This window comes from Paenibacillus sp. JCM 10914, assembly GCF_001315105.1.
Lineage (GTDB): Bacteria > Bacillota > Bacilli > Paenibacillales > Paenibacillaceae > Paenibacillus_AQ.
In genome coordinates, this window is record NZ_BAZR01000002.1 from 288,358 (window position 1) to 346,028 (window position 57,671).

Below are 57,671 nucleotides of genomic sequence, written 5' to 3' on the forward strand. Positions count from 1 at the left end.
TTCATTCAAGGGGAGTGGATTAAACCGGGAGCGGTAGTGCTGGATGCCGGCTATAACAAAGGCAATATCGGTGACTGTGACTTCGAAGCTTGTGCGAAGAACGCCTCTGCTATTACGCCAGTACCTGCCGGTGTGGGTCCGGTTACAATCGCCACGCTGCTCAAGCATACGGTGGATTCCGCAGAGAGAAGCATAACCGTTTAATCTGAACCCAATTATATTTTATATGATGTAGAAGGACCGTGCCTTGGCGCGGTCCTTTTGGCACCACGCGGGTTCGTAACCGTTTGACGATTGAAACAGCGGCTTGGAGACTTCGACTATGGTCAGACGATCATATCCGCGTTGGCGCGCAACGTGGATGCAGTCGACCAGCATCGAGAAAACAAATTTAAAAAGCCATGGCCGTGCCTAGGAATTGATCCTTGCATTGCCATGGCTTTTACATTGTTAGATAGCCGTGTAAATCATACCTCTATAAGCCTATTTAATAAAGTATAATAATTATTATTTGTTTATTTACATTAGTGTGTGACATACAGTATAATCATTTCCAGGAGCTGATGAAATGTCTGAAGAACAAGATTCCATATTGATTGGTTTGGTTCAGGAACTACGAAGAGGGACGATTATCCTAGGTGTGCTAAGTCAAGTATCTAAGCCTCAATACGGGTATTCATTGGTAGTTAGACTGCAGGAAAGAGGAATGAATGTGGAAGCAGGTACCTTATATCCCTTATTGAGAAGGTTAGAGAAGCAAGGACTTCTCAGCAGCGAGTGGGATACGAATGAGGCGCGGCCGCGGAAATATTACATCATAAGTGAGACAGGTAAAGTTATCTACCGTCAGTTATACAGTGAATGGAAGGATATGATGACTAGTCTGGAAGGGCTTATAGATCATAGGGAGGAATCGGAATGAGAGAGTTAATTGACCGATATGTCTACGCGGTCTCGCTGAAGCTGCCTGAATCACAGCGTGCAGATATTGAACAAGAATTAAGGGGACTCATTGAAGATATGCTTGAAGAGCGAGGTTTGAACGAGGAAGCAACTGCCAATGATGTAGAGCAGGTACTTATCGAACTGGGCCCACCCTATGCTATGGCTGCACGTTATCGAGAGAAGCAACGATATTTAATTGGTCCTGGTTTGATTGATCACTACTGGTCTGTATTGAAGATTGTGATATATTCCCTGGTTGTTGTCATGGGGATTGTGTCCATATTGGAGTATTTCACAAGCACGGCCGCGAACATTCCGCAGAGCTTGCTCGATTATGTGGTCACAGTGATTAGTGTAAGTATCCAAAGCTTTGCGTGGGTGACGGTCATCTTTGCCTATATTGAATATCGCGGCAGCTACAAGGTAACGACAGGTTCCACGTGGACACCGCATGATCTGCCGTCGCTGCCGCCATCTACCGGTCGGATTAAGCCGATAGAGCCAGTGCTTGGCATCATGTTCGCCGTTGTAGTCTTCGTTATCTTTACCTTCTCGTTGGAACAAGTCGGCGTCCATCGTTTCATGGAGAATATTTCATTTGTTACTCCGGTGTTTGATATCGATGCGTTTGCCAAGTATCTACCGCTCATATGGATTTTGACAGCGATTAGCATCATGATCAATGCGATGAAGTTGGTTGTAAGAAGATGGACGACGCAAATATTTGTGATGCATATCATTTTTAATCTGGCATCCGTGGTTGCCATGGTAATTGTATTCTCTGATTCAGCGGTCTGGAACCCGGCATTCATGGAGGGACTGGTTGAGTCTGGCATTGTGCCGCCAAGCGGAGAAGCCTATGATGTCGTCTTTGATATTTGGAACAAATTTAAAGACGGACTGCTCTTCGTGATTATTGCGATTACGGCGATCGATACGATTTCGCATGTTATGAAGATCTTCAAGAATGGAAATGTCAAAGCCATCGTTAGCAAAAAGTAACACACTTTCCAAAAAGGGATATCCAATCATGAGTGAATTCATGTTTGGATATCCCTTTTGCCTGTTATTTGCAGGGGGAAGCACATATTGTGATATCATGCACATTGTTTATTTGACAAAAATGTGAATGATATGTGTCAAAAATATGTACAATGGTGATATAATAAGACATGAGACATTGTAAACCCTTACAGAATGAACGGAGTTGATCGTTATGAAGCATGCCATTCAATATTCCACGCGAATGAAAGACATTATCTTGTTATCTTTGGTAATTAGTGTTGTGATGTTCCAAGTCGCTACATTAACTGAGTATTCCTATCCCGTGTTATTCTACATGCAGATGGTTGTTAATGTGGTTATCGTTGCAGCCCTTGGCATCGAGGCATACGCCAGGTTAGTTAAACGAGAACTCGCCATACCAACGGATGGAAGTTCGCTCAATATTCATGGTCAAGAGATTCAGGCAGGACAAATTCGTGAAATTAAGGTGTCGGGCTGCCATAAGGCTACCTTTCAAATCCAGCTAAAGGGGAAGCCTACCCGTGCGATGTTCACCAGCTTTAAGTTCGAAGATAAGAACTGTTTAGGTATTCAGGAATTAACCGACTGGGCAGAGCGAAACCAAATATCAGTTCGCAAGATTGGTCCGCAGACTCGCGCAGGGATGACCCTCTCCTCAACCCGTACGTCCTCCTAATTCAATATGAACGAATAAGAACGCGTGCAAGGGATGTGTATTCATTCGCTGCACGCGTTCTTGGTATGCAACGGCTAACTGCTGCAGCCGCCCCCGCCGCAAGAAGAACAGCTACTGCCGCTGCAGGAAGACCCGCTGTCGTTGCTGCTCGAGGCATCTCCCTTGTTGTCCCCTCCAGAACCGCAAGCAGCTGCATAACTGCAGCTGCGCCGCTGTTTTTACCCGCGAAGCGGTCATCAGGCACCATCTGGTTGGCATAATCATCAGCATGATACCAAGCGAAATATACCGCAGCAGCGAGCAGAACTTCCTGGTTGCCGAAATTCACTTTTTGTTTGCCGTGCGTTTCGTGGTCAGGCGAATCCTGGGCTTCGATTAATCTCTGTTTGAGGTTATTGGTCACCGTATCGATCGCGATCGCTGCTTCGGGAATATGCTCGTAGGTCCACTGATTAAAGCGCTCGTTCTCAACGAATGAATTCGGATATCGGAACTCCTCCAGTTCCTCTCGCGGCAATGGCACACGGAAGAAGGGGCCCCATAACGCAGCACTGTATTCGCTCCAGCCGAATAGTTCCACGTAAATCGTATCAAACCAAGCCCGTTCATGATGCATCGGAATATTCTCTCCCCCTGGGTTAGGGGCGTGGTGCAGCATGCGTCCTAGGAAACGGTCGGAGAACTGTTGATATTCGTATGTATACATTAGCATCTCATGCCATATTTCATCGACGGCCTTACTGAACATCGGCACCCGATCCAGTACCGCACACATCACGAAGAAACGTTTAAGCTCAAGCCAGCGCCACTCATACTCTCGCTCTGTCATTTCTGTATGCTCGGTAAGAACCCTTTGTCTAACCATGCCAGGCAGGGACGATGGCATGGACGACTCTAATCGGGCTGCAATGGCGTGCGCTGGACTTTGCGGTTCTGTCACGGCGGGAGGTTCCGGTGCATGTAGGAACCGCTGTCTTCGGTTTCGTTGTCTTAATGGTGGGTGCTCATTTTTTTTCTTAACAAATCGTTTAATGAAGTAAGCAATGATTACAATATCCACGAGGATAAATAGAGCCAACAGTAGCCAGGTTAATGAATTCATATCGTACCTCCTGTCGTATGGATGTCTGTAAGGATATGCTTTCTCTAGCCCTGTATTTATTATTACAATGAAACTGATCCTTGGCAATCAAAAATCGTAATGACCCAGTGTCATTATGGGCAGGACACTTGAAAGTCCTATTTTCATGTGGTACATTCCGTGTGTTCCCCATCATAAAGGCTAGGAGAATACATATGTTGACAGGTTGGAAACTTTCCGTACTAGGTATTATTATAGTAGGTATTACAGGTGTCATCGCTTCTATTGCCGGTCTCATGGAACCGGGTAGGGCAGCGTCACTGTTTGTGCTGTTTGTTATGTTCGTAGGAGCGCTTGAGTTAATGGAACGAATAAAGAAGCGAAGGATAACGAAGAGTCGCACGAAGTCTTCCAAGCGTAATTAAAGATCACATCAACGGGAGGGAAGAAAAGTGAGCTGGATTGCTGTACAACCGTATTATAAGATTCAACGCGTTGTGGACGGTATTGAACAAAGAACAGAGGAACAGGGTCGAGAAATGTTCCTTTATCAGGATAAAATCGTAACCCAATACCGTGAATTTCCGATCAAGCAAGTATTCGATCTTTCTTTCCGTCCCATGGGTGATGGGGGCGGGTTGTTGTATTTGCACACGCAACAAGGTGTGTATTCTTATACCGTTAAACATGATCCGCAGTCGTTCATCAAGGCATACAAAAATATGTAATCCTTCCAAGCAGACCTGGTCCCAGGTCTAGTTCGTATCCTCGTCTCAAGATCGGTTGCGGCAACCACGGTTTCCTATAAACTGGAATTACGATGTGGGTAGGAGGCCGAAACGTGGATACGCTACTGCAATTTATTGAACAGATCGGGCATTATGCCTTGTTTCTTGTATTATGTCTTGGATTAGTAGGGCTGCCAGTACCTAATGAGGTCGTGGCGATGACAGGCGGGACGTTAGCGGCATCCGGCATACTGTCGCCCGTGCCATCCTTTTTTATGATTTACCTGGGGATCTGCTCCGGATCTACGGTTGGATATATGCTGAGTCGGTTTACAGCCAGTCGATTATTAGATCGATTCAGTGATCGTCAGAAAATACGCCAGTTTCTCGAAGTTTCCGAGAAGCTGACGCGACAGTATGGTAACTATGCCATCTGCATTAGTGCGTTCCTGCCGATTCTGCGTAATGTCACCCCTTATGCTGTCGGGATGAAGGGGATGCCATACCCGAATTTTGCCTTGTTCTCGTACACGGCTTCATTTCTGTGGACGTCCATCTATTATTCGCTTGGTTTAGTTGTTGGGGATAAAGTCATTGATCATATCGGGGTCTTTATTAATAAATATGGTTATTATGTAGTTGGTGCCGTTTCGCTATTGGTTGCGCTTTGGATCATCAGCAGGTTCATGCGAAGAAATAAAAGAAGCAAATCGGAGCAAGAGATACATTTTCACGGATAAATGGCGGGCTGTTCTTCCCATTTGGAATCAACATTAGGTGACATACGAATAATCTTAACGTATTCTCTCGGCGCGTATCTAATCGGAATTGCCGTACCATTTGGAGACAATTGATAAATTCGCGTACCCGCAGGATCAGAAACGGGATAACGGGTCGTTAAATACATATTTGCCCATAGGGCTATTGCGCTCATGGCCAGCAAAATCGTGATACATATCGTTGCTTTTCGAATCATGCGGGTAACCACTCCTTTACCTTCATTGGTTCCCTGTTCACATAATTTTCATTCAAAGCGCTTTGACAAAGTTTTGATCTCAAGATATAATAAATGTCAGTATGAATCTTACAATTAATCATCATTTTATAGGGGGAGCCTGTCACCAACGGGCTCTTTTTGTTTTATTCTGGATTCATGCTTGATAAATAGGGTAATACTGTTGAGGAAAAATCAGAAATTAGGAGGAGTAGAATTTGTCTTTGCTGCACATCGCCGTTCTTACACCCATCATAGCAGCGCTTGTAGTTATGCTAACTTACAAGCTCATTGGACGTGTTCACATCGGTTGGATTATTCTGCCGGTGCCTGTCGTACTGTTCATCTATTTCGCTGGTCTTATTCCTACTATCCAGGGAGGCGAGCAGATTCTTGCGATTGCCGATTGGATACCGAGTTTAGGTATTAATTTTGCAGTATATTTGGATGGGTTAAGTCTAATCTTTGCACTCTTAATAACGGGCATAGGTTCGCTTGTTGTCTTGTATTCCATTTACTATATGGACAAGAATATAGAGGCTGTCCATCGATTTTATATTTATCTCCTCTTATTTATGGGTGCGATGCTGGGTGTAGTGTTATCTGATAACCTACTAGTATTGTATGGTTTCTGGGAGTTAACCAGTATTTCGTCCTTTCTGTTGATTGCTTTCTGGAACCATCGTGACCGTTCGAGATACGGTGCGCTCAAGTCGATGCTGATCACCGTATTTGGCGGTCTAGCGATGTTAGCCGGCTTCGTGATGCTGTATGTGATGACCGGAACGTTCAGCGTTCGAGAGATTATCGGCGAGATCGGTACGATATCCGGCGAAGGCCTGTTTATACCTGCTATGATTCTTGTTCTATTAGGGGCGTTTACGAAATCAGCGCAGTTCCCTTTCCATATCTGGCTGCCAGATGCGATGGAAGCGCCAACTCCGGTCAGTGCTTACTTGCACTCTGCGACGATGGTCAAGGCGGGTATCTATTTGGTTGCCCGCATTAGTCCTGTATTCGCAGGGGAAGCTTCTTGGTTCTGGATCGTGACGGTAACGGGCTTGGTGACCTTGATCTATGCTTCCGTTCGCGCGGTTAAACAAACGGATCTCAAGGCGCTACTTGCTTATTCGACGATCAGCCAGCTTGGCTTGATTATGAGCCTGTTCGGGCTTGGATCTGCCGCCGCATATTATGGGGGCGGTGTCGATACGCTGCTGTATACGAAAGCGACAACTGCGGCTATTTTCCACTTGATCAATCACGCCGTCTTTAAGGGCGCGCTCTTTATGGTGGTCGGCATTGTCGATCATGAGACAGGAACACGCGACCTGCGCAAGCTGGGCGGACTGATGACGCTCATGCCGATCACATTCAGCGTAGCGGTAATCGGGGCATTTTCTATGGCGGGTCTGCCACCGTTTAACGGCTTCTTAAGTAAAGAGATGTTCTTTACTGCGGTGTTGAAAGCTGCGGAGATGAATTTCTGGAGCGTCGATGTATGGGGTGCGCTTATTCCTGTGATCGCATGGGTTGCTAGCGTGTTTACCTTCGTCTACAGCATGATTCTGGTATTCAGAACTTTCACAGGTAAATATAAGCCTGAGATGCTGGAGAAGAAGCCGCATGAAGCTCCGATCGGGATGCTTATTTCTCCCGCTATCCTGGCATCACTCGCGGTCGTGATTGGATTGTTCCCGAACCTGTTGTCCTATTCTCTCATTGAACCGGCACTTGCTGCCGTGCATCCACGGATGTTGGCTCCGGGGGATCGATTCATGGTCAATATCGAGATGTGGCACGGATGGACAACGGAGATCTATATGACGATTGGGATTGTTGTCATCGGAACCATACTGTACAAACTTCATCGTAAATCAGCTGTTTTGAGTCAGCCATTGTCTACCCGAGTTTCCTGGAATGGCTTGTATGATGGTGGTTTGCGTCTGTTGGAGAAAGGTTCAAGATCGCTCACTACGACTTACATGACGGGTTCCATTCGTCATTACGTCATTTATATCTTTGCTTTTTTCATCGTTACACTGGGGGTTAGCCTTATTGTTGCTGGACCATTCCAGATCGATACAAGCTCTTACGCCCCAATTACCGTGTATGAGGCCGTCACACTTTCAGCACTGATCGTACCTGTCATTGCTCTGCCATTCGTAAGGTCCCGTCTGATGGCGATTATATTGACAGGCGCAGCAGGGTATATTGTTACGTTGTTCTATGTACTTCTACGTGCACCTGATTTGGCGTTGACGCAGATGATTGTTGAGACGGTATCCGTCATGCTGTTCTTGTTATGTTTCTACCATCTGCCTAAACTGAAGCGCGAGAAAATATCGCCTAGGCTGCGCGCCAGAAATTTGATGATAGCAATCGGCGTAGGCGCAATTGTTACCTGGATGACACTCGCCGCGTCCAGTGGACGGGTATTTGATTCGATTGCCGATTTCTTTATCAGAGAGAGCTATCCTTTAGCAGGCGGTAAAAATATCGTCAACGTGATCTTGGTTGACTTCAGAGGTTTTGATACGATGCTCGAAATTACCGTGTTGGGCATTGCATCGTACGCCATTTATGCCTTGATTAAGATTGATCGAGGAGACATCATCGGCAAAGGTGCACACATGGAGAACATGTACCTGCCTAATAGTAATGACGTCATTTTGCAAACCGTTTCCAAAGTGATCGTCTTTATCGTTGTCACCTTCTCGTGGTACTTGTTTAGTGCAGGCCATAATGCGCCGGGAGGCGGATTTATCGGCGGATTGATGACTGCTGCTGCGCTCGTGCTGCTGTCAGTTGTATATGGCATGGATATGACGAAGAAGATACTGCCGCTCGATTATAAAAAAGTAACAGCGATCGGCCTAATTATTGCTTTCTTGACCGGAATCGGTTCGTTTGCTTTTGGGCTGCCATTCCTAAGTCATGCGTTCGAATATCGTACACTACCGTTATTAGGCGAAACCGAGCTGGCAACCGCTGTCCTGTTCGACCTTGGCGTTTATCTGGCGGTTGTTGGCGTGACGATGACGATGATCAATACGATAGGGAGGGATGAATAACATGGAACTATATATGGCTATAGCAATCGGGATCATCTTTGCCGTTGGCGTGTATCAAATCCTGTCCAAAAGCCTGCTGCGGATTATCCTCGGTACCTCACTGATCACCCATGGTGTTCATCTACTATTGCTCACGATGTCAGGACTGAAGACCGGTGCGGCACCGCTGCTTGGGGAACAAGCCTCAACTTATGTGGATCCGGTTCCTCAGGCGCTCATCCTGACTTCCATCGTCATTAACTTCGGTGTAACATCGTTCTTTTTCGTCCTAGCGTATAAGGCTTATCAGCGCTTGGGCACAGACAATATGGAGGAGTTGAGGGGGACGGAAGATGAATAATGTGATCGTTCTCCCGCTGCTTATACCACTCTTGACGGCGGTCATTCTTATTTTCTTGTCGAAGTTTACGAGTTTTCAACGCTGGTTCAGCGTCATTAGCGTCATAACAAATATGGCGGTAACTATATTCATTATCAATCAGGTTCATGAATCCGGGATCCAAACCCTGCATATGGGGGGCTGGCTTCCACCCTACGGCATCGTCTTTGTCGCAGATATGTTCGCTGCCCTATTGGTTCTGACAACCTTGATTGCATCACTTGGATGCTTGCTATATGCGTTCCAAAATGTTGGAGCGGAGAGAGAGAAATATTATTTCTATCCGTTCTTCCAATTCTTGATTGCGGGCGTGATCGGGTCCTTCCTGACCGGTGATTTATTTAACCTGTTCGTCTGTTTTGAAGTGATGTTGATCTCCTCATATGCACTGATCGTACTGGGGGGAACGAAACGTCAGCTTAGAGAAACCTTGAAATACATGTTGATCAATATCATATCTTCAGCCATGTTCGTGGCAGGGGTAGCGTATATCTACGGTACGGTAGGCACGCTCAACTTAGCGCATCTGTCGGTGCGCGTTGCCGAGGTGCAGCAAGCAGGGATCTTATCCGTTATCGGCATATTTTTCTTGATTGTGTTTGCTCTAAAAGCAGGATTGTTCCTGTTCTTCTGGCTGCCTGGTTCCTATAATGCGCCGCCTATTGCCATCACGGCACTATTCGGTGCACTGCTCACGAAGGTGGGATTATATGCGATAACGCGCTTCTTCACCTTAATCTTCTATCACGATCCGAGTACCGTCCAAGTCGTCATGGGCTGGATGGCTGCGGCGACCATGATTCTTGGAGGCCTTGGCGCATTGGCCTATAAGGACCTGGGCCGGATTCTGAACTATAATATCGTGATAAGCGTCGGCTTCATCGCTTTCGGTATTGCTGTGCTTCGCCGGATGCCTTAAACGGGGTTATTTACTACTTGATGCACGATATGGTTGCTAAAGCACTGCTCTTCATTCTAGGCGGGATGCTGATCGCTGCTGCTGGCACAAGTAAGCTAAGCGAGATGGGAGGATTAATGAAACGTTATCCTCTGATTGGCTGGCTGTTCTTCATAGTTGCGCTCGCGCTCGTAGGTATACCTCCGTTAAGCGGTTTCTTAGGCAAAGTGTTAATTGTCAGCGGCGGGATCAGTGGTGGTCACTATGCTCTAACCTTTATCGGTTTGGGCTCAAGCATCATCGTTCTATATTCACTGATCAAAGTATTTATGGCTGCATTCTGGGGTGAAGCCCCGGCAGCCCGTACTACGCCTGTAAGCATTCGCTGGAGTGACTATACGGCGGCGATCGGATTAACCTTGGTTGTGATCTTCATGGGACTCGGATCCGAATGGATCTATTCCTTTACCTCTCAAGCAGGCGCCGTGCTATCGGATCCAACACTATATATTAATGCCGTGCTAAAGGAGTAGTGGATATGGGCTTTCAAATATTACTGAATATCATCATCGGCGTTGTCTGGATGTTTCTTAATAACGAATGGACCCCGCAGCAATTCATTGTTGGATATTTATTAGGACTGTTGTTAATCTTCTTGCTTCGAAGGTTCTGGCCGCAGAAATTTTACGCACGCAAGTTATGGTATGTGTTTCGCTTGACGCTGTATCTCTTAAGGGAACTTGTGAAATCTAGCCTCATCGTCATCGGTCAAATCTTGAAACCGAAATTGGATGTGAGGCCCGGCATATTCTCGTACACGACGGAACTGGAGACGGATTGGGAGATTACCGTGCTCTCCCTCCTGATATGTCTTACCCCCGGAACATTGACTTTAGAGGTCTCAAGGCAAGGACAGACCTTGTATATCCACGCCATGGACATCCATGACGCAGATGAGATGGTATCCCAAATCCGGGGAACGTTTGAAAAAGTAATTAGGGAGGTGACGCGAGGATGATCAACGGCATGCTGATAGCGTCATTACTATTCTTGTCGCTTGGCATCATCGGTTGTCTCTATCGGTTGCTCAAAGGACCTTCCATAAACGACCGAATTATGTCGCTTGATACGATCGGGATCCTGATGTTATCCATGATTGCAGTACTCGGAATGAAGTTCAAAACTTCTTCATACTTCGATATCATTTTGTTGATCGGGATCCTTACCTTTATCGGAACGACGGCCTTTTCACGGTATATAGAGAGGGGTGATGTCATTGAACGAGTTCACGATGAGCCAGATCGGTGAGTTTCTGATTGCACTGGGCGTATTGCTTGGATCGATTCTCGGTGTGCTTAGCGCTTACGGACTAATACGACTGCCCGATGTGTATACGCGGTCGCATGCGGCTACGAAGAGTGCTACACTCGGGGTGTTATTGATCCTGCTGGGCGCATTTCTATACTTTACGTTCTATCTGGAGTACGTCAGTGCTAAGCTCCTGCTCGGTATTTTCTTTGTATTCATTACGGGTCCGCTTGCAGGCCATCTCAATGGTAGAGCCGCCTATCGATCGGGTGTGTCCTTGTGGGAGAAGAGCGTTCGAGATGAATTGAAGCCTGAACTTAAACGGGAACGCGAGCGACAGGAGCAGGAACAGGCGCAGGCACGAGCTGAGGCGTCAGGTAAGGCATAATTCGTTACAGAAATTTGACTTCACTACGACATGAATGGGTAGAAGCTGTAATTAGCTTCTGCCTTTTTGTTATGCATACATAAAGATTATGGTAGAATTAGGTGCATACCGATGTGGATTCATATCGATTATCAAGATATAAGGAGATTATGGAAATGCAGATTTATCAACAAGATATCGTGAGTTTAATTGAACCTTTGTCCTTATTTATAGCTCGACTAAACCGTAAGGACCGACACCATGTTGGGTACTGCGGTGAGGACCCGGAGGAGATTCACAGCACGCTCAGAGAAGATTTCGCTGACGCGGGCGAGATGGATCGATGGTTTACGCTGCTGATGGATGATAAGGGGGATATTCGGGCTGCGCTGGGCTTCAATGTGGATCCAGATAGCCGAACGGCTGAAATATGGGGTCCATTTATCGAGGCAGAAGATGAATGGAGCGCGATTGCAGAGCAACTATGGGCTACGGGCATGACGAAGCTCGAAGGTCAAGTTGATCGCATGTTCGGATTTTATAATGAGGCGAATCAGTTCGCTAAGCGATTTATCCTTAAGAAGGGCGGTCGACGGACTGGAGAGCATATCGTTCTGAGAGCAGAACCTTCGTCATCTCCATCCGAAACCAGTCCTCATGTAGTAGAGTTTACTCCTAACTACACGGAAGATTTCCAGGAGTTACACGATAACGCTTTTCCAGATACATATTATGACGCTGAGCGTATCCTGAAGATGCTGGATCAAGATCGCAGACTGTTCGTCATTGTCGACCAAGGCCAACTTGCAGGTTATGTATACGTCGAAGGAGATTCGGATATCCAAGATGGAAGCATCGAGTACATTGCCGTATCGGAAAGGTATCGGAGGCTTGGCTACGGTCAGTCTTTATTAGAAAAAGCGCTGCAATTCCTGTTCCGAGAAGTGAAGGCAACTGAAATCTCATTGTGCGTGGAATATTCCAATCATGCAGCTATTGGCTTGTATAACGCCACTGGATTTCGTACGGTCCATAAATTATCGTCGTACGTGTTATGATGGGATGAGCGCAAGCCAAAAGACACCCGCCAGGCCCGAATCGCGGCTTAGCGGGCGGGTGTTGTCCTATTTTTTCGGTGGCAATATCGGTTCCAGATGCTCATCGGAGTGATAGCGATTCTCCATTCTCTTGCCGGCGAACCATAACAGCCACAACACGAGTGCAGCTATCAGAATCCGCCACGGCTGATAGATAAATGCCTGCCAATCATGTCCGATAAAGGCGACCATAAAGATCATCACGGATTTGCCGGCCATCACGGCTATCATGAACGTAGATCCAGATACGGTGCTGAGTCCTGACGCGATGTTAACGAGCGACGATGGTGTGAACGGGAAGCAGTACAAGATGAAGATAGGGGTGAAGCCTTTCTCTTCGATCCAATGAAAGAACCGCTTGGAGCCGGGGATACGACGCTGTATATGAACGCCTAAATTACCACCCAATTTACGCACGATCCAGAATACGGTAATGGAGCCAAGGCAGACACCGATCCAGGAGAATAAGAAGCCCCACCATAAGCCGTAGGCAGCGGAGTTGCCCATGACGAGAACGATAAGCGGGAGTACGGGTAGAAAGGCCTCGATGAACGGTAGCAATATTCCGGGCAGGGGCCCTAATCGCGAGTATTGCTGTAACCATCCTTGCACCTGATCCAGGTCGATATGTTTCAGGTTAGTCCCAATGCTGTGAAACCACTCCATCATGCTGTGAAACCTCTCTTATGTTCAATTAAATGATGTCATTTCATTCCATCGGAATATGGAATATATTATAGCATAACGGAAGAAGACATTATAAATCGCTCAAACATGGTAATTAGTTCCTTTTATAACCTCTTATCCACAGAATTTCCATTATATGAACAGGGTGATCGAAACCATGAATTTATTATATTGGATGTGTATAACATTGCCATGCCGAAAATCGTAGATCATGGGAAACAACGGCAGCACGTGGCTGAAGCAGCCCTTCGCGTTATTCAGAGAGAGGGACTTGATAAAGCGACCGTGCGTAACATCGCCGTGGAAGCGGGACTGTCGGTCGGCTCGATGAGGCATTACTTTTCAAGCCAAGCGGAATTGTTTGCGTATTGCATGAATCAGATCAATCAACGAATACATAAGCGTTATGACGAATTGATTCTTCGTGGGGATCTCATAAACGATCTAAAGGATATGTTATTACTTTCGCTTCCGCTCGATAACGAACGACGCATGGAGATGGAAGTCTGTATGTCGATCGTTGCCAAGGGACTGATTTACCCCGAACTGGGAGAAATCATACATGAGATGTTTGATGCGGTAGGCAAAACATGTTATGCTGCCATCCAATTTCTAGCTGAGCACAAACTCTTGTCTCCAGGGGCAAATATAGAGCATGAGGCCGAGCGACTATACGCACTGATTGATGGTTTAGGGATTCATTATATGATGAGACCACGCCGGCTTAGCGTCGAGAAGATCGAGCGGATTATTGAACAACATCTTCAATCCCTTATGTATATTGAGCATGGAAAAGGATCGTTTGAACCCTAAATCCTTGTGTCATTATTGACACAAGGATCATTTTTCTAATACAATGGTTCTTCGAACGGATGTTTCGTGTGCAAAAATATACATAAAGGAGAAAAGCATGGTCAAAAATCATAAAAAAATGACGGTCGGCGAAATTGTGAAACGGTTTATCTTTATAACGATCGGAGCCATTTTGATGGCTGTGGCACTTGAGGTTTTCCTCGTTCCCAATCAAATTATTGACGGGGGCATTACCGGTATTTCTATCGTACTGTCAGCGATCACCCCCTTAAAGTTGGGGGTCTTCCTGTTTCTGATCAACCTTCCCTTTCTGTACGTGGGGTACAAGCAGATTGGCAAGACGTTTGCGTTTTCAACCTTGTACGGCATTATTGTACTGTCGCTGACGACAATGTACCTGCACCATTTTGAGCCTTTTACGAACGAGAAGATTCTCGCCGTTCTGTTCGGTGGTTTAATTCTCGGACTGGGCGTGGGGCTTGTGATTCGGTTCGGCGGTGCGCTGGACGGAACGGAGATTGTAGCGATTCTGCTCTCCAAGAGGCTGAGAATACCAGTCGGCCAGATCATTATGATCATCAACGTCTTCATCTTCATTACGGCTGGCTTCGTATTTGGTGCGGATTCGGCGATGTACTCCATCTTCTCCTACTACATTGCAGCGAAGATGATGGATATTGTCGTGGAGGGCTTAGACGAATCCAAATCTGTCACAATTATATCTAACGAATATGAGGAAATATCCAGCGCGATCATGCAACGCTTGGGACGGAGCACCACGATGATTTATGCGAAAGGCGGCTATTCCCAGACCGATACGCAAATGATATACTGCGTAGTCACCCGGCTTGAGATTGCCAAGTTGAAGACAGTCGTCCAGGAAATTGATAAGAATGCCTTTATTTCGATTCAGAATGTGGCGGATGTTCTTGGTGGCAATGCAGCCAAAGCGGATATTCACTAGGTACATGTCAAGATGAACAGACCTTTGCAGCAAGATCGCAAAGGTCTGTTTTTTGCAGTGTTATGCTTATTTCCTTACTTCAAAAAACTCGCACTCCTCACGCTTATGGTAACCCAGAGAGCTCACGCTGGACTGCGTAATGATGGTGTCGTCGGTGAACCGAATTACACGACTTCCAGACTCAATTAGATGATTATCTTTGAAGATGCGTATGGGGATTCCTTGATCCATTACTTCCTGAAAGTCGGGATCAGTCATTAACGGTCTGACAATAGGCACGAATCTATCCTCCTTAACTAAGTTTTGTCCAGTGGTGGATTGGTGTGGCACTTGCGGCATACGGGGAAGTAGGTGTCGTTGCCACCGATCAGGATCTGCTCACCCGTGAATACCGGCTTGCCGTCAATAACGCGGAGATTCATGATCGCTTTGCGTTCGCAGAACCAGCAGATTGTCTTCATTTCTTCGATTTTGTCGGCGTATATGAGCATCCACCGGCTCCCTTCAAAGAGCTCGTTGCGAAAATCATTCTTAAGGCCGAAACCCATCACAGGAACGTTCAATTCATCAACGATGCGTACGAGCTGGAGTATGCTATCTTTACCTAGGAATTGGCACTCGTCCACAAGCACGCAATAAGGTTTGGGGTGGTGAGCGCTAACGATGCCGAATATGTCGGTTGATTCCGTAATCGGAATAGCTTCTCTTCGCAGGCCGATTCGAGAGGATACATAACCCACGGAATCACGGTCATCCAAGGCTGAGGTGAAGAGTAATACGGGCTTGTTCTGTTCTTCGTAGTTATGAGCGACTTTCAAAATTTCAATGGACTTGCCGCTGTTCATCGATCCATACTTGAAAAATAATTGGGCCATGCTGTAACGTCCTTTCTTTCTGTAACGCAATGCGTTGTAATACTATATAAGTATGTTATGCAGATTATATTGTCGCATTATTGGGCTCATGTGTCTATCGAATCTGCTGGACTAAGTGATTATCGAGGGTGATGCAGTCTTTCAAAAAAAGGTTTGACAACCTTTACCAGCAGTTGTAATATAAACGGCATACGAATCGAATACCAAGTGAATCGACCAGATAACTGGAGATATTGCGCTGTTGTACAAGGACCTGATGATTATGGCACTTGTTAGGCGTTATATCTCTATTTTTTATGCTTTTAACCAAGTAAACAGGTAAGAATAATTAATTTGAGAGGATGGTGAGCTATATGTCCGCAGATACACTCGTTATTGAGCAAGTGAACAAGGTTTTTCATACTCCGACCGGAAATGTGATTGCGTTACAGGGAATCGATCTGCGCGTACGCAAGGGAGAGTTCGTCACCTTAATCGGCCCTAGCGGCTGTGGTAAGAGCACGTTGCTCAAGATTGTGGCAGGGTTGGACACATCGTTCGAGGGGAGTGTGCACCTTAACGACAAGCCGATCTTTGGACCGAGTATCGAGAAGGGATTTATTTTTCAAGAACCGCGCTTGTTTCCTTGGTTGACGGTGGAGAAGAATATCGCGGGTAATCTGTCTCTCAAGCAGAAGGAAGTACGAGCCAAAGTAGATGAACTCATCGAACTGGTAAGGTTGAAGGGGTTCGAGAAATCTTATCCACGAGAGTTGTCAGGAGGAATGGCTCAGCGTGTAGCCATAGCGCGGGCACTGCTGCGAAATCCGGACGTGCTGCTGCTGGATGAACCGTTCGGCGCACTGGATGCATTCACTCGCTCGCATATGCAGGAGGTGCTGCTGGATATTTGGCAGAACAATCGCACGACGATGCTGTTTGTTACTCACGACCTGGATGAAGCGGTATTTCTCGGCGAGCGGGTCGTGATCATGAATCCGCGACCTGGTCATATTCGTTCAATATTACCAATCGATCTGCCTTTTCCGCGCAAGCGGACGGGGGCTTCGTTCCAGGAGCTGCGAACATTGGTATTACGTGAATTCGAGAAGGTAGAAGAACCGGAGTTCGATACGGGAGCGGGAATTTAACATACGTAAAGTTTTGGACAGTTAAACGATAGATAACGGGGGAGAGACGTAATCATGAGATCAAAGAACAAGAGCGCTGTATTCATTCTACTATTCATCATTTCTGTATTGGCTTCCGGATGCGCAGGCACAGACAGCGAATCTCAGGTTCGTGCCGTAGCGAAGGGGGCGGACGGTCAGTATGATGATCTGATCGTCAGGCTCGGCGTACAGGGAAGCGGGGGGTTGTTTGGCAAGGCCCGCGAGGCAAAGTGGTTTGAGGATGAGTTCGGCAAGCTGGGGGTCAAGGTGGAGTGGGCAGAGTTTCAAAGCGGACCGCCGATGACGGAAGCGATGGCTTCGAATCGTCTGGATTTTGCGGGCTTAGGCAATATGCCGATTATCGCGGCTCAGGCGGCAGATATTCCATTTAAGGTTATATCCCAGAGTCTGCATGGTCAGAAGAATGTGGCCATTATTGTGCCGCCAGACAGTACGGCCCAGTCGCTGACTGATCTGAAAGGCAAGAAGATAGCCGTAACCAAGGGAAGCAACGCGTTTAACTTTCTTTACCGGGGACTGGCGGATGCGGGAGTCAAAGTGTCTGACATTGAGATCATTCAGCTTCAGCCTGACGAAGCTCAACCGGCTTTTGAATCAGGCGGGGTAGATGCATGGGCAACGTGGGACCCTTATATAACCTTGAATACGTTGACAGGGAAAGGCAAAGTGCTGGTCGATGGCGAGCAGATTGGCGTTCTGTCGCCATCTTTCAATATTGTACGGAAGGATTTTGCCGATCAATATCCGGATCTCGTGACGCTCTATCTTAAAGTGCTGAACCAGACGCTGACTTGGGAGAAGGAGAATGAAGCGGAGGCCCTTAAGCGATATGCTGACGAGCGGGACGTTCCAGAGGAAGTGATCCAGGGTACTTTTGACCGATCTAGATCCATCAATATCCCGGTAACAGATGAGATTATAGCAGAACAACAGAAAACGGCAGATTTTCAATTCGAACAGAAAACCATCCGCAAAAAAATCCAGGTTAAGGAGGTATTTGATAATCAATACATAGAGGCCGCATCCAAATAGTGCAAAACGAAGGTGAGAGGAGGCGTGTTATATGCTCCAAGAAGGAATCAGTAAAGGGGCGGTGGTTATTCCCACCGAGCCTGTAAAAAGTCTGAAACGAGTAGAGCGCCAAGTTCTAATCAAGTTTACTAATGCATTGATAGGCTGGCTTGTTCCTCTCTTCATCGTCATCGTGTGGCAGATTGCAGGATCATTAGGGTGGCTTAATCCGATTTTGCTCCCGACTCCGCTCGAAATTTGGAATGAATTCGTTCTGCTAACAAGCACGGGCGAGTTAATCCATCATCTTGGCATTTCATCCTGGCGAGCGCTGCTTGGATTTTTGCTCGGCGGCGGCCTGGGTTTGGCTGCTGGCCTATGGGTAGGCTTCTCCTATAAAGCGGAACGGCTTGTCGATCCGTCGTTGCAAATGCTGAGGACACTTCCCCATTTGGCGATAGCGCCGCTATTTATCTTATGGTTTGGTTTTGGCGAAACCTCGAAAATACTGTTAATCGCCAAAGGCTCGTTCTTCCCGTTGTACGTGAATACTTTTCTCGGGATCCGATCCGTGGACAACAGGCTGTTTGATGTTGCGCGCGTGCTGCAGTTTAGCCGCTGGGATTTGATCCGTAGATTGATCGTCCCGGCATCGCTGCCCAACATATTTCTCGGGATCCGTCTCTCGATTGGCGTTGCGTGGCTTGGACTGGTGGTAGCTGAACTGATGGGCTCCAGCTCCGGTATCGGCTATATCATTAATGATGCACGTTCTTTCTCATGGACGACCGTCGTATTCGTCGGAATCATTGTGTTTGCACTCGTCGGAAAGCTTTCGGATTCTCTCGTGAAATGGCTTGAAGGCAGGCTGTTGCGTTGGCGGGACAGTTATAAGGGAGGCGGCCGTTCATGAAGACCGAGTTAACACCACAAGCGTCCGTAAAGAAAGATGGACTCATTGCAATTCCGGCCCCGCTGCATGCTTGGCTGTTGCCCATCATCATTGTTGCTGCATGGCAGGCCGCAGGAGATTTCGGCTGGATTTCGGCGACCTTGTTGCCTACACCGCTGGTCATTGCTAAGCAGTTCGTGAGTTTGGGATTTAGCGGTGAGCTATGGGAGCATTTTGGAATCAGTATGATGCGGGCACTATCTGGCTTTTTCCTAGGCGGGTTAACCGGGCTAGTTTTAGGGTTGTCTACTGGGCTCGGCAAAATGGCGGAGCGTACGTTGGACCCTTCCATTCAGATGCTGCGGACGGTACCGCTGTTATCGCTGATACCACTTTTTATTCTCTGGTTCGGTATTGGGGAATTCTCGAAGATTCTCATGATTTCGCTCGGGGCATTCTTTCCGATGTATGTGAACACCTTTCTTGGCATTCGCAGCGTGGATGTGAAGCTATATGAAGTGTCGCGGATATTTCAATACTCGAAGCTGAGATTGTTAACGAAGTTAATCATTCCATCGGCACTGCCGAATATCCTGCTGGGGATTCGGTTATCGTTAGGAGTATCGTGGCTTGTCTTGGTTGTTGCCGAGATGATGGGTACGAGTGCGGGCATCGGTATATGATTCAGGACGCGAGAGCTTACTCGCAGACAGATATCGTTTTTGTAGGGATCATTATATTCGCGATAGTAGGTAAATTGTCAGATTCGATTGTACGGCAATTAGAATCCAGGCTGCTTGGATGGAGAGAGACCTATAAAGGTTAGGGTTAGGGACTGCATAACTAAGGTATCATCACGCTATTGAAGCTGGAGTAGAGTAGGGCGCTGTTGAGAGGAGTGCTAAAGAGATGGTAACAACCAATCGAAGGCAAGATCAGATGCATCTGGGTGCATTTATATATTATACGGGACATCATTATGCCGGCTGGCGCCATCCGGATTCTGAAGTAGAAGGACTGTTTGGCGTAGAGCTCTATAAGAAACTGGCAATCACGGCTGAGCGCGGTAAATTTGATATGATGTTTTTTGCCGATTTACTGTATGTCACACAAGTAGAGCATTCCGCATCGGGCATGCTTGATCCACTCACACTGTTGCCCGCACTTTCCACGGTCACGGACAAGTTGGGCCTTACGGCTACTGTGTCCACAACCTATAATGAGCCCTACAATGTGGCGAGGAAGTTCGCCTCGCTCGATTGGATCAGCGGCGGCCGAGCAGGCTGGAATATCGTGACCTCGCAATTGGATATAGAAGCCCATAATTATGGTAAGCTGAAGCATCCAGAACATGGCTTGCGTTACGAGATGGCTCGGGAATTCGTTGAGGTTGTTACAAGATTATGGGACACATGGGAAGATGACGCACTTGTGCTTGATCGTGAGCAAGGCTCATTCGCAGAGGGTGCGAAAGTGCAGGCTGCGGATTATACAGGTCAGTGGTATTCTACCAAAGGACCGCTTAACGTTCCGAGACCACCGCAAGGTTACCCTGTTCTGATTCAAGCCGGGTCATCCGACCCTGGACAGAATTTTGCAGCTCAGTACGGTGAGGTTATCTTTACAGCGCAGCAGTCGAAGCGAGCAGCGCAAGATTTCTATCAGCGTGTCAACAGTAAACTGAGTCAGTATGGACGTAAGCCTGGAAGCTTAAAGATCATGCCCGGCTTATCCCCTGTAATCGGGGCAACGGAAGAGGAAGCTTGGCAGAAGTTCAATGAGCTGCAGTCACTGATTCCGGCATCTGCAGCGGTTACGGTTCTATCTGGTTTTTTAAACTACGATTTGAGCAACTACCCGCTGGATCAGCCGCTGCCAAGCGACATTCCAGACCCGGTTGCTGCCTCGAACGGGATGAAGAGCCGAGTTCAACTCTATATGGATATGGCCTACCAGGATAATTTGTCCATACTGGAACTGGGTAGGAAAATCTTAAGCGCGCGAGGACATATGCAGTTTGTCGGAACGCCGGAACAACTGGCCGACATGATGGAGGACTGGTTTGCGGAGCGTGCTTGCGACGGATTCAACATCATGCCTCCGGTATTGCCGGGTGATCTGGAGGATTTTGTGGATTCGGTGATTCCATTGCTACAGGAGCGAGGCCTTTTTCGAACCGAATACACCGGTTCTACATTAAGAGAGCATTTGGGCTTGGAGCGGCCTGGTGTCGGGCATTTCCGTAAGGAGTCTGTGCAGGCAGCGGTGAAATGAGTAAATGATGTGTGTGATAACGATGGACTGGTCCAATGGACATGTTCATCGTTATTTTATTCTGAGGAGCAAGTCTCGCCACGAAGACTTGTAAAGCGCGGAAGAAGTTCATTGCCCAACGAGCTCAAGTAGTGCCGTATAATAGAGGTACTAATGTCTAAGTATCTAGGACTTATTATTTTTTCACCAGTATTGTCAGAAATACGAAGCCTTTCGAGTCATATGAGTAGTCAACGATACGAAAGAGGGTTGTGAAGTTGGAATCGACAGTTGGGATAGCATCTACATTCGTTCAGTGGGAAGAACTTGAGGATTCCGAACTGGTCCGATACGCGCAGGCAGGAGAACAGGAGGCATTCAGTGAGCTTGTCAGGCGACATCGGTCCAAGGTATACGGATATGCCAGGTCCATCACGCGGGAGTCTTACATGGCGGAGGACATCGTACAGGATGCCCTGGTACGCGCATTTATGCATCTCGGTAAATTGGTGGATGTCCAGCGCTTTCTGCCTTGGGTGCACCGGATTGTCCGTAATCAGGCGTACACTCGTCTGAAGGGAAAGACTTCTGGAAAAGAGCTTACTTTCACGGATCTTGAAGGGGCTGGCCCAAGCGATGGTACCGACAACCAGCAATGGAATGACCTTGACAGCATACTCCGCAGGTTAAACCGTTCTGCCAAGGAGGCGACCGAAGCTTCAATGTGCCGGAGGAGCGACTTGTGCAGCAGGAGACGCTGCAAGTGATCACGGGAATTATTCAATGCCTGAAGCCGCGAGAACGCCTTGTTTTCGAATCCCATTTCTTCGACCAACTGTCGCCGCAGGAAATTGCAAAGCTGTTCAACCTCTCTTCCGCTAATGTGTATCAGATCATCTCGAGGTCACGAAAAAAAGTGATTCAAGAGAAAATTCGCGTTACCGTTGACGCTTATATTAGAACGAGAAGGGATTGGGGAACGATGAACAAGCAACAATTGACGTATGAAGGTGCATTAACCGATGCTAACAGTTGGACCTCTGCAGCTGATGCAGTGTATAAGATGCTGCATTTTACCGACCGCAAATTATCCATGCCGATGGTGATGGGATTAACAGGCCATGCCTTTAGGATAAACATCATCGCGCCCAATGTGCACATTGCAGGACCAACCGCATACTCTTTTGGGAAGGTGATCTCCCGGGGGCTCCATAATATCGGGTATGACTCCAAATATGTTGACGGCATGACATCAGAGATCGGTCCCAACACCAATCTGCTGGATCCATCCGTTATGGAAAAGAGTGCTATGGACAAACGCAGCATACACCAAGAGTTGCCCAAGGCACTGGATCTGATCCACAGCTCATTGGATCGCGGTTATCCGGCACTGGCATGGGATATATTCTTCCCTGAGTTTGGAACGGTGTATGGATATGACGACGATACGAGAACGTTATACGCGGAACAATGTGGAAGATTGGATACACTTCCCTATGAGAATCTTGGCCGGAGTGTATTGGAAGAAATCTTTGTATTGATAATTGAAGGTTCCATTGAATTGACGTTAAAGCAACAGCTTCAACGTGCCCTTGAAACGGTTATCGAACACTATGAGGGTATCGAGAATGCCGTTCCAACCGCCGTTATAGGATTAGCCGCCTATGATGCGTGGATGACATCACTGGAGGGTGGTGAGGTGGAGCCTAATGGACACGCCTACAGTATCGCTGTTCTGCGAGATGCTCGATTCCATGCATCCCAATTCTTCCAAGAATTGATTGCATCATGGCCGGATGACAGCGATGTACACCCACACTTGACTGATTTATTCGTAAAAGCCACAACGCTGTACAACGGCATGTATGACAAATTGAATGTTCTTCATCAAATGTTTCCCTTCCCGGATGGTGGAGAACCGAATGTAAAGGCTCAATCCGTAACAACTATCGCTTTAGTTCAGGAGATTAAGGCTTTGGAATATCAGGCCTTAGACGTGCTCAAAGAGATCTACAGAACATTAGATCTGTAAAAAAACGGTGAAGACGTATTTACAACTTTGCGTGTTCTGTTCTAAAATGGCATTAAATTAATATCATACAAAAGCTTCCCCACTTTTTATTGTTTTCTGGTCTCCAAAACAATGAGAGGTGGGGTTTTTGTCGTGTGGGGGTAGAGAAAACTTGTTTCAATTACTAAAAAATTCGTTGTATGTGTTTTTGGGAGCATGTTGTTTTGGGATCTTATCTACGGTGGTAAAGCTGGCCTATCGGGAAGGGTTCGTCTTTCAAGAGGTGATGATGAGCCAATTCGGTACAGGCTGGTTTATTCTGCTTGTCCTCATGCTGATCTTTGGCAGGCAGAAGATTACAGGCAAGCAGTTCATCCGTCTTGCTGGCGTCGGCGTATGCACATGCTTGACGGGCGTGACCTATTATCTGGCGTTGCAGAGCATTCCGGCATCGATCGCGGTTGTATTGTTATTTCAATTTACCTGGATCGGCGTCATAATCGAGGCCATCGTGAAACGGCAACGGCCGGATAAATCCACCGTCATCTCGGTTATCATCTTGTTCATTGGAACGATTATGGCCGGAGGAATCCTGGGTACAGGCGAGATTCAACTGAATTTGAAGGGAACTTTGCTGGGACTGGGAGCTGCACTGATGATGGCTTTGTTTGTATTTTTCAGTGGTCGGGTCGAGACGCAGATGTCACCAATCACCCGCAGCTTTTATACCTCAACGGGTGGTCTGATTCTGCTGACCATCTTGTTCACGCCGAAGGTGTATACGGAGGTATCTCTTTTTGACAATGGATTGTGGCTGTACGGCTTCATCTTGGGGGTATTCGGCGTTGTATTGCCTGTACTGTTGTTTGCTCTTGGCGCTCCTAAAATCAGCACAGGGCTAGCTACCATTCTTGGGGCTGGAGAACTTCCGGTAGCCGTTACGGCTTCAGTGCTCCTCTTAAGCGAGCAGGTACATGCTATTCAGTGGTTTGGCGTCCTGATCATCCTGCTTGGGATTGCATATCCGCAGCTGGTGGCGCGGAAGCGGGTGGGGGCGTCAGTGGTACAGAGCTAAGAGCAGGGATTAGATAGGTTTGTGAATGAATATGCCGTTCACAAAGTAATGTTCGACTTGATGTAATTCTCCTCGGCCAGAAACTGAAAGTAGAGCATCCGCACGGTGTAGCAGAGAGGGCGAATCGATTCCGGACAAGCGGTAGCGGTCGTCTAAAAGCTTTCCACAAAGAAAGCTACTTCGAAAGCATATGCTTTGCTCTCACATTTCATCCTTGCCTAGAACCATTCCAAGAAATGTGAGAGCAACAGCAGGGGAGGAACGATTCGTACGCGGAGCGTCGCCCAGCAGCAAAAGGGTATTTCGCAAGATCTCCCCATAGGCAAGCCTCAATGCATCACTCCAAGATCTCAATTCCAAAGTCGACCAACTGTTCTCTCCCCATAATATTCATGAGCACTTTGGCTCGCTTTTTATGTTTATCGACCTTTTTGATCAGGCTTTCCATACCTTTCAACGGACCCGATTGGACGATAACATGGGAATCTTGGAAATAGACCTGGGAATATTCGATAACTTCATTTTCGTTGATCAGCTTCAGAACGACATGCATCTCTTCGCTGGGGATTTCCTTGAAGAAGTGTGATTCTTCTGGTCTTTCAGATGTAACGCTAAGCACTTGAGCATCCGGGAGAATTGATTTTTTATCCTTGTTATTCAGATAATTTAGTGTGTTGTAAATAAAAGGATTTTCCTTTAATGTATAATATATGGAAAAACTCATCTTCGTTTCGACAAACACGTATCCGGGAAAGAGCGTTTTTATGACAGGCTGTACGTTACGGTCCTTTTTCTCCGGTACTTTTCTTTTAGGAATCACACTATGCAGCAAGTTGTTATCGAATCTGGTATCAAGCCATCGTTTGATGGAAGATTCGTATCCGGTCTTCACAAATAAAGCATACCATGACATAAGTAATCCTCCCTTCTTATTAGATGATGAAGATCATATCAAATAATTCAAGAAAAAAATGTCGAAATAAGGAATTAAAACAAAAAATAAACTGCTAATCATATAAAGACTAATAGTTTACAAATAAATTATTATATAATAATATATTGGTAATGAATGACTTAATTTAACAACAACTTAAACGGACTTAATCGACGTTTCGGCGCGTTAAGAGTATTTAAGGGCCATACACATACACGTGATTAGTGTTAATGCTTACGAAGTCTCCTGCAATTTGGGGGAGGGCCTCGTAGGCATTTTTATGTTCTTTTTTGGAAAACCGATGCACAAGTTCCACTTTAATCTGTATCAAGGGGGCCTCCTGAAGAGGGATGACAAATTCATGCTGGGAAGTGATGGTTGAACATGTAATGTCCGATGAAGGAACGAGTCTGAACGCGGCAAGTTTATGCCTCTTTTCTTGTACTGAAGAGGAACAGCTACTGAAGACGACAGAGCTTCTTCATCATGAAGAATGGAAATATTATCGCTCTCTCCAGTTTGAACGAAGGATCAGAAGTTATCTGGCAGGCAGGTATGCGGCTAAAAAAGCGATTAGCATGTACTTAAAGGAGGATGATCTGAGCCAAATTCGTATTGAACGGGGCGTTTTTAACCAGCCCCTCGTGGTTCATGCACAGAATGTACAAGTTAGCATAACGCATTCTGGCCATCTAGCCGCCGCGGTCGCATTCTCGGAGAAGTTCCCCATGGGAATCGATATCGAGCAGATTTGTGAGGGCAACCGGGATGTTCTACATAACCAAATAACAGCCAAAGAATTAAACCTGATTCAATCCCTGCCATATTCTGAGGACCAATTGCTGACATTGGTCTGGACGGCTAAAGAAGCACTGTCCAAAGTGTTGAAAACGGGTTTATCCACGCCATTTGGCATATTTGAATTGCAGCAAATCAACGTCAAGAATGATGTTTTTGTGAGTTGTTATGAAAATTTCTATCAATACGAAACGGTTTCTTTCATGCTAGATTCCTTTGTCTGTTCAATTACGTATCCGAAGGGGATGGGGCCCAATATTGAGGCGATCAAAAAAGGATTAGACATACCGATACGAATCTAATTGGGAGGATGGTAGAGACTTATGCTGGCTTATGTATTTCCGGGACAGGGTGCCCAGAAAAAAGGAATGGGCGAAGGGCTTTTTGATGAGTTTGAGGATTTGACTGCGCAAGCGGATAGTATTCTGGGATATTCGATTAAGAGGCTCTGTTTGGAAGATCAGGATTCCGAGCTGAATAAGACGCAATTTACCCAACCCGCATTATACACCGTTAGTGCATTAAGCTACTTTAAGAGGATCAAAGATTCGGGGAGCAGCGTCGACTTTGTTGCCGGACATAGTCTGGGGGAATACAACGCCCTGTTGGCAGCAGGCGCTTTTGACTTTGCGACAGGATTGAAGCTTGTGCAAAAAAGAGGTGAATTGATGAGCCGGGCTGCAGGCGGCGGGATGGCAGCAGTTATCGGACTAAACGAGGATAAACTGACAGCGGTGCTGCAGGAGCATAAGCTGGATGGCATTGACATTGCCAATCTGAACAGCCCCCATCAAATCGTGATTTCCGGCGCTAAAGCGGACATGGATCATGCCATGAAAGTTATCGAGTTCCACAAAGACGTGACGATGTGCATTCCCTTGCGAACGAGCGGAGCTTTTCATTCCCGGCATATGGAGGATGCAGCGAGGGAATATGATGCTTTCCTGGAAAGCTTTACGTTTAACGCATTGCGTATTCCGGTCATTTCCAATGTGCATGCCAGACGATATCGACCAACGGATGTTAAACGTAATCTGGTCCAGCAGATTACCAGTTCCGTTAAATGGACGGAGAGCATCCGCTATTTAATGGGGCTTGGCGTACAAGAATATGAAGAGATTGGACCCGGGAGGGTTCTGACGGATCTAATAACCAGAATCAGGTCAGAGGCAAGCGCGCTGGTCGTCAATGAGCCTGAAATAGTTGAGGAATTCGCAACTGAAAGCCTGGATGAAGAATGTATCGAAAGTGGCGTGGAGTTACCGTTGGTATTGGAGTCAACGACTGTGGAAGCATCAAGGGTGGAACCGGCGGCTGCGGAACCATCAGCAGAATATAATATTCTTCCTTCATCACTGGGAAGCGCCGACTTCAAGCGGGACTATAATCTGAAATACGCCTATATGACCGGCGCTATGTACCGCGGCATTGCCTCCAAGGAAATGGTTGTAAGAATGGGAAAGGCAGGAATGATGGGTTTCTTCGGTGCCGGTGGCTTGAAATTACCGCAGATTGCGGATGCAATTCTATACATACAGCAAGAACTTTCGCAAGGCCAATCCTACGGCATGAACTTGGTGCACAATCCTACTGAACCTGAGGTTGAGGAACAAACCGTGGATCTTTTTCTGCGGAGCGGCGTGAAGGTTATGGAAGCGGCAGCTTTCATGAATATTACGCCAGCATTGGTTAAATATCGTGCCAAGGGCTTGACACGCGATGAATACGGAAGGGTTGTTTCTTCAAAGAAAATCATTGCCAAGGTGTCGCGGCCGGAAGTTGCGGAAGTGTTTCTAAGTCCTGCACCTGAGCGGATCATTACCAAGCTGTTGGAGGACAACAAAATCACCCCGGACGAGGCTCTAATGCTTAGGGAAATTCCGGTTGCCGATGATATTTGTGCCGAGGCGGATTCCGGTGGCCATACGGACGGGGCCGTGGCGTATGCGTTAATGCCGGCCATGATTAAATTGCGGGATGAAATGATGGATAAGTATCGATACCACAAAAAAATCAGGATCGGAGCTGCCGGTGGAATCGGTACGCCAGATGCAATATCGGCAGCTTTTACATTAGGGGCTGACTTTATCGTCACCGGTTCAATCAATCAATGCACGGTGGAGGCCGGAACCAGCGACGAAGCCAAGGATCTGCTGCAGCAAATGAACGTTCAGGATACGGAATACGCGCCTGCCGGAGATATGTTTGAGATGGGGGCGAGGGTGCAGGTGCTGAAAAAGGGACTTTTTTTCCCAGCGCGCTCCAATAAATTATACGACTTATACCGTCAGTACAACTCCATTGATGAGATAGACGAGAAGACCAAGGCGCAGATACAAGACAAGTACTTCAAGCGCAGTTTTGAGAGCGTATATGATACGGTCAGAACGCGCTATCCACAAATTGTCGAGAAAGCAGAACGGAATCCGAAATATAAAATGGCCATGATATTCAGATGGTATTTCAGTTATAGTACACGCTTGGCATTACAGGGCGACCAAGAAAATAAAGTCGATTATCAAATTCATTGCGGACCGGCTTTAGGTGCGTTTAATCAATGGGTTAAAGGAACTCAGCTTGAGCCGTGGCGGAACCGCCATGTGGATGAGATTGCAGAGAAACTGATGGTGGAAACGGCGGCTCTGCTGGACCGGAGATATAAGAGCTTCTGCATGCTTTCAGAGGCGAATGGCGCAGCGGGTCATCATGACAGTCGAATCACTCAAGCGGTTTATTAAAAGTGAGGTGTACCTATAAATGAAGAACGAGATCGCGATTATTGGTATAGCTTGCCGGTTTCCGGGAGCACAGAACTATGAAGAATTCTGGGATAATCTAAAAGATGGCCGTTCGAGCATTCAGGAGATTCCGAAGGAGCGCTGGGATTGGCAGGAATATTGGGGCGACCCACAGACTAAGAACAAGAGCAACAGCAAGTGGGGCGGTTTTATTCAAGACGCGGACGCTTTTGACCCGGGCTTTTTTGGTCTCTCGGCTAGGGAAGTGGAGGCGACCGATCCCCAGCAGCGGATCATGCTGGAATTATCGTGGTCTTGCCTAGAGGATGCCGGAATTCGCCCATCCGAACTATCAGGGGACAAGATCGGCGTTTATATGGGGGTCTTTAATTTTGATTACAAAGGATTGCAGGAGCAAAGCGATCAGGTTATTGAAACCTATCATTCCATAGGCACGGCTTCGGCCGTCATCGCGAATCGGATCTCGCATTATTTTAACTTGAAGGGTCCGAGTTTTCCGATCGACACCGCTTGCTCAAGCTCTTTCAACGCGATCCATTCCGCAGCCCAGTCCATCCTGCTCGGAGAGAGCAACATGGCGCTTGTAGGTGGCATCAGCCTTATCCTCACGCCTTCCCGCCATATTTCCTTCTCTAAGGCCGGCATGCTGTCTCCAACCGGTTCGTGTAAAACATTCGACGACAGTGCTGACGGCTATGTGCGCAGTGAAGGTGCAGGCGTCGTGCTGCTTAAGCCGCTTGAGAAGGCGCTGGAAGACGGGGACTCCATCTATGGCGTCCTGAAGGGAACGGCCGTTAACCATAATGGCAAGACGCATACGCTCACCTATCCCAATCCGGAAGCACAGGCTGATGTCATAGCCGAAGCCCATCGGAAAGCCGGTATACCCGTGGAGAGCATCAGTTACATAGAGGCTCATGGGACCGGCACGCCGAAGGGAGATCCCATGGAGTTTCAAGGGCTTGTGAAAGCTTTTCAATTACTCAGTCCGGAAGACTCCGACAAGCTGAACCATAATTACTGCGGCCTGGCTCAGTGAAAACGAATATCGGGCATCTGGAATCCGCGGCTGGCATTGCTGGCGTGATTAAGGTTCTGATGTCCATGAAATATAAACAGCTGCCCGGCTTGCAAAATTTCAAAAAACTGAATCATCGTATATCAATCGAAGAGAGCCCGTTTTACATGGTCGATAAGCTCCGAGAGTGGAAGCTGCTTGAGAGCGAAGATGGACAGACCTATCCGAGGCGCGCGGGCATTAGCTCTTTCGGGTTCGGTGGAACCAATGCGCATGTCGTCCTTGAAGAAGCACCCGTTGCCAAGAAAAAGCAGAGCAAAAAACTCCCTCAATATGTAGTCTGTTTATCTGCTAAAACAGAAGAATCGCTTCGCCAAAGGGAACAAGATCTGGCACAATGGCTTAACAAACACGGGCAGGGCATCTCGCTAACGGATGTCAGCGCAACCCTGCTTCTTCGCCGGGAACATTTTGACGTAAGATCTGCTTATGTCGTCAGGGATTTGCATGAGCTTCGCGAGAAATTACAACAAGCAGCCGACAAAAGTAAACCTGAAGGGTATTTTCATGATCGAATCCCGTTGACAGGGAAGAAGGAAGAGCCGCTCTTTGAACATCTGGGCAAGGTGCTAGTAACCGAGCTTCAATCTATCAAGAAGAGCAGCGTGCAAGAATACGGCCATAAACTGACGGCATTGGCAGAATTGTATGTCAAAGGGTATGAGGTGGATTGGAAGGCCATATTCCCGGCCGATAAGATAGCTCATGTCCATCTCCCCACCTATCCTTTTGCGAGGGAGCGCTATTGGATACCCGAACCCGAACTAGGGATTTCGGAGGTCGGCGCGGCAGCTGAGCGTGCAGCAGCCTCCTATATTCACCCGCTTCTGCACCAGAATACATCGGATTTCTCAGAACAGCGCTACAGCTCTACCTTTTCGGGCGAAGAGTTTTTCCTGAAAGATCATATGGTGAATAATCAGCGTGTCTTACCCGGCGTCGCTTACCTTGAAATGGCTCGGGAAGCCGTCTCGAAGGCCGCTGGATCTTCATCCCTAGCCAACTTCCCGATGCGAATGGAACATGTGGTTTGGGCCAAACCTATCGCGGTTGGGAACCATCCGGTTCAAGTTCATATTGCGCTTTTTCCTGATGAGCAGGGCGATGTTTCCTACGAAATTTACAGCGAGCCAGAAGAGGGAAATGAGGAGTCCGTTGTTCATAGCCAGGGAAATATTGCAGTTCGTCCAGAGCTGGTCAACGAAACGAACCAGGTGAATATCGATGATTTAAAAAAACAGCTAGCCAGAGTCGATGTTGCAATCGCGCAATACTATGATGTTTTCAAGCTAATGGGAATACATTATGGACCTGCACATCAAGGATTAGAAGAGGTATACGCGGGAGCCGACAGTGTCTTGGCTAAGCTGTCGATCCCTTCCTCGGTTCAGGGCACCGGGGAGGATCCCTATATCCTGCACCCCAGCTTACTGGATTCGGCGCTCCAGGCGGCCATGATCCTGATGCTTGGCTCGGACCTGACGGACGTGTTGGACGGCAAGGTTGCACCGAGGCTGTTCTTGCCGTTTGCATTGCAGGAGCTTGATGTTATGCATAGCTGCTCATCGATCATGTGGGCGCAGGTTCGGTATAGTCTTCAAGACAGAAGCTCAGGAAAGTCAGAGAAAGTCGATCTTGAACTCTATGATGGACATGGGACTTTATGCGTAAGGATGATAGGTTTATCCTGGAGGATACTTGCTGTAGAAGAGGCCTTACTCCAAACCCAGGTTAACACGGGCACGATCTTGCTCCATCCTTCCTGGAAGGAACAGGACGCTGCGGGGGATAAGACATTCTTGAATAATGATGACCATTGTGTTGTGTTATGTGAAATGGACGAAGCGGCAAAGAAGAGCATTGAATCGCAAATGGAAGGCGTCCGTGTCCTGTCCTTGCAATCGAAACGCAAAAACCTGAAGGAACGGTTTCAAGCTTACTCGGGCAACCTGCTTGATGAAATTCAAAGCATTCTGAAAGACGGCTCCAAAAAGAATGTATTCGTTCAAATTGTAATCCCAGCGCAGGGTGAGCATCAGCTGTTTACCGGTTTATCGGGGCTTTTGAAAACAGCGAGACTGGAGAACCCTAAAGTGGTGGGGCAGATGATTGAGGTTGATCAGCGGGTAACGACGGAGCGGTTGGTCGACGCGTTGAGAGAGAATTATCTCAACCCCGGGGAGTTCCATATTCGTTATCTGGAAGGGAAGCATCTGGTTAAAGGCTGGGACGTCATGAAGACTCCCGCTACAGAAGAAAGCCCTCCTTGGAAAGAGAATGGTACGTATTTGATTACGGGTGGCATGGGAGGTCTGGGGTTGATCTTTGCCAATGAGATCGCTAAACAGACGAAGGAAGTGACGCTCATTCTTACCGGCCGTTCTGCGCTCGGTACCGAATCAGCGCTTCAACTGGAGGCATTAAGATCGCAAGGCGCCAGGGTGGAGTACAGACAGGCAGATGTGTCGAACCTCAAAGAGGTAGAGCAGCTCGTTCATAACGCTGCAGCCGAATTTGGGGGGCTTCAGGGAATCCTTCACAGCGCCGGTGTGATTAAAGACCGTCTCATGCTCAATAAAACAACGGAAGAACTGCAGGCCGTTTTGGCACCAAAAGTTGCAGGGCTCGTTAATTTGGATCAGGCCAGCAAGGAATTGAAGCTTGATCTTTTTGTCGTTTTTTCATCGGTATATGGAGTTATGGGCAATCCGGGACAGGCAGATTATTGTTCGGCCAATGCTTTATGGATGCGTATGCATCATATAGAAATGAACTTGTGCAGGCGAAGGAGCGAAGCGGGCACACCTTGTCCGTGAATTGGCCTTTATGGAAAGACGGCGGCATGCAGGTAGATGAACAATCCGCGCAGATGATGAAACAGCGGTTAGGGATGACAGCTATCGACACGCGTTCAGCAATGCTTGCTTTCAATCATGCCTGGATGTCCGGTAGAGATCAGGTGCTTGTCATGGCAGGCAATCCAGAGCTTTTCTATGCCAAATTGACGGAGCAGCAAGTTGTGAAGCCTGCGGTACCGTTGCAGGCCACTCTTCCGACTTCGGAAAATGTCCCTTTCCTTCAAAAGAGCGAAGAAGTGTTAACGGAAAAAGCGATCACCTTCATAAAGAAGCAGCTATCAGCCGTCTTGAAACTGCCCGTTCAGCGAATAGAAGCGGATGCACCGATGGAGCATTATGGCATCGATTCCATCATGACCACTCAATTGACGAACGAATTGGAGAAAACCTTTGGCTCATTGTCCAAAACGCTATTCTTCGAATATCAAAATATTCGCGAATTGACCGGGTATTTCATCACGGCATACGAGGATAAATTGATGGAGGTTCTGGGAGAGAGGGAAGCCGTACAACCTGCAGAATTCGCAGAACCTGTTGCTGTTCAACAAGCGGAGCCATTCCTTTCGACACAAGGGTCGACGATGCGGAACTTTGCGAGCCTTAGACGTTCAAGGCTATCATTGCCAACCAGGGACGAACGGAATGAGCGCATGAACGAAGCGATGGATATTGCCATTATCGGCGTGTCCGGACGTTATCCCGGTGCCGAGAATCTCCACCAGTTCTGGGAGGTACTGAAGAATGGCCAGGATTGCATTACGGAAATACCGAATGACCGCTGGGATTACCATTTATATTTTGATGAGGATCGCAACAAACCGGGAAAAACGTACAGCAAATGGGGCGGATTTCTGCAGGGCGTAGACCAGTTCGATCCGTTGTTTTTCAATATATCGCCGCGCGAGGCGGAAATGATGGATCCGCAAGAACGTCTCTTTTTGCAATGCGTTTATGAAACCCTTGAGGATGCGGGTTATACCCGGGATAACCTCGGCCTATACAACGGCTTTGGGTTGGAGGGCAATGTTGGCGTCTATGTCGGGGCCATGTATCAGGAATATCAGCTGTATGGGGCTCAGGAACAAATCCAGGGAAATCCCCTTGCGCTGCCCGGACTTCCGGCATCCATCGCTAATCGCGTATCTTACTATTGCAATTTCCATGGTCCGAGCATGACCGTAGATACGATGTGCTCCTCCTCCATCACAGCGATTCATCTCGCATGTCAAAGCCTGCAGAGAGGGGAATGCGAGGTTTCCATCGCAGGCGGGGTCAACGTCTCGATTCATCCCAATAAATATTTGTATCTGTCACAAGGAAAGTTCATATCCAGCAGGGGAAGATGCGAGAGCTTTGGCGAGGGAGCAGAGGGATACGTACCCGGTGAAGGCGTAGGCGCGGTGCTGCTTAAACCGCTGTCCCAAGCGGTTGAGGACCGTGACCAAATCTATGGAATTATTAAAGCAACGGCAATTAATCATGGGGGAAAAACCAACGGATACACGGTCCCTAATCCTAAGGCCCAAGCGAGCGTAATTGGCCGGGCCTTTAAGAAGGCGGGGATTGAGCCGCGGGCGATCAGTTACATGGAGGCGCACGGGACAGGGACTTCACTCGGAGATCCCATTGAAATCGCCGGTTTGAACAGTATATTCCAGGAGTATACGGATGATAAGCAGTTCTGTGCTCTCGGTTCGGCAAAATCAAATATCGGGCATTGCGAGAGTGCGGCGGGAATCGCAGGTTTGACCAAGGTGCTGCTGCAGCTTAAATACAAGCAGTTAGCTCCTTCGCTCCATTCCCGCGTACTGAATCCCAACATCGATTTTACCGGTACGCCGTTTGTCGTTCAGCAGGATCTTGTCGACTGGAAAAGACCCGTGTTAGAGATCGATGGAGAACGGAAGGAATACCCGAGAATAGCGGGCGTATCGTCCTTCGGTGCGGGAGGGTCGAATGCCCATATCGTTGTAGAAGAATATATCCCAACATACGAAAGATCTTCGCCAATCATAGTAGATAGTCATAATCCGGTCATCATCGTGTTGTCAGCGAAAAATCAGGAGCAGCTGAAGCTGCAGGCGCAGCGCCTCCTTAAGGATATCGCGGATCAATCGTATCCGGAAGACAGCCTGATTGATATGGCGTATACCCTTCAAATCGGACGGGAAGCATGGAGGAGCGACTGGCCGTGATGGTATCCACGATGAGAGAACTGGCGGATAAACTTACGGATTATATCGAAGGCCGAGATCATGTGGAGGGCGTGCATGATGGCCAAGTTAAACGCAACAAAGAGGCATTATCTGTGTTTGCCAGGGATGAGGAGTTGCAGGAAGCCATCGTTAAATGGATACAGCGCAAAAAATACAACAAACTCGCAAGTCTCTGGGTAAAAGGTTTGAATGTGGAATGGAGCTTGCTTTACGGCGATACTCGACCGCACCGGATCAGCCTGCCGGTCTATCCGTTTGCTCAAGACCGTTACTGGTACCCTCAAGCGAATATGGACTCGTCGGGAAGCAGTTCGGTAACAAAACATGCCGTCACTCCTGCTCGCCTTGAAGGTAATGTCGAGCGTAAGATGTGTTTGTTGAACAAGACGTGGATACCAGCATTAATAGAAGTTTCAATTGACATGAATCGCTTTAAGAATCGAACCATTGCCGTATTGGCGACCCAGGAAACGATGGAATTAGCCGTCCAGGTGTCCGGACATTTCACAAACAGCCGGATCATTGATATTCAGAATATGGCACAGGAATTTCATCAGACCGAGCAGGACTGGAAGCAATATGGCGGCTGTATTGACGTTGTCGGTTGCGGCAGGCAGGCAGCGGGTCTGACCGGATGGATTCCCTGGCTTCAAAAAGTGATTGAACATGCTGACGAAGCGGGTCTGATACTGCTTGGCGTAACGCAAGGGCTGGAGTCGTTCCTCAATGATGAGGTCAATTTGTCCGGCGCTGATCGCGCGGGATTGTATCGAATGCTGCAAAGTGAGTATAGCCGCTTGAAATCTCGTCATATGGATGTGGATACAGCAAGTGATGTTCTTATCACGGCTGAGCAAATCGTGAGCGAATTCGCAGCTGAATGTCAGGATACGGAAATTGCTTACCGCAGCGGCAAGCGATACCGGGCAGCCCTGCAAGAGGTGCAGGATCTCAGCACTGGCAAGTCACCGTTCACTTTTCCAAAGGGTCATGTACTTTGGATTACAGGCGGGACCCGGGGAATTGGGTATGCATCTGCCGTGCATTTTGTAAGGAAATACGGTGTTAAGAAGCTGGTTCTAACCGGTCGGGAAGCGCTGCCTCCACGAGAGGAATGGGGATTTTACAAGGGTCAGCATACGGCCACAGCTCGCAAAATTGAAGCGATTCAGGCTTTGGAAGCACAACATATAGAAGTGAGGGTCCTAGCGGTATCCTTAACGGATGAGCGTGCGATGCGGGAGAGCAAGGAATTGGTCAAAAAGTCGATGGGACCTATTGGAGGCGTTATACATTGTGCTGGACTCATTGATACGTATAATCCGGCGTTCATAAGAAAGCCGGTTGAAGGAATCAATCAGGTTTTTGACCCGAAAGTGGCGGGACTACAGGTACTCTATGATTGCTTTAGGCAAGAATCTTTATCATTGTTTGTGCTTTTCTCGTCGGTATCGTCTACGATTCCGGTTTTAGGTTCTGGACAAAGCGATTATGTTATGGCGAACGCTTACATGGACTATTTCGCGGAGAAGGAACAATACGTAAATCCCGTAGTCAGCATCCAGTGGCCGAGCTGGAAAGAGATCGGGATGGGAGAGGTGAGGAGCAGGGCTTACGAGCAAACGGGTTTGCTGAGCGTGACGAATGAAGAGGGGCTACAGTTGTTAGATCGGATTCTCGCAAGCAGAACAAGATCGGTGGTTCTGCCGGCTGTTGTGAACCCGGAGTTATGGAATCCTGGCAAGCTTATGCATATTGCCGTCCAGGAGAGCTCGGAGGGAGGCAGGGGACAGAAGCGAGGCAGGCAGAAACCCATGCCGACTTCTTCTAAGACCGCCGAGAGCCTGTTGAATATAACGCAGGAGTGGCTTACCGAATTGTTGGCAGAAGAATTGAAAATTCCGTTGTCCCGGCTTGAGCTGGATACAGCATTTCAGGACTACGGCGTAGATTCGATTATGATCGCTCAATTGCTGCGCCGAATGAATCAACTAGCCGAGTTGGATCTGGAGCCTACTCTGTTATTTGAATATCCGACCATCGAATCATTGGCGTCATGGCTCGTCAGTACCCATCCAGGAGCCGTATCACAGGTGCTGGAACCTGCAAATATCGAAGAAACTGATATCGAAATGAAAGATTCTTCATCGCGTGTACCCGTGGCTACAATAGAAAGAGGGCCATCGAATCATCGTATTCGTGGAGCCGTTTCTTCTGATATAGCGGTGGTGGGTTTGTCATGCCGATTCCCGGGTGCCGAGTCGCTTGAAGAATATTGGAGGGTATTATCAGAGGGAAGATCCGCGATTCGTCAGGTCCCGCATGAAAGATGGGGGGAATCAAGCCAGTTCTATGCCGGATTGTTGAATGACATTACAAGCTTTGATCCGTCATTCTTCCTCATCCCTGAAGCAGATGCCCGAGCCATGGATCCTCAGGCACTATTGGTGCTGGAAGAGAGCCTGAAGCTGCTATGCCATGCCGGGTATACGCAACACGAGATGAAGGGCAAACCGACAGGTGTCTACCTCGGAGCTCGAACGCAGCATCAACCGGAAGAATCAAGTTTATATCAAGCACGTAATCCCATAGTGGCCGTCGGGCAGAACTATTTGGCTGCCAACATCTCGCAATTTCTTGACCTCCGCGGTCCAAGCGTTGTAATGGATACAGCATGCTCTTCGGCCCTGGTTGCGATGAACATGGCAATACAAGCGCTGCATGCAGGAGATATCGATTCAGCCATTGTCGGCGGCGCAAGCCTGTTGACAACGAATAGCGCGCACAGAATATTCGAGCAACGGGGGATATTAAGTCCGGTGCAGGACTTTCATATGTTTGACAAACGAGCAAATGGTGTGGTGCTAGGAGAAGGCGCAGGCATGGTACTCTTGAAGACTGTGGAACAGGCTCTTGCAGACGGTGACCGGATCTACGCTGTCATCAAGGCCCTCGCCGTTAACAATGATGGGCGGACGGCAGGACCTTCAACTCCGAATATCCAAGCACAGCGGGAAGTTTTACAATCGGCATTGCGCAAGAGTGGAAGGACCCCTGAGGAGATCAGTTATATTGAGACCAATGGTTCCGGAACGACGGTGACCGATCTGCTGGAGCTTAAGGCGATTCATTCGGTTTATCGGGAATCGAGCATGGTTCCGCTGGGGCTGGGATCGATGAAACCTAATATCGGGCATCCGCTATGTGCCGAAGGTATTGCGAGTTTTATTAAAGTGGTATTGATGATGCAGCATGGGCGGTTTGTTCCTTTCTTATCTGGTGGAGAAGCTATGACGCATTATGACATAGAGACCTCGCCGTTTTATTTTAGCAGAGAAAATACCGAGTGGACCCATACATCGAGAACGGCTGCCATTAACTGTTTTGCCGACGGGGGCACTAACGCCCATGTGATTCTGGAGGAAGGCACGGATTTGGCTCTTCAACGCAATACAAGGCAGCCCATACCGATTCCGGCATTAAACAAACAGCGGCTTTGGCAGAGACATTCCATGACGGTGCCAAGCAGCACAATAGCAGCTAACGTTCCTGAGGATATTTTTTGGGACAAATTCGACTAGGAAGGAGCAAGCGTATGTACGAACAATTTAACCTGTCAGCGAAGAATCCGATTATCAGCAACCATAAGGTGTACGGACAAGAGTTATTGCCTGGACTGGCATATATCGATCTTATATATCAAGCGTATAAGAAGAACCACTATTCTTTCGACAGACTTGAACTTCGAAACTTGAGTATTTTTAAGCCGCTTGCTGCTGTGCCGGGTTATTCTGTCAGACTTGGCGTGCATTGCAATGAAATTTCTGCAGGTACATGGCAGATTCGTCTCGAGGGCCAGAATCAGCGCGATGGCTTACTGGAACCGGAAATAACCTTGTATGCTACGGCCGAGATGGTTCTTATCGATCCGGTGTCGTATGAGGATACATTGGATATGAGCCTCGTGAAGCGGTCGGTCAACAGAGAGCTCAGACTGCATGATATATATGAAGAGTATCGAAGCCAGGAATTGGTTCATACCGGATTTATGAAGCAGAAGGCCTAATCTATGAACTCGATACCGCAGTGATTCTGGATCTTTCCGTGAGCCCGGTCGCTAGCTCCAGCTCGCAGCAATTCCTATTCCATCCTGCGCTGATTGACGGCAGCGGTGTAGGGGCAGGGAAAATATTTGCGCCGGGTGTTGAGCAGGAGCAGCGATTGTTTTTGCCTCTCAGCTATGCTGTATTTCATGCCTCGGAGCTGCTTCAGCAGCGGTGCATCACAAGGGTACGGAGAGCATCGGTGCTCCATAAGAACGAATTGATGTTTTGGACGATGGAGTTTTTTAATGCGGATGGCAAAAAAATCGGGGAGCTAAAAAATTTCGCAGGTAAGCTTGTTCGCGATGCCGGATTGATCAATCCGGAACGGAGGATGGCGACTCCATTAACTCAAGCGGTGGAGTCCATCAGCGGAGTTCCCGTCACCTCCCATAAGATGGCTCATGATACGGGTGCCGCAGGCGATGCGGCACCCGTTATTTCTATCGAAATGTTCTTGCGGCAGCTCATGGCTGATGCACTGAAAAGATCCGTGGAAGATATCCATCCCGATGCCGGTTACTATGAGATGGGGCTGGACTCCCCGGGCTTGTTAGGGATTGTGAGATCGATTGAGTCTAGGATCAATATCTCCTTATCACCGACCTTATTGTTTGAATACACAACCATTGCTGAACTTTCCGCTTATCTCGAAGAGCATTATGCTTCAACATTCAAGCAATTCCATGCAGCAATAGAGGGAGCCGCTACTGAATTACCTTCCGATACAGAGTTCTTGGGCTCGCATATGCCTGCAACTCCTATTGCTCCTTCTGCATCGGGTTCCAATCCCCATGAAAGAACGGCAGCCGATGATGATATTGCCATAATCGGGATGTCCGGCCGATATCCGCAAGCCAGAAACCTTCAGGAATTCTGGGCGAACTTGCAGGAGGGAAAAGACTGCATTAGCGAGGTGCCAGAATCTCGGTGGGATCGAAAGAGGCTGGACGGAATCCAATCGACTGGTGGGAAAGCGATGTCCAAATGGGGTGGATTTATTGAGGATCCGGATTGCTTCGACCCCAAATTCTTTAGAATCTCTCCTCGCGAAGCGGAAACGATGGATCCACAGGAGCGGCTGTTTCTGCAAACTTGTTGGGAAGCCATTGAGGATGCGGGATATACGCCCAAATCATTAGTGAAGCCTCGCGGCAATAATAACAGGCGGAACGTAGGCGTTTTTGCCGGGGTGATGCATAAGGATTATTCTCTGGTGGGGGCAGAGGCCATGTCTCAAGGTGAGGCGTTTCCACTCTCATTGAATGTGGGTCCTATCGCTAATCGGGTTTCGTATTTCTGTAATTTTCATGGTCCGAGCATGACCGTGGATACACTGTGTTCCTCATCCCTTACGGCTGTCCATCTGGCCATGGAAAGTTTAAAACGAGGCGAAAGCGAAGTGGCTTTGGCTGGTGGCGTAAATTTATCCCTGCATCCGGCTAAGTATATGACCTATGGAATGTGGGGGATGCATTCAAGTGACGGTTATTGCCGTACCTTCGGCGAAGGAGGCGATGGCTATGTCTCAGCCGAAGGCGTTGCTGCGGTTCTCTTAAAGCCTTTGAATAAAGCCATAGAAGACCATGACAGAATTTATGCGATCATGAAGGGCAGTGTAATTAACCATGTTGGAACCGTAAGTGGAATCATGGTGCCTGGACCAGTGGCGCAAGGGGAAGCGATTTCCGATTGCCTGAAGCGATCCGGCATCCATCCACGGACGATTCGTTATGTGGAGGCACATGGTACTGGAACCTCACTGGGCGATCCGATTGAGATTGAAGGATTGATGAAAGCCTTCGGCAGCTATACTCAAGATCGGCAGTTTTGTTCGATTGGTTCCGTAAAATCCAATATAGGGCATGCGGAATCGGCAGCCGGGGTGATCGGTCTCCAGAAAGCAGCGCTCCAAATCTATCACAAAACGCTTGTTCCTTCACTTCACGCGGAGGAATTGAATCCTTACATCGATTTTGCACAATCGCCGTTTTATGTGCAGCGTGTCACCGAACAATGGAAACCGTCCGTGTTGATGGAAGATGGACGGCAGGTTCGGTACCCGCGGCGGGCGGCATTAAGCTCGTTTGGAGCCACCGGCTCCAACGCCCATGTGATTCTAGAAGAATACATAGATACTACAATACGGGGAGCCGCACAGACGAAGCGTCGGCAGGACCGACCCGTGATTGTTCCTCTATCGGCTAAAAATAAGGAGCGGCTCCAATCCTATGCTGTAGAGCTACTCCAATACCTGCAAGGGATACCTGCTCGAGAGAAAGCGCCAGATAGAGAGGTGGAAGAGGCGCAACTAACAAGCTTTTTGGAGGGGAGGATCAGAGGATTACTTGCCGAGATCATTCATGTTCAAGAAGAACTTATCGAAGTAGGAATTCCATGGAGTGAATATGGAGTCGAACCCGTGCACATCCGGCAGCTGAAGGATAAGATTCTGGACGAATTCGTCGTTGATATCGACGATAGGGAATGGGTTCAGAGGAGCACGATTGCTTCGGTCGCGGCACATCTGCTGGACGAGCATCCGGAGTTCATGCGAGCCCAGGGTGAGACCGCCGTTCATCATGAAGCCTTTACTCAGGAAGAAGGGGATCAGAACCAGGATCAGACCTTAACCTCCCTGGAAGACGTAGCCTTTACGCTGCAGGTAGGGCGCGAAGCTATGGAAGAACGAGTTGTTTTTGTCGTTCGGGAGATTCCGGAATTGATTCGGGGGCTTCAGGCCTTCCTCGACAATAAAGAAGTGCTTGAACACGGCTATAAAGGTGGAGTCAAACCAAATAAAGATCTGGTTTCATTATCTTCTGCCGGGAAAGCAAATGAGGAAACCGTTAGCCAATGGATTCATGAGGGGCGCATGAGCCATCTGGCTGAGTGGTGGGTTAAGGGGTTCGAGATCGATTGGAATTTACTATATGTTGACAACAACAGGCCTTCCCGGACCAGCTTGCCCACCTATCCCTTTGCACGGGAGCGCTATTGGATTCCTGTAACCGGTAAGGGAATCGAGGCTGCAGCGGAAGTCGTCATCCATCCGTTGCTGCACCAGAACACGTCCGATTTCAAGGAGCAGCGATTCAGCAGCAGGTTTACCGGCAATGAATTTTTCTTGTCGGATCATGTTGTGAAGCAGAAGAAGGTCTTGCCGGGTGTGGCATATCTTGAGATGGCACGCATTGCAATGATGCAATCGCTTGGAAATCTCCCGGATGATCAGGCAGGAATTCGCTTGAAAAATGTGGTTTGGATTCGACCGGTTTCCGTGGAGGGATCGCCAGCCCTCGTGAACCTTCGGCTGCTCCCTGATGAGCATGGAGGAGTTGGCTACGAAGTATACAGTATGCCTCAGGAGAATACGGGCGCTGAGCTTACCGTACACAGCAAAGGCCATGCGGAGCTTGTACAGCTTGGCACGGAGGTGGGCTTGAATATTGATGAGTTGAAGATGCAGTGTGGCGATCAGCTCATCTCGGCCTCCCGCTTTTACGAGGTTTTTAATGCGATGGGCATGGATTATGGCCCGGCGCACAGGGGAATCGAAGAAGCATATAGGGGCTCGGGGCACATACTGGTTAAGCTGTCCATCCCATCAACCGTAGCAAACACCCTGAGCCAATATGTCCTTCATCCGAGCCTGATGGATTCAGCCTTGCAGGCTACCATCGGTTTTCTAATGAATTCCGAAGGTGTGATCCCGGATTCGGTTAAACCCGTGATGCCCTTTGCCCTGCAGGAACTGGACATATTGGGCGGCTGCACGCCGAATATGTGGGCATGGATACGAAGCAGTGACCAACCTGCCGCTTCGACGGCAGCTAAAACCCAAAAGCTGGACATCGATTTGTGTGACGGGCAGGGCCGCATCCGTGTCCGTATGAGAGGATTCTCAACAAGGGTGCTGGAAGGAGATTTACAAGCCGCTAGCCAGTCAAGCACCAGTCAGCAAGAGGCTCATGTACAGCCTCCTGTAGGGAATATTCACCTTGTTCCGGTATGGGATGTCGTGCCGCCAGCAAAAGGAGAGCGTCATCCTCAAGCGTCAGATCGTGTTCTGGTTGTTGGTGGGGCGGAAAACAGAAGTGCGATCCAGCAGCTGTACCCTCGGATGCAATACATCGATATCACGTCAAAAGATACGATTACAGACATTGCAGCCCAAATAGAGGCTTATGGCCGAATAGACCATATGATATGGATAGCTCCTCCCGAACGTTCGCCAGAATCCATCGCGGAAGGTGAATGGATTAAGCGACAGGAGATAGGCGTTTTGCCGTTGTTCCGGATGATTAAAGCACTTATCCGACTGGGCTATTCTGCTCGCAGTTTGGGCTGGACCGTGATTACATTTGATACGCAATCCGTTCACAGAACAGATGCGGTTCATCCTGCGCATGCGAGCATTCACGGGCTGGTCGGTTCGATGGCCAAAGAATATCCGAACTGGAACATAAGGATTGTCGATCTGGAAGCTGGCCGTGAGTGGCCTGTAACGGATCTATTTGCGCTGCCTGCGGATCGGCGCGGACACCCTTGGGTCCATCGGAACCAGGAGTGGTACAGGCAGCATCTCGTACCCATGAACACGCCTCCATTGATGGAATCGAGCTTTAAGGTCGGGGGCGTCTACGTCGTAATAGGAGGAGCCGGAGGAATCGGTAAAGCCTGGAGTGAATACATGGTCCGTACTTATAAGGCTAACGTCGTGTGGATCGGTCGCAGACCGATGGATGATCAGATCCAAGCGGATTTGAATCGGATTTCTCAATTTGGACCCAAACCGGACTATATCGCAGCGGATGCAACCGATCTGGAGGAACTCAGGGGAGCCTATACAGCCATTAAACAGAAATTTCAGGGGATTAACGGCATCGTTCATTCCGCGATGGTTCTGTCGGACCGCAGCCTTGCGGATATGGAGGAGGACCAATTCCAAGCAGGGCTGTCGGCTAAGATCGACGTGAGCGTACGCATGGCTCAAGTTTTTCAGGGGGAGCCTTTAGATTTCGTTTTGTTTTTCTCTTCTCTGATCGCTTTGATCAAAAATCCAAAACAAAGCCACTATGCCTCCGGGTGTACGTTCAAGGATGCGTTTGCCCATCGGCTCTCGAGCGAGTGGCCGTGTAAGGTGAAGGTGATGAATTGGGGGTACTGGAGCAGCGCCGATGCTGCTGCTTCCGAGGATGTACAGCAGCTGTCCCGCATCGGACTGGGACTCATAACACCGGAGGACGGAATGAAAGCCGTGGAGCTGCTGATATCGAACCCAATCCATCAAATGGCGATGATTACAACGACCAAACCCCTTCTGGTGGAAGGGATGAATCCTAAAGAGCGTTTCGAGATCCTACCGGAACACGTCCCGCCAACAATCCACAGCGTCAACTTCAAAGGGGATAACCCTGCGGCAGGTTATCAGACTTCGTTCTTGAACGAGGGTCAGAGCCTAGATAGGGAAATGATGGACCTCTTATCTAGAATGCTCTTGGGCGAGCTTACGGCTATGGGGTTATTGAAGTCGGGCATAAAGGCGGCGGGTAATGGTAATGCCCGTAAGGGATTGGCTCCCATGTACGAAAGATGGCTTGAGGAAAGCCGCCGTGTGCTTGTACAGAATCACCTCCTCTATCAGGATGGTGAAACGTACACATTAGTGAATTCGGCATCCGCTGACAAGGATTCATTATGGCAGGAATGGGAGCTGAGAAAGAATGAATGGCTGGCAGACCCGAGCTTAAAAGCATGGATGACACTGGCGGAGGCGGTGCTGCGTGTGCTGCCTGACATTCTGACGGGGGAGCGTCCTGCGACCGATATCATGTTTCCTGATTCCTCAATGAGAATGGTGGAAGGCATTTATAAAAATAATCCGGTTGCAGATTATTTCAATGAAGCACTTGCAGATGCCTTAATAGCGTATGTGGAAGACCGGATCAAGGCAGAGCCTGCCGTTAAACTGCGGCTTATTGAAATCGGGGCAGGTACCGGCGGGACCAGCAGCATGCTGTTCCACAGACTGAAGCCTTACCGCAGCCATATCGAGGAGTATTGTTATACCGATATTTCCAAGGCGTTTTTATTGTTTGCCGAAAAAGAGTATGGTCCGGAGCATTCCTATTTGACTTATAAAATCTTCAATGTAGATGCACCCGCAGCCGGTCCAAATACGCCTATGGGAGAATTCGATATCGCGATTGCAACCAATGTGCTTCATGCAACCCGGAATATTCGCCAGACATTACGGAATGTCAAATCTGTGCTAAAAAAGAACGGCATCGTTCTGATCAATGAGCTCAGCGATAACCGGCTGTTCACCCACTTAACTTTTGGACTGCTGGAAGGTTGGTGGCTGTATGAAGATGAGGCTATACGCATTCCGGGAAGCCCCGGTCTGTATCCTGAAACCTGGAAAGCCGTGTTAGAGTCCGAGGGCTACGAAGGCGTCTTCTTCCCGGCACAAGAAGCTCACGACCGGGGGCAGCAGATCATTGCAGCAGCAAGTAACGGGGTTGTGCGGCAGAGTGCTGTGCTTCAATCAGGGACCTCAGCTGCTGAGGTCAGAACCATGTCTAAGGGAAAACGAACCGAAGAGGCGATCCGGATGCAGCCGACGGTTATAGCAAAAGAAAGGCCAGAAAAGCAAATCAAGGCTATGCCAACAAGCAAGGCCATAACCGAACAGATGCTGGAAGATCATGTGAAGGAGACGATCATTGAGAAGCTCTCCGAGGCCTTGAAGGTCAACAGCAATGAAATCGAGCTCGAGGATTCCTTTGCCGACTATGGTTTGGATTCCATTATCGGCGTTCACTTGGTACAAGTGCTTAATCAAGCCTCAACATTGAACTGGATACGACAAGCCTCTTTGATTACAGTTCGGTGAAGCAGCTCACAGCGTATATTTTAACGGATCACAGAGATGCAGTTGCCGGTGGGTTCGGACAAAACCTCAGCAAGGAAACAGCTGAGGTTGAAGACATGCCGGGTGTAGCCGAACAAGGTGGAGCATCCATCTCTAATTCTTATTTTGGCAGGTTTATGGATGTGGCTCCGTTGCCGAATTCTCAACCCGCTAATCTTGAAACGAAAGGGGCTGCCCTCAAGACTGCCATGCAAAGGGAGCCGATTGCCATTATCGGAATGAGCGGAAAGTATGCAAGATCGGCCAACGTGAATGAATTATGGACGCATCTGGCCAATGGAGCGGAACTCATCGGAGAGTCGCCGCGTTGGGATCTTTCGAAATATTATCCGAAGGATGCCCATTATTGCGACCGGGGCGGCTTTGTAGAGAATATAGATCAGTTCGATCCGTTCTTTTTCAATATTAACGGACTAGAAGCCAATTATATGGATCCCCAGCAGAGGCTGTTTATGGAGGAGTGCTGGAAGGCACTCGAGGATTCAGGTTATGCCGGATCCAGGATCCAGGGACGCCAGTGCGGCGTATATGTCGGCTGCCTTGGAGGAGCAGGGGATTATCACCAGCTGTCGGGAGACGATGCACCCGCGCAAGCCTTCTGGGGCATAGCCGGATCGGTCATTCCGGCCCGGATTGCCTATTACCTTGATCTCAAGGGACCGGCCATTGCTATTGACACCGCTTGTTCCAGTTCGCTGATCGCGGTTCATATCGCTTGCCAGGGACTGTGGTCAGGTGAGACGGAAATGGCGCTGGCGGGCGGCGTGTTTATCCAGTCTACACCCTGGTACTATTTGAGCACCAACAAAGCCGGAATGCTCTCGGCAACAGGGCACAGTTATACTTTTGATGACCGTGCGGATGGATTTGTTCCTGGTGAAGGGGCCGGGGTGCTTGTATTGAAGCGTCTTAGCGAAGCGATGGATGACGGAGATCATATTTATGGCGTCATTCGCGGGTCGGGAATGAATCAGGACGGAACCACCAATGGTATTACGGCGCCGAGCGCCCTTTCGCAGGAGAGTTTGGAACGCAGCGTATACGAAACATTTCATATTGATCCAAGCGGCATACAGGTCGTTGAAGCCCACGGGACGGGAACGAAGCTGGGGGACCCGATTGAATATCAGGCGCTTACCAAAGCCTTCAGGAAATATACCGACGACAAGGAATACTGCGCCATCGGTTCAATCAAGACCAATATCGGGCATGCGGCCCATGCGGCTGGCGTAGCCGGAATCATCAAGATCTTGCTGTCATTGAAGCATAAGCAGATCCCGCCAACGCTTAATTTTAAGTCGGGTAATTCGAATATTCAGTTTAAGGACAGCCCGTTCTATGTCAATACGAGTCTCAGAGACTGGGAGACCGGCTCCAGCGATAGAAGGCGCGCTGCTGTAAGCTCTTTCGGATTCAGCGGCACGAACGCCCATATCGTTATTGAAGAAGCGCCGGAACCTGTAGGGAGCCATACCGGGAAACCGGGGTATCTGTTGGTGTTATCTGCGCGAACCCAAGAGCAGCTGCGGCGGCAGGCCGACCAACTAATCGAGTTCTGTGAACGGAACCCACAAGCGGAATGCGGTAATCTAAGCTACACCTTATTGACAGGAAGAAAGCATTTCAACCATCGTTTAGCCTGCGTTGCTCGCAGTGTAGAGGAACTTATATCGTTCTTAAGAAAATGGCTGACCCGGAGCAAAGTACCGCAGGTATATGTTTCAGAACTGAACGAAAATGATCGACGGGAGCAGCCTTCGCTGAAACGTTACGGAAATCAATGCATCGAGGAGTGTCACGCTGCAGATCCGAATGGTTATGCGGAACGGTTATCCACCATTGCTGAGTTATACGTTCAAGGATATGCGCTAGATTATGAAGCATTGTTCGCGGGTGAACGCTATTCGATTATGTCTCTCCCCACGTATCCTTTTGCAACAGAACGCTATTGGGTACCGGATACCAAACATCAAAGCTTCCCATCCATTGATATAACGGTATCAGGCCAAGCCGTGCTGCACCCCTTGCTTCATCGGAACACGTCGGATCTGTCCGGCGTTCGCTACAGCACGACGTTTAAGGGAAGTGAACCTTATCTGGCTTATAGGAATGACAAGGGAGGAAAAACCATACCTGGCATGACCTATCTGGAGATGGCACGAAAAGCGGTGGAATTGTCGGGGGGAGTTTACTTTGGGTCTCATGAGGGAATTCGGATGAAGGATATAGTGTGGTCCAACCCCGTCGAGTTAGGGACAGAAGGCCAGGAGCTCCACATCGATGTTTTTCCTGATGAGGGTAACATTTCGTTTGATATCTATAGCAGCTCTGGCTTGAACAGCAAGGAGCCGGTTATTCACAACCAAGGGAGCGTGTCGTCGTATCCACTACCAGGAGCCGAAACGATTGATTTGAACCTCATACAGACACAGTGCAACGTGAAATATTTCTCAAGGGAGAGTTGGTATAAGGTTTATGATGAGGCAGGCGCAGCGTACAGCCTGAACATCAAGTGGTGGATGAGCTGTTTATCGGACAGAACGAGGTCCTAGCAAAGCTTTCATTGCATACTGCTTGATGGATTCGTCTCATCCGTTTATTCTGCACCCATGCATTACAGATGCCGCTGTGCAAGCAACGATTGGCCTATTGGCGAATGGAGATCAGCGAATAAGCAGAGATATCGTCCATTCTGCCCTGCCTCTATCCTTGCATGAGCTTCAATGTATCGGCAAACCTACTCCGCAAGTATGGATCCATGTACGAAACAGCGAATATAGCGGGCAAGGGAATATGGATATTCAAGTCGATATGGACTTGTATGATCAACACGGTACGGTGTATGCAAGGATGAAGGGGCTCACAGTCCGGTTTAAGGAGAGCAAAGCTAAATATATGGTAGGTCGCGACATGGTTGGGGGAGGGTTAAAAATATGACAAAACAACATACTCTTTCAAATTCTAATGGATTCGCTGCAGCGTCCACGGTCCATTTGTTTACACCGCACTTTAGAGAAGCGGAGCTAATGGACAGAGGCATGGCAGCAGACGTAGCCAGGCATATGGTTATCCTGTGCAATATGGAGCACGTATCCAGAGAAAGCTTACAAGCCGCGATGACAGGCGCAGAAGTCCACATGCTGGAATCCCCGCCAAATCTGGAGATTGATCAACGATTTCATACCTATACCCAACAAATGTTGGATCTGGTACAAACGATATTAGAGCAGAAAGAAACGGGTAAAGCGCTTGTTCAGCTGGTCATGTCGGGGCAAGGTGAACAGAGACTGCTCAGCGGGCTTTATGGATTTCTGAAAACGGCTCATTTGGAGAATCCGCGATTAAGAGTGCAATGGATAGCAACAGAGTTTGAGGATAATATCGACAACCTCGTGCAGAAACTTAACGAAAGCAAAGGACTAGCCGAGGATCGCGTGCAGTATGTCCATGGAAAAAGAATGACGGCAGGCTGGAATGAAGTTGCAGTGTCTCCGGAAGAGGCGAGCATCCCGTGGAAAGACAACGGGATTTATCTTATTACCGGGGGGACGGGGGACTAGGTCTCCTATTTGCCAATGATATTGTGCGGCAAGTGAAAGACCCTGTGCTGATTCTTACCGGTCGTTCCGTGCTTTCCGCGCAAACAGAAGTTAGACTTCGGGAATTAAGGTCAAGAGGAGCCCGTATCGAATATCTACAAGCGGATGTGACCCGTAAGGAACAGGCAGAACATCTGGTCCTGTACATCGTAGAGGAATTCGGGAATCTGAACGGGATCATTCATAGTGCGGGCGTCATTCGTGACAGCTTCATACTGAAGAAGAACAGACAAGAAATACAGCAAGTGCTGGATCCCAAAGTATCGGGACTCGTGAATCTGGATCTTGCCTCCAGGGAGATGCCCTTGGAGTTTTTTGTATTCTTTTCTTCGATCGCGGGCAGTTTTGGAAATCCGGGACAAGCCGACTATGCTGCTGCTAATGCATTTATGGATGCCTACGCCGTTCATCGTAACGACCTGGCAGCATCCGGACTTCGCCAAGGCAGAACCTTGTCTATCGGCTGGCCATTATGGAAGGATGGGGGGATGGGAATCGACCCGCATGCTGAGGGCCGGATGATGCATAGCTGGGGCATGAAGCCGCTTGAGACGGAGACTGGCATTCAGGCTATGTACCAAGCACTGGCTTCCGGCCATGGTCAAGTACTCATCATGTCGGGTGAAGCAACAAAGATAAGAGAAAAGGTGCTGTCAGGTTCCGCTCCTAAGCAGGCGATTTCTGAAACGGCAGATCGCTCCCAGGTGGATCAGGAACGTTTAAGAGACAGAACAGGTCAGCAATTCAAAGCTTTATTCGGTGAGATTACGCAGCTCGATGCTACCAAAATCAATATAAACGAACCTCTTGAGCATTATGGAATCGATTCGATTATGATCAACCAATTGAATATGAAGATGGAAGGGCTTTTTGGAGAGCTTTCCAAACGTTATTTTACGAGTATCAGACCTTAGGAGAAGTGATAGATTATCTGGCTGCCGAATATACGGAACAATGCGTGAAGTGGACCGGGATGGGAGAACAAGAACAGGTCAAGGGTAAACCTGCAAGTATTCCAGCAGACACGCGTCTGGACGATTCCTTTCCGGTCCTCGTTTCGCTTAGACGGGAACAGAAACGTTCTACCAGCTTCCCCGTTCATAAATACGAGCGCAACACCCGGGAGCCCATTGCGATCATTGGTCTAAGCGGACGATATCCGGGAGCCAACAATCTGGGCGAGTACTGGGAGAACTTAAAGTCCGGCAAAGATTCGATTTCCGAAATACCTGCAGACCGCTGGCCCATGGAAGATTTCTTCGATCCGGATCCGCATGAGGCCGTGTCACAAGGCAAGAGTTATAGCAAATGGGGCGGTTTTTTAGACGGATATGCGGATTTTGATCCCTTGTTTTTCAACATTTCTCCCCGGGAAGCCATGATGATGGACCCGCAAGAGCGGCTGTTCATTGAGTCCTGTTGGGAAGCGCTAGAGGATGCGGGATACACTCGCGAGCAGCTGGCGGTTCAACATAACCGCCGGGTAGGTGTTTTTGCCGGCATAACGAAAACGGGCTACGACCTGTACGGACCCGGATTGTGGGAGCAGGGGGAGCATGTGAACCCCTATACATCCTTCAGCTCTGTCGCAAACCGGGTTTCGTACTATCTGAATTTGCAAGGCCCGAGCATGCCGATCGATACCATGTGTTCCTCCTCCTTGACGGCGATACATGAAGCCTGCGAACATCTCCATCTCGGGGATTGCGAAATGGCGATAGCGGGCGGGGTGAATCTGTATTTGCACCCTTCCAATTACCATTGGCTGAGCGTGCAGAAGATGCTCTCGAAGGACGGTAAATGCAAAAGCTTCGGTCAGGGTGCCAACGGATTTGTACCCGGCGAAGGTGTTGGAACGGTTCTGCTGAAACCTCTGTCTCGCGCCATTGCGGATAAGGATCAGATCCATGCCGTAATTAAAAGCACCAGCACGAATCATGGAGGCAAAACCAACGGTTATACTGTGCCCAATCCAGTGGCCCAAGGCGAACTTGTTCGTGCTGCGCTGGACAAGGCCAGCGTAAATGCGAGAACGGTCAGTTATATTGAAGCGCATGGTACAGGCACAGATCTCGGTGACCCTATAGAAATAACCGGGCTTACTCAAGCGTTTTCCAAAGATACGGCCGATACAGGGTTTTGCGCCATCGGTTCCGCCAAATCCAACATCGGCCATCTGGAGGCGGCCGCCGGCATGGCGGGATTAACCAAAATCGTCTTGCAAATGAAACATAAGATGATGGTGCCCAGCTTGCATGCCAAAGAGCTCAATCCGAATATTGCTTTTGCCAAAACACCTTTTGTTGTCCAGCAATCGCTAGAAGAATGGCGAAGACCTGTCATTCATCTCGACGGCGAGATGAGAGAATTCCCGAGAATCGCCGGGGTTTCATCCTTTGGGGCGGGCGGCTCCAACGCACATGTCTTACTGGAAGAATATATACCGGGGAAGCATCCCGGGAAGATCGAATGATGATGGATGGTAAGGTAATCGTTCCTTTGTCAGCCAAGAATGAATTCAGTCTTAAAGAGCGGGTACGGCAACTCTTGGCAGCCATTCGCGCCGAGGAATTATCGGACAGCGACCTGCCGGATATAGCCTATACCCTTCAAATTGGACGAGAAGCGATGGAGGAGCGAATTGCGCTCGTTGTGGGTTCTATGGAGGAGCTTCAAGCTAAACTGACATGTTATATGGAAGGGCAAGAAGACATTGATGGGCTCTGCAAGGGGCAGATCAAACCCGGAAAAGAACAGAAGGAAATAACGCAAGTAAATTCAAACTTGGGGATTTGGTTGCAGCAACGGGATTATCAAAATATAGCCAGGTTTTGGGTCCAAGGGCTAAGTGTGGATTGGAACAACCTGTATAGCGCGGGGCTTAAACCGCGCCGCAGGAGTTTGCCGACCTACCCATTCGCGAAGGAACGATACTTTATAGCTGACAAGCTGGCTGGTGAGCGCTTCATATCCACTCCCGTTTCATTCATCGAACCGTTGAATTCGGATGAGTCCGTGAGGCTGCATGCAGAAGAAAAGATGGAACCACCGAATGGCGAGGTTGAGAATCGAAGAGCCGACTCAGGCAAGGGCCGACGCAGAGAAATAAGTGGTTTAAACACAAGGCAATGCATAGCGTGGGATTTGAAGGAGCAGATCGGTACTTTGCTCCAAATCCAGCAGGATCGACTGGATAGTGAAATCAATCTTGCGGATTTCGGGTTTGATTCTATAAGCTTGACCCACTTGGCAGCCTCGCTTTCGAAGCATTATGGGATCGAACTCACGCCTGCGGTGTTTTTTGGACATTCCACAATAGATAAAATAGCGGATTATTTAATGAGCGAGCATCAAGCGGTCGTTGCAGAATTCTACTATGAGGCAAAAGCGAGCGGACCGATTGCACCTGCCGTACACACGAAAGAACGGCCGGCTGCTAGGCCAAAGGCGACGTCACGCAACGTTTCCTCAGAGGCACCCGAACCGATTGCCATCATTGGCATGAGCGGACGCTTTCCAGATGCGAGAAATGTAGAAGAAATGTGGACCATTCTGGAGGAAGGCAGGAATGCGGTGAAAGAGATTCCTTCTGATCGGTTTGATTGGCGTTCGTATTACAGAGACTCCGGCAAGGATGATCGCAAGATCGACAGTAAATGGTGCGGCTGCATTCCAGGCGTCCGTGAATTCGATCCGCTGTTCTTCGAAATTTCGCCCAAGGATGCGGAGTTGATGGATCCGAGACAGCGTTTATTGCTGCAGGAGGCATGGAAAGCCTTGGAGCATGCAGGTTATGGCGCCCAAAAAATCGAAGCCGGGAAGATAGGGATGTTTGTTGGGGCAGAGCAAGGAGATTATCAACAGTTGGTTCGAGGGGAAGCAGGAATTACCTCCAACCACAATGCCATTCTGGCAGCAAGGCTGTCTTATTTCTTGAATCTGAAGGGACCTGTACTGACGGTGGATACCGCATGTTCTTCTGGGCTGGCGGCAGCACATCAGGCTTGTCTCAGCCTTCGCAACGAGGAGTGCGATACGGCCATTGCAGCCGGTGTCAATCTGATGCTGACCCCCGAGCCATATATCGGGATGAGTCAGGCAGGCATGCTCTCTTTGGATGGAACATGTTTTGCTTTTGACAAGCGGGCGAACGGACTTGTTCCCGGAGAAGCGGTTGCCGTGGTGGTACTCAAGCGTTTATCCAGAGCTGAAGCAGACGGGGATCACATTCTGGCGGTCATCCGCGGGAGCAGCATGAACTATGACGGCAGAACAAACGGCATCACTGCCCCGAGCGGAGTGGCACAAACCGATCTTGTAAAAGCCGTATACCAGCAGTCCAAGGTTACGCCGGAAGATATCGAATATGTCGTTACGCACGGTACCGGAACCAGATTGGGAGACCCGGTTGAAGTCAACGCTTTACAAGAAGCATTTAAATCGCATACCGATAAACAGGGATACTGTGCGATTACTTCCAATAAGACCAACTTCGGGCATACCTTTGCCGCTTCCGGTTTAGTCAATATGATCAACCTGATACAGGCATTCCGTCACGAGATGATTCCTGCAAGCTTGAACTTTGAAGAGGAGAATGATTTTATCCATTGGACGGAAAGTCCTTTTTATGTGAATAAAACCAACAAACCTTGGCCCTCGAGCAGCACAAAAAACCGCCTGGGAGCGGTAAGCGCGTTTGGAATGAGTGGAACTAACGTTCATATGGTGCTGGAGAGCTACGCCAGAGAGCCGATTGAAGAGCCTGCAAACCGTCCTCCTTATCATTTGCTTACGTTCTCCGCCAAAACGAATGAAGCTCTGGAAGAGAAGATTCAAGACATGGTTGCCATGCTGCGGAATGCGGAGCTGTCACAAGACGAAATGGGCCAACTGGCTTATACCTTGCTGGAAGGACGACAGCACTTTAACCATCGGGCTGCAATCGTTATACGGGGTAGACAGGATGCGGAGTATGCATTGTCGACAAGCGCAGATAAGTTACGGCTGCCAGGCCTGTTTAGCGGGAAAGTGCCGCGTGATTTTGAAGGACAGCGTATGATTCAGCAGTATGTCAAAGACCTTTTGAGAACAACGCCGTCTCTGATGGAGAATCCGAACGAATACCGGGAGGCTCTGCATGCATTAGCTGACCTCTACTGCCAGGGCTATGAAGTGAGCGGCGATGATTTATATGAAGGCAAGTCGGTTGGGCTTACCCATCTTGCGATTCCGACGTATCCGTTTGCCAGAGAACTGTACTGGACGTCCCAGATTGACACGGGTGTTACCGGAGCTCAATCACGAAGCTTGCGGATCACAAACAGACCGAGCAAGGACGAGCACGCCGGAGCTTCAATGAAACAAATGCAAGAGCCTTACGAAATGATGACGTTTGAAGAGGTATGGGAAGAAGAAGTTTTAAGGGATACGCATAACGAAGGAATCCAGACGCTAATCTGTTTCCTCTCACGGCATGAGAGCAAACAGAACGTTTCGGAGACCGTAACAAGCTTGGGTGGGGACACCCGGGTTATTTTTGTTTCGCGAAGCACCGGCTTTGCCAAAAACTCTGCGTATGATTACAGCATTGCGGAGACGGATCGGGAATCGTATGTGAAGGTATTGACAAGCATCAAGGAGGATTTCAAAGAAGTCGATGCCATGCTGTATCTGTGGCCTATCGAAGATGCCGTGTACATTAAGGATGTTTCTAGCATCGTTCATCTCGTTCAGGCTATCTCCTCTTCAAAACTGAAACCGAAGCAGTTGTTACTGGCAGGCCAATACGAGAACCCGCTGGAACGCTGCTATATGGAATCATGGACGGGCTTTGAGCGTTCACTCGGTCTCGTACTGCCTAATTTGAGCGTGAGCGTCGTTTCCATAGAGGCGGAGGCACAGCTCGAGACGTTTTCGCGACAGATCTAACCTTGAAGCTGTGGGCGGAATTAAGCTCCAATCAAGCAACAAGCGTCTTGTATCAAAACGGCAAGCGGCATGTTCGACGGATCAGGCCCACCGTGATGGAGCACGGCGCCAACATGTTAAAGAAAGGGGGAACGTACCTTATTACAGGCGGCTGCGGCGGTTTGGGGCTTCTTTTTGCCAGACATATCGCAGACCGATATTCCGCAAATCTGATCCTTACAGGCAGAACAGGAATGAATGACGACAAACGGTCCAGGCTGGAGGAGCTGGAGAATAGGGGCAGCCGCGTCGTTTACGTTCAGGCTGATATCTGCGATATAGAAGGCATGCGGGAAGCCTTGGCCCCTGCAACGGATCGCTTTGGACCCATCCATGGGGTTATTCATGCAGCTGGCATATCAAGCAATCAGAATATACTTGAGAAAAAGATGGAGGATTTCCATAAGATACTTGCCCCTAAAGTCGAAGGTACGCTTGCACTGGACGAAATCCTTCAGGAAGAACAAGCTATGGACTTTATCTGTTATTTTTCGTCCACTTCGGCTGTGCTCGGAGATTTTGGTTCCTGCGATTATGCCGTTGGCAACCGGTTTCAGATGGCTTATGCCCAACACCGGAACGAGCTGAACCGGAGCGGTCGTTCCATTGTAATCAACTGGCCGTTATGGAAGGACGGGGGTATGGGCTTTCAGGACAAAGCCAACACAGAGCTGTATTTAAAATCTAGCGGCCAGCGTTTTCTGGAGACCGAAGAAGGCTTGCACATATTCGAGCGCCTATTATCTCACGACCATCCGCAGCATCTGGTACTGGTTGGGCAACGGAGCCGTGTGCACAGATTCCTGGGACTTGCCGCTCGTGGTGCCGCCATTGAAGCGAACGGACAAGAGCCGAAGACGGATCAAACGATATCCGCTCCAGGCAAGGGCTGGAGGAGCGAGATGAAAGGCTTCAGCCTTGAGCAGTGTCTGGAATGGGATTTGAAGGAAATTGTCAGCCAATTGCTTAAAATCCCTCGCGATAAGCTGGACCTGGAGGAGAACCTGGCGGAATTCGGCTTCGATTCCATCAATCTTGCCCAGTTTGCTAACGCTTTGACGGAGCATTATGGCTTGGATATCGCGCCTTCGTTGTTCTTCGGACAATCCACGCTTGGAAAATTAATACGATATTTCCTCGATGAGCATAAGGAAATGGCGGCTGGATTCTACAGGGAAAGTCAGATCGCCGATGTGGAATCGCCGCATCCAGCGGACAGGTCGGGATCTGAGCAAAAGGCATTCAAGCGAGCACGGGGATCAGCGGGAAAGGTCTCGCCGAGAAAGGCCTCACCACCGGCCGTTCATGAGCCTATCGCGATTATCGGCATGAGTGGACGTTTTCCGGAAGCTCGAAATATCGATGAGATGTGGACGATTCTGGCTGAAGGCAGAAGCGCAGTGTCGGAAGTTCCTGTTGAGAGGTTTGATTGGCGGAAATATTACGGGGATGATGAACAGGAGTCTGGACCCATCCATTGCAAATGGAGTGGCACCATTCCGGGCGCCAGCGAATTCGATCCGATGTTCTTCGAGATATCGCCTAATGAGGCAAAAACGATGGATCCGAGGCAGCGGCTGCTGCTCCAGGAATCTTGGAAGGCGTTAGAAGATGCCGGGTACGGTGAAGACAAGCTCGGTGCAGGCAAGATCGGAATGTTTGTCGGGGTTGAGGATGGCGATTATCATCTGCTTGTCAAAGACCAGGGGACCATCACCTCTAATCACAACGCGATCCTGGCAGCGCGATTATCCTATTTCCTGAATTTGAGCGGGCCGAATATGGCGATTAATACGGCATGTTCATCAGGGCTGGTAGCTGCTCATCAGGCATGTATGAGCCTGCGGAATGGAGAATGCGACACCGCAATTGTGGCTGGCGTCAACTTGCTGCTCACCCCCCATGCCTACGCCGGAATTAGCCGGGCAGGGATTTTATCCGAGGACGGCAAGTGTTATGCCTTTGACAATCGGGCGAACGGGACCGTTCCTGGGGAAGCCGTTGCTGCTCTGGTCTTCAAGCGTTTGTCGCAAGCGGAAGCGGATGGTGATCCTATCCAGGCGGTTATTCGCGGCAGCGGAGTGAACTACGATGGG

Annotated in this window: 41 protein-coding genes and 5 pseudogenes (2 of these 46 only partly in view); 40 read left to right on the top strand and 6 right to left on the bottom strand. The window is 48.7% G+C overall.

All coding sequences use genetic code 11. The features are described from left to right. The 4 genes from JCM10914_RS04725 to JCM10914_RS04740 form a co-directional block, all read left to right on the top strand. Nucleotides 1-204 carry the end of a bifunctional 5,10-methylenetetrahydrofolate dehydrogenase/5,10-methenyltetrahydrofolate cyclohydrolase gene (locus tag JCM10914_RS04725; protein WP_023958010.1) on the top strand. The gene continues 645 nt to the left of window position 1, outside the view, so the window shows 204 of its 849 coding nt (coding positions 646-849); the start codon falls outside the window, past its left edge; it ends in the stop codon at nt 202-204. 364 nt (nt 205-568) lie between these two features. Beyond that, the gene (locus JCM10914_RS04730) at nt 569-922 is read left to right on the top strand and encodes a PadR family transcriptional regulator (protein WP_023958012.1); all 354 of its coding nucleotides are present in this window, start codon (nt 569-571) and stop codon (nt 920-922) included. Continuing rightward, the gene (locus JCM10914_RS04735; protein WP_023958014.1) at nt 919-1,947 is read left to right on the top strand and encodes a hypothetical protein; all 1,029 of its coding nucleotides are present in this window, start codon (nt 919-921) and stop codon (nt 1,945-1,947) included. The genes JCM10914_RS04730 and JCM10914_RS04735 overlap by 4 nt, the downstream gene beginning before the upstream one ends. A 214-nt stretch (nt 1,948-2,161) precedes the next feature. Continuing rightward, on the top strand, nt 2,162-2,647 hold the full coding sequence (locus JCM10914_RS04740; protein WP_023958016.1) for a hypothetical protein: 486 nt from the start codon (nt 2,162-2,164) through the stop codon (nt 2,645-2,647). Between the two features lies 1 nt (nt 2,648). Here JCM10914_RS04740 and JCM10914_RS04745 read toward each other — a convergent pair whose 3' ends face one another. Beyond that, nucleotides 2,649-3,749: a hypothetical protein gene (locus JCM10914_RS04745; protein WP_023958018.1), complete on the bottom strand. Its 1,101-nt coding sequence runs from the start codon at nt 3,747-3,749 to the stop codon at nt 2,649-2,651. Nucleotides 3,750-3,943: 194 nt separating this feature from the next. Here JCM10914_RS04745 and JCM10914_RS04750 point away from each other — a divergent pair, with 194 nt between their 5' ends. From JCM10914_RS04750 to JCM10914_RS04760, 3 genes are all read left to right on the top strand, one after another. Then, nucleotides 3,944-4,153: a hypothetical protein gene (locus JCM10914_RS04750; protein WP_023958020.1), complete on the top strand. Its 210-nt coding sequence runs from the start codon at nt 3,944-3,946 to the stop codon at nt 4,151-4,153. A gap of 27 nt (nt 4,154-4,180) precedes the next feature. After that, nucleotides 4,181-4,456 (top strand): hypothetical protein, encoded by a 276-nt coding sequence (locus JCM10914_RS04755; protein WP_023958022.1) that lies wholly within the window; start codon nt 4,181-4,183, stop codon nt 4,454-4,456. A gap of 113 nt (nt 4,457-4,569) precedes the next feature. Then, nucleotides 4,570-5,196, top strand: a complete 627-nt coding sequence (locus JCM10914_RS04760; RefSeq protein ID WP_023958024.1) for a DedA family protein — start codon at nt 4,570-4,572, stop codon at nt 5,194-5,196. On the opposite strand, the gene JCM10914_RS04765 is transcribed toward JCM10914_RS04760, so the two are convergent. Continuing rightward, entirely contained in the window at nt 5,187-5,432 is a 246-nt protein-coding gene (locus JCM10914_RS04765; RefSeq protein ID WP_023958026.1) for a hypothetical protein, read from the bottom strand. The genes JCM10914_RS04760 and JCM10914_RS04765 overlap by 10 nt on opposite strands. A gap of 236 nt (nt 5,433-5,668) precedes the next feature. Here JCM10914_RS04765 and JCM10914_RS04770 point away from each other — a divergent pair, with 236 nt between their 5' ends. From JCM10914_RS04770 to JCM10914_RS04800, 7 genes and pseudogenes are all read left to right on the top strand, one after another. After that, nucleotides 5,669-8,524 (top strand): Na+/H+ antiporter subunit A, encoded by a 2,856-nt coding sequence (locus JCM10914_RS04770; protein ID WP_023958029.1) that lies wholly within the window; start codon nt 5,669-5,671, stop codon nt 8,522-8,524. A 1-nt stretch (nt 8,525) separates the two neighbouring features. Beyond that, complete coding sequence (locus JCM10914_RS04775) at nt 8,526-8,864, top strand: Na(+)/H(+) antiporter subunit C (RefSeq protein ID WP_023958031.1); 339 nt, start codon at nt 8,526-8,528, stop codon at nt 8,862-8,864. Beyond that, a pseudogene (locus JCM10914_RS04780) lies at nt 8,857-10,334 on the top strand (Na+/H+ antiporter subunit D). Before JCM10914_RS04775 ends, JCM10914_RS04780 begins: the two are co-directional and overlap by 8 nt. A gap of 5 nt (nt 10,335-10,339) precedes the next feature. After that, nucleotides 10,340-10,819, top strand: a complete 480-nt coding sequence (locus tag JCM10914_RS04785; RefSeq protein ID WP_023958036.1) for a Na+/H+ antiporter subunit E — start codon at nt 10,340-10,342, stop codon at nt 10,817-10,819. Further along, complete coding sequence (locus JCM10914_RS04790; RefSeq protein ID WP_023958038.1) at nt 10,816-11,109, top strand: Na(+)/H(+) antiporter subunit F1; 294 nt, start codon at nt 10,816-10,818, stop codon at nt 11,107-11,109. Before JCM10914_RS04785 ends, JCM10914_RS04790 begins: the two co-directional genes overlap by 4 nt. After that, nucleotides 11,093-11,497 (top strand): monovalent cation/H(+) antiporter subunit G, encoded by a 405-nt coding sequence (mnhG, locus tag JCM10914_RS04795; RefSeq protein WP_023958040.1) that lies wholly within the window; start codon nt 11,093-11,095, stop codon nt 11,495-11,497. The genes JCM10914_RS04790 and mnhG overlap by 17 nt, the downstream gene beginning before the upstream one ends. A 155-nt stretch (nt 11,498-11,652) precedes the next feature. After that, complete coding sequence (locus tag JCM10914_RS04800; RefSeq protein ID WP_023958042.1) at nt 11,653-12,534, top strand: GNAT family N-acetyltransferase; 882 nt, start codon at nt 11,653-11,655, stop codon at nt 12,532-12,534. A 66-nt stretch (nt 12,535-12,600) separates the two neighbouring features. Here the strand turns inward: JCM10914_RS04800 and JCM10914_RS04805 are convergent, their stop codons facing one another. Further along, entirely contained in the window at nt 12,601-13,242 is a 642-nt protein-coding gene (locus JCM10914_RS04805) for a TVP38/TMEM64 family protein (protein WP_023958044.1), read from the bottom strand. A gap of 210 nt (nt 13,243-13,452) precedes the next feature. Here JCM10914_RS04805 and JCM10914_RS04810 point away from each other — a divergent pair, with 210 nt between their 5' ends. Beyond that, nucleotides 13,453-14,073 carry a TetR/AcrR family transcriptional regulator gene (locus JCM10914_RS04810; protein WP_023958046.1) on the top strand — a complete coding sequence of 207 codons (621 nt, stop codon included), beginning with the start codon at nt 13,453-13,455 and terminating at the stop codon, nt 14,071-14,073. Between the two features lie 97 nt (nt 14,074-14,170). Next, on the top strand, nt 14,171-15,037 hold the full coding sequence (locus JCM10914_RS04815; RefSeq protein WP_023958048.1) for a YitT family protein: 867 nt from the start codon (nt 14,171-14,173) through the stop codon (nt 15,035-15,037). Between the two features lie 66 nt (nt 15,038-15,103). On the opposite strand, the gene JCM10914_RS04820 is transcribed toward JCM10914_RS04815, so the two are convergent. Then, nucleotides 15,104-15,316, bottom strand: coding sequence for a hypothetical protein (locus JCM10914_RS04820; protein WP_023958050.1), 213 nt, complete (start codon nt 15,314-15,316; stop codon nt 15,104-15,106). Between the two features lie 17 nt (nt 15,317-15,333). Next, entirely contained in the window at nt 15,334-15,912 is a 579-nt protein-coding gene (locus tag JCM10914_RS04825) for a thymidine kinase (RefSeq protein WP_023958052.1), read from the bottom strand. 353 nt (nt 15,913-16,265) lie between these two features. On the opposite strand from JCM10914_RS04825, the gene JCM10914_RS04830 reads away from it, so the two are divergent. From JCM10914_RS04830 to JCM10914_RS04860, 8 genes and pseudogenes are all read left to right on the top strand, one after another. Continuing rightward, nucleotides 16,266-17,042, top strand: coding sequence for an ABC transporter ATP-binding protein (locus JCM10914_RS04830; protein WP_023958054.1), 777 nt, complete (start codon nt 16,266-16,268; stop codon nt 17,040-17,042). 54 nt (nt 17,043-17,096) lie between these two features. Beyond that, nucleotides 17,097-18,116: an aliphatic sulfonate ABC transporter substrate-binding protein gene (locus JCM10914_RS04835; protein WP_023958056.1), complete on the top strand. Its 1,020-nt coding sequence runs from the start codon at nt 17,097-17,099 to the stop codon at nt 18,114-18,116. Nucleotides 18,117-18,147: 31 nt separating this feature from the next. Further along, nucleotides 18,148-19,008 (top strand): ABC transporter permease, encoded by an 861-nt coding sequence (locus tag JCM10914_RS04840; protein ID WP_023958058.1) that lies wholly within the window; start codon nt 18,148-18,150, stop codon nt 19,006-19,008. Next, a pseudogene (locus JCM10914_RS04845) lies at nt 19,005-19,813 on the top strand (ABC transporter permease). The gene JCM10914_RS04840 and the pseudogene JCM10914_RS04845 overlap by 4 nt, the downstream one beginning before the upstream one ends. 83 nt (nt 19,814-19,896) lie before the next feature. Beyond that, entirely contained in the window at nt 19,897-21,261 is a 1,365-nt protein-coding gene (locus tag JCM10914_RS04850; protein ID WP_023958065.1) for an LLM class flavin-dependent oxidoreductase, read from the top strand. 257 nt (nt 21,262-21,518) lie between these two features. After that, nucleotides 21,519-22,007, top strand: a complete 489-nt coding sequence (locus tag JCM10914_RS31255) for an RNA polymerase sigma factor (RefSeq protein WP_269433832.1) — start codon at nt 21,519-21,521, stop codon at nt 22,005-22,007. Beyond that, nucleotides 21,983-23,272: a sigma-70 family RNA polymerase sigma factor gene (locus JCM10914_RS04855; RefSeq protein ID WP_269433833.1), complete on the top strand. Its 1,290-nt coding sequence runs from the start codon at nt 21,983-21,985 to the stop codon at nt 23,270-23,272. Before JCM10914_RS31255 ends, JCM10914_RS04855 begins: the two co-directional genes overlap by 25 nt. Nucleotides 23,273-23,423: 151 nt before the next feature. Beyond that, entirely contained in the window at nt 23,424-24,326 is a 903-nt protein-coding gene (locus tag JCM10914_RS04860; protein ID WP_036716994.1) for a DMT family transporter, read from the top strand. Nucleotides 24,327-24,663: 337 nt separating this feature from the next. Here the strand turns inward: JCM10914_RS04860 and loaP are convergent, their stop codons facing one another. After that, the gene (loaP, locus tag JCM10914_RS04865; RefSeq protein WP_023958073.1) at nt 24,664-25,239 is read right to left on the bottom strand and encodes an antiterminator LoaP; all 576 of its coding nucleotides are present in this window, start codon (nt 25,237-25,239) and stop codon (nt 24,664-24,666) included. Nucleotides 25,240-25,610: 371 nt separating this feature from the next. On the opposite strand from loaP, the gene JCM10914_RS04870 reads away from it, so the two are divergent. From JCM10914_RS04870 to JCM10914_RS29715, 16 genes and pseudogenes are all read left to right on the top strand, one after another. Then, nucleotides 25,611-26,360, top strand: coding sequence for a 4'-phosphopantetheinyl transferase superfamily protein (locus JCM10914_RS04870; RefSeq protein WP_023958075.1), 750 nt, complete (start codon nt 25,611-25,613; stop codon nt 26,358-26,360). 21 nt (nt 26,361-26,381) lie between these two features. Continuing rightward, nucleotides 26,382-28,796 carry an ACP S-malonyltransferase gene (fabD, locus tag JCM10914_RS04875; protein WP_023958077.1) on the top strand — a complete coding sequence of 805 codons (2,415 nt, stop codon included), beginning with the start codon at nt 26,382-26,384 and terminating at the stop codon, nt 28,794-28,796. Between the two features lie 19 nt (nt 28,797-28,815). Continuing rightward, complete coding sequence (locus JCM10914_RS04880) at nt 28,816-29,856, top strand: polyketide synthase (protein WP_023958078.1); 1,041 nt, start codon at nt 28,816-28,818, stop codon at nt 29,854-29,856. Further along, complete coding sequence (locus tag JCM10914_RS04885; RefSeq protein WP_023958079.1) at nt 29,853-32,711, top strand: SDR family oxidoreductase; 2,859 nt, start codon at nt 29,853-29,855, stop codon at nt 32,709-32,711. Before JCM10914_RS04880 ends, JCM10914_RS04885 begins: the two co-directional genes overlap by 4 nt. A gap of 272 nt (nt 32,712-32,983) precedes the next feature. Further along, nucleotides 32,984-38,550: pseudogene (locus tag JCM10914_RS31650) on the top strand (beta-ketoacyl synthase N-terminal-like domain-containing protein); the annotation flags it as partial. A 14-nt stretch (nt 38,551-38,564) separates the two neighbouring features. Next, nucleotides 38,565-39,035, top strand: a complete 471-nt coding sequence (locus JCM10914_RS04900) for a polyketide synthase dehydratase domain-containing protein (RefSeq protein WP_023958089.1) — start codon at nt 38,565-38,567, stop codon at nt 39,033-39,035. Between the two features lie 485 nt (nt 39,036-39,520). Then, nucleotides 39,521-42,418 (top strand): annotated as a pseudogene (locus JCM10914_RS31655) (beta-ketoacyl synthase N-terminal-like domain-containing protein); the annotation flags it as partial. A gap of 144 nt (nt 42,419-42,562) precedes the next feature. After that, nucleotides 42,563-45,346 (top strand): annotated as a pseudogene (locus tag JCM10914_RS31660) (SDR family NAD(P)-dependent oxidoreductase); the annotation flags it as partial. Between the two features lie 423 nt (nt 45,347-45,769). Further along, on the top strand, nt 45,770-45,970 hold the full coding sequence (locus tag JCM10914_RS31665) for an acyl carrier protein (protein WP_370570222.1): 201 nt from the start codon (nt 45,770-45,772) through the stop codon (nt 45,968-45,970). Then, entirely contained in the window at nt 45,967-48,561 is a 2,595-nt protein-coding gene (locus tag JCM10914_RS04910) for a type I polyketide synthase (protein WP_023958092.1), read from the top strand. Before JCM10914_RS31665 ends, JCM10914_RS04910 begins: the two co-directional genes overlap by 4 nt. Nucleotides 48,562-48,586: 25 nt before the next feature. Beyond that, nucleotides 48,587-48,946 (top strand): polyketide synthase dehydratase domain-containing protein, encoded by a 360-nt coding sequence (locus JCM10914_RS31260; RefSeq protein ID WP_023958094.1) that lies wholly within the window; start codon nt 48,587-48,589, stop codon nt 48,944-48,946. After that, a complete protein-coding gene (locus JCM10914_RS29695) occupies nt 48,943-49,569 on the top strand; it encodes a hypothetical protein (RefSeq protein ID WP_052019622.1) in 627 nt (208 codons plus the stop codon). Before JCM10914_RS31260 ends, JCM10914_RS29695 begins: the two co-directional genes overlap by 4 nt. Then, nucleotides 49,521-50,522 carry a beta-ketoacyl reductase gene (locus tag JCM10914_RS29700; RefSeq protein ID WP_052019624.1) on the top strand — a complete coding sequence of 334 codons (1,002 nt, stop codon included), beginning with the start codon at nt 49,521-49,523 and terminating at the stop codon, nt 50,520-50,522. Before JCM10914_RS29695 ends, JCM10914_RS29700 begins: the two co-directional genes overlap by 49 nt. Nucleotides 50,523-50,527: 5 nt before the next feature. Continuing rightward, the gene (locus JCM10914_RS29705; protein WP_023958101.1) at nt 50,528-52,081 is read left to right on the top strand and encodes a type I polyketide synthase; all 1,554 of its coding nucleotides are present in this window, start codon (nt 50,528-50,530) and stop codon (nt 52,079-52,081) included. Further along, on the top strand, nt 52,078-55,536 hold the full coding sequence (locus JCM10914_RS29710; protein WP_023958103.1) for a beta-ketoacyl synthase N-terminal-like domain-containing protein: 3,459 nt from the start codon (nt 52,078-52,080) through the stop codon (nt 55,534-55,536). The genes JCM10914_RS29705 and JCM10914_RS29710 overlap by 4 nt, the downstream gene beginning before the upstream one ends. 2 nt (nt 55,537-55,538) lie before the next feature. Beyond that, nucleotides 55,539-57,671, top strand: partial view of an SDR family NAD(P)-dependent oxidoreductase gene (locus JCM10914_RS29715; protein ID WP_036716996.1) — the 5' end (the start) only. Its footprint extends 4,908 nt past the window's final position; the window shows 2,133 of its 7,041 coding nt (coding positions 1-2,133); its start codon is at nt 55,539-55,541; the stop codon falls past the right edge of the window.

Excerpts from the sequence above, each read along its gene's own strand:
- JCM10914_RS04730 (WP_023958012.1), top strand. The coding sequence starts at position 569 with ATGTCTGAAGAACAAGATTCCATATTGATTGGTTTGGTTCAGGAACTA.
- JCM10914_RS04735 (WP_023958014.1), top strand. The coding sequence starts at position 919 with ATGAGAGAGTTAATTGACCGATATGTCTACGCGGTCTCGCTGAAGCTG.
- JCM10914_RS04740 (WP_023958016.1), top strand. The coding sequence starts at position 2,162 with ATGAAGCATGCCATTCAATATTCCACGCGAATGAAAGACATTATCTTG.
- JCM10914_RS04745 (WP_023958018.1), bottom strand. The coding sequence starts at position 3,749 with ATGAATTCATTAACCTGGCTACTGTTGGCTCTATTTATCCTCGTGGAT.
- JCM10914_RS04750 (WP_023958020.1), top strand. The coding sequence starts at position 3,944 with ATGTTGACAGGTTGGAAACTTTCCGTACTAGGTATTATTATAGTAGGT.
- JCM10914_RS04765 (WP_023958026.1), bottom strand. The coding sequence starts at position 5,432 with ATGATTCGAAAAGCAACGATATGTATCACGATTTTGCTGGCCATGAGC.
- JCM10914_RS04775 (WP_023958031.1), top strand. The coding sequence starts at position 8,526 with ATGGAACTATATATGGCTATAGCAATCGGGATCATCTTTGCCGTTGGC.
- JCM10914_RS04785 (WP_023958036.1), top strand. The coding sequence starts at position 10,340 with ATGGGCTTTCAAATATTACTGAATATCATCATCGGCGTTGTCTGGATG.
- JCM10914_RS04790 (WP_023958038.1), top strand. The coding sequence starts at position 10,816 with ATGATCAACGGCATGCTGATAGCGTCATTACTATTCTTGTCGCTTGGC.
- mnhG (WP_023958040.1), top strand. The coding sequence starts at position 11,093 with ATGAGCCAGATCGGTGAGTTTCTGATTGCACTGGGCGTATTGCTTGGA.
- JCM10914_RS04800 (WP_023958042.1), top strand. The coding sequence starts at position 11,653 with ATGCAGATTTATCAACAAGATATCGTGAGTTTAATTGAACCTTTGTCC.
- JCM10914_RS04805 (WP_023958044.1), bottom strand. The coding sequence starts at position 13,242 with ATGATGGAGTGGTTTCACAGCATTGGGACTAACCTGAAACATATCGAC.
- JCM10914_RS04810 (WP_023958046.1), top strand. The coding sequence starts at position 13,453 with ATGCCGAAAATCGTAGATCATGGGAAACAACGGCAGCACGTGGCTGAA.
- JCM10914_RS04815 (WP_023958048.1), top strand. The coding sequence starts at position 14,171 with ATGGTCAAAAATCATAAAAAAATGACGGTCGGCGAAATTGTGAAACGG.
- JCM10914_RS04825 (WP_023958052.1), bottom strand. The coding sequence starts at position 15,912 with ATGGCCCAATTATTTTTCAAGTATGGATCGATGAACAGCGGCAAGTCC.
- JCM10914_RS04830 (WP_023958054.1), top strand. The coding sequence starts at position 16,266 with ATGTCCGCAGATACACTCGTTATTGAGCAAGTGAACAAGGTTTTTCAT.
- JCM10914_RS04835 (WP_023958056.1), top strand. The coding sequence starts at position 17,097 with ATGAGATCAAAGAACAAGAGCGCTGTATTCATTCTACTATTCATCATT.
- JCM10914_RS04840 (WP_023958058.1), top strand. The coding sequence starts at position 18,148 with ATGCTCCAAGAAGGAATCAGTAAAGGGGCGGTGGTTATTCCCACCGAG.
- JCM10914_RS04850 (WP_023958065.1), top strand. The coding sequence starts at position 19,897 with ATGGTAACAACCAATCGAAGGCAAGATCAGATGCATCTGGGTGCATTT.
- loaP (WP_023958073.1), bottom strand. The coding sequence starts at position 25,239 with ATGTCATGGTATGCTTTATTTGTGAAGACCGGATACGAATCTTCCATC.
- JCM10914_RS04870 (WP_023958075.1), top strand. The coding sequence starts at position 25,611 with ATGACAAATTCATGCTGGGAAGTGATGGTTGAACATGTAATGTCCGAT.
- fabD (WP_023958077.1), top strand. The coding sequence starts at position 26,382 with ATGCTGGCTTATGTATTTCCGGGACAGGGTGCCCAGAAAAAAGGAATG.
- JCM10914_RS04880 (WP_023958078.1), top strand. The coding sequence starts at position 28,816 with ATGAAGAACGAGATCGCGATTATTGGTATAGCTTGCCGGTTTCCGGGA.
- JCM10914_RS04900 (WP_023958089.1), top strand. The coding sequence starts at position 38,565 with ATGTACGAACAATTTAACCTGTCAGCGAAGAATCCGATTATCAGCAAC.
- JCM10914_RS31665 (WP_370570222.1), top strand. The coding sequence starts at position 45,770 with ATGCTGGAAGATCATGTGAAGGAGACGATCATTGAGAAGCTCTCCGAG.
- JCM10914_RS31260 (WP_023958094.1), top strand. The coding sequence starts at position 48,587 with ATGGATTCGTCTCATCCGTTTATTCTGCACCCATGCATTACAGATGCC.
- JCM10914_RS29695 (WP_052019622.1), top strand. The coding sequence starts at position 48,943 with ATGACAAAACAACATACTCTTTCAAATTCTAATGGATTCGCTGCAGCG.
- JCM10914_RS29710 (WP_023958103.1), top strand. The coding sequence starts at position 52,078 with ATGATGATGGATGGTAAGGTAATCGTTCCTTTGTCAGCCAAGAATGAA.